At 58.6% G+C, this 55,257-nt stretch carries 58 protein-coding genes and 1 pseudogene (1 of these 59 only partly in view); 17 read left to right on the top strand and 42 right to left on the bottom strand.

Annotated elements, in window-relative coordinates; genetic code table 11:
• Nucleotides 1-144 (top strand): annotated as a pseudogene (locus ACJ5NV_RS17800) (S-(hydroxymethyl)glutathione dehydrogenase); the annotation flags it as partial.
• 84 nt (nt 145-228) lie between these two features.
• Nucleotides 229-966 (top strand): NYN domain-containing protein, encoded by a 738-nt coding sequence (locus ACJ5NV_RS17805; RefSeq protein WP_411645899.1) that lies wholly within the window; start codon nt 229-231, stop codon nt 964-966.
• A gap of 216 nt (nt 967-1,182) precedes the next feature.
• Here ACJ5NV_RS17805 and ACJ5NV_RS17810 read toward each other — a convergent pair whose 3' ends face one another.
• Both ACJ5NV_RS17810 and ACJ5NV_RS17815 read right to left on the bottom strand, forming a co-directional pair.
• Nucleotides 1,183-1,818, bottom strand: a complete 636-nt coding sequence (locus ACJ5NV_RS17810) for a TetR/AcrR family transcriptional regulator (protein WP_411645901.1) — start codon at nt 1,816-1,818, stop codon at nt 1,183-1,185.
• 102 nt (nt 1,819-1,920) lie between these two features.
• Nucleotides 1,921-2,106: a hypothetical protein gene (locus tag ACJ5NV_RS17815; RefSeq protein WP_411645902.1), complete on the bottom strand. Its 186-nt coding sequence runs from the start codon at nt 2,104-2,106 to the stop codon at nt 1,921-1,923.
• Nucleotides 2,107-2,252: 146 nt separating this feature from the next.
• Here ACJ5NV_RS17815 and mbfA point away from each other — a divergent pair, with 146 nt between their 5' ends.
• Nucleotides 2,253-3,230: an iron exporter MbfA gene (gene mbfA, locus ACJ5NV_RS17820; protein WP_411645904.1), complete on the top strand. Its 978-nt coding sequence runs from the start codon at nt 2,253-2,255 to the stop codon at nt 3,228-3,230.
• On the opposite strand, the gene ACJ5NV_RS17825 is transcribed toward mbfA, so the two are convergent.
• Genes ACJ5NV_RS17825 through ACJ5NV_RS17845 form a run of 5 tightly spaced genes read right to left on the bottom strand, consistent with a single transcriptional unit; the run spans nt 3,227 to nt 7,880 of the window.
• The gene (locus ACJ5NV_RS17825; RefSeq protein ID WP_411645906.1) at nt 3,227-3,805 is read right to left on the bottom strand and encodes a GNAT family N-acetyltransferase; all 579 of its coding nucleotides are present in this window, start codon (nt 3,803-3,805) and stop codon (nt 3,227-3,229) included. The two genes, mbfA and ACJ5NV_RS17825, sit on opposite strands and share 4 nt — an antisense overlap.
• Entirely contained in the window at nt 3,802-5,892 is a 2,091-nt protein-coding gene (locus ACJ5NV_RS17830; RefSeq protein WP_411645907.1) for a molybdenum cofactor synthesis domain-containing protein, read from the bottom strand. The genes ACJ5NV_RS17825 and ACJ5NV_RS17830 overlap by 4 nt, the downstream gene beginning before the upstream one ends.
• A complete protein-coding gene (gene mobB / locus ACJ5NV_RS17835; protein ID WP_411645908.1) occupies nt 5,889-6,380 on the bottom strand; it encodes a molybdopterin-guanine dinucleotide biosynthesis protein B in 492 nt (163 codons plus the stop codon). Before mobB ends, ACJ5NV_RS17830 begins: the two co-directional genes overlap by 4 nt.
• The gene (gene mobA, locus ACJ5NV_RS17840) at nt 6,377-6,964 is read right to left on the bottom strand and encodes a molybdenum cofactor guanylyltransferase MobA (protein WP_411645910.1); all 588 of its coding nucleotides are present in this window, start codon (nt 6,962-6,964) and stop codon (nt 6,377-6,379) included. The genes mobB and mobA overlap by 4 nt, the downstream gene beginning before the upstream one ends.
• Nucleotides 6,965-6,998: 34 nt before the next feature.
• On the bottom strand, nt 6,999-7,880 hold the full coding sequence (locus ACJ5NV_RS17845) for a formate dehydrogenase accessory sulfurtransferase FdhD (RefSeq protein ID WP_411645912.1): 882 nt from the start codon (nt 7,878-7,880) through the stop codon (nt 6,999-7,001).
• A 60-nt stretch (nt 7,881-7,940) separates the two neighbouring features.
• On the opposite strand from ACJ5NV_RS17845, the gene ACJ5NV_RS17850 reads away from it, so the two are divergent.
• Together ACJ5NV_RS17850 and ACJ5NV_RS17855 are read left to right on the top strand one after the other, a co-directional pair.
• A complete protein-coding gene (locus ACJ5NV_RS17850; protein WP_411645913.1) occupies nt 7,941-8,663 on the top strand; it encodes an AzlC family ABC transporter permease in 723 nt (240 codons plus the stop codon).
• Nucleotides 8,660-8,995, top strand: coding sequence for an AzlD domain-containing protein (locus tag ACJ5NV_RS17855; RefSeq protein ID WP_411645915.1), 336 nt, complete (start codon nt 8,660-8,662; stop codon nt 8,993-8,995). The genes ACJ5NV_RS17850 and ACJ5NV_RS17855 overlap by 4 nt, the downstream gene beginning before the upstream one ends.
• Here ACJ5NV_RS17855 and ACJ5NV_RS17860 read toward each other — a convergent pair.
• The 4 genes from ACJ5NV_RS17860 to ACJ5NV_RS17875 form a co-directional block, all read right to left on the bottom strand.
• Nucleotides 8,979-9,593, bottom strand: a complete 615-nt coding sequence (locus ACJ5NV_RS17860) for a hypothetical protein (RefSeq protein WP_411645917.1) — start codon at nt 9,591-9,593, stop codon at nt 8,979-8,981. The genes ACJ5NV_RS17855 and ACJ5NV_RS17860 overlap by 17 nt on opposite strands.
• Nucleotides 9,594-9,598: 5 nt before the next feature.
• Nucleotides 9,599-9,733 (bottom strand): aa3-type cytochrome c oxidase subunit IV, encoded by a 135-nt coding sequence (locus ACJ5NV_RS17865; protein WP_411645919.1) that lies wholly within the window; start codon nt 9,731-9,733, stop codon nt 9,599-9,601.
• 66 nt (nt 9,734-9,799) lie between these two features.
• Nucleotides 9,800-10,279: a DUF6173 family protein gene (locus ACJ5NV_RS17870; RefSeq protein ID WP_411645920.1), complete on the bottom strand. Its 480-nt coding sequence runs from the start codon at nt 10,277-10,279 to the stop codon at nt 9,800-9,802.
• Nucleotides 10,276-10,737, bottom strand: a complete 462-nt coding sequence (locus ACJ5NV_RS17875; RefSeq protein ID WP_411645922.1) for an Lrp/AsnC family transcriptional regulator — start codon at nt 10,735-10,737, stop codon at nt 10,276-10,278. Before ACJ5NV_RS17875 ends, ACJ5NV_RS17870 begins: the two co-directional genes overlap by 4 nt.
• 105 nt (nt 10,738-10,842) lie before the next feature.
• On the opposite strand from ACJ5NV_RS17875, the gene ACJ5NV_RS17880 reads away from it, so the two are divergent.
• Complete coding sequence (locus ACJ5NV_RS17880; protein WP_411645924.1) at nt 10,843-11,079, top strand: DUF6356 family protein; 237 nt, start codon at nt 10,843-10,845, stop codon at nt 11,077-11,079.
• 19 nt (nt 11,080-11,098) lie between these two features.
• Here ACJ5NV_RS17880 and ACJ5NV_RS17885 read toward each other — a convergent pair whose 3' ends face one another.
• The 3 genes from ACJ5NV_RS17885 to ACJ5NV_RS17895 are packed head-to-tail and all read right to left on the bottom strand — an operon-like array spanning nt 11,099 to nt 14,594.
• Nucleotides 11,099-12,121 (bottom strand): MBL fold metallo-hydrolase, encoded by a 1,023-nt coding sequence (locus tag ACJ5NV_RS17885; RefSeq protein WP_411645926.1) that lies wholly within the window; start codon nt 12,119-12,121, stop codon nt 11,099-11,101.
• A 9-nt stretch (nt 12,122-12,130) separates the two neighbouring features.
• Nucleotides 12,131-12,907, bottom strand: a complete 777-nt coding sequence (locus ACJ5NV_RS17890; protein ID WP_411645928.1) for a Stf0 family sulfotransferase — start codon at nt 12,905-12,907, stop codon at nt 12,131-12,133.
• A complete protein-coding gene (locus ACJ5NV_RS17895) occupies nt 12,891-14,594 on the bottom strand; it encodes an acyl-CoA dehydrogenase (protein ID WP_411645930.1) in 1,704 nt (567 codons plus the stop codon). The genes ACJ5NV_RS17890 and ACJ5NV_RS17895 overlap by 17 nt, the downstream gene beginning before the upstream one ends.
• A gap of 115 nt (nt 14,595-14,709) precedes the next feature.
• Here ACJ5NV_RS17895 and ACJ5NV_RS17900 point away from each other — a divergent pair, with 115 nt between their 5' ends.
• Nucleotides 14,710-15,657, top strand: a complete 948-nt coding sequence (locus tag ACJ5NV_RS17900; RefSeq protein WP_411645932.1) for an L-threonylcarbamoyladenylate synthase — start codon at nt 14,710-14,712, stop codon at nt 15,655-15,657.
• A 52-nt stretch (nt 15,658-15,709) separates the two neighbouring features.
• Here the strand turns inward: ACJ5NV_RS17900 and ACJ5NV_RS17905 are convergent, their stop codons facing one another.
• The 4 genes from ACJ5NV_RS17905 to ACJ5NV_RS17920 all read right to left on the bottom strand — a co-directional run bounded on the left by ACJ5NV_RS17905 (nt 15,710) and on the right by ACJ5NV_RS17920 (nt 19,980).
• Entirely contained in the window at nt 15,710-17,293 is a 1,584-nt protein-coding gene (locus tag ACJ5NV_RS17905) for an MFS transporter (RefSeq protein WP_411645934.1), read from the bottom strand.
• 129 nt (nt 17,294-17,422) lie between these two features.
• Nucleotides 17,423-18,445 carry an aspartate-semialdehyde dehydrogenase gene (locus tag ACJ5NV_RS17910; RefSeq protein ID WP_411645936.1) on the bottom strand — a complete coding sequence of 341 codons (1,023 nt, stop codon included), beginning with the start codon at nt 18,443-18,445 and terminating at the stop codon, nt 17,423-17,425.
• Between the two features lie 117 nt (nt 18,446-18,562).
• Nucleotides 18,563-19,456 carry a dihydrodipicolinate synthase family protein gene (locus ACJ5NV_RS17915; RefSeq protein ID WP_411645938.1) on the bottom strand — a complete coding sequence of 298 codons (894 nt, stop codon included), beginning with the start codon at nt 19,454-19,456 and terminating at the stop codon, nt 18,563-18,565.
• 65 nt (nt 19,457-19,521) lie between these two features.
• On the bottom strand, nt 19,522-19,980 hold the full coding sequence (locus ACJ5NV_RS17920; RefSeq protein ID WP_411645940.1) for an Lrp/AsnC family transcriptional regulator: 459 nt from the start codon (nt 19,978-19,980) through the stop codon (nt 19,522-19,524).
• 135 nt (nt 19,981-20,115) lie between these two features.
• Between ACJ5NV_RS17920 and ald the strand changes: the two genes are divergently transcribed.
• A complete protein-coding gene (gene ald, locus ACJ5NV_RS17925; protein ID WP_411645942.1) occupies nt 20,116-21,234 on the top strand; it encodes an alanine dehydrogenase in 1,119 nt (372 codons plus the stop codon).
• A 58-nt stretch (nt 21,235-21,292) separates the two neighbouring features.
• Here the strand turns inward: ald and ACJ5NV_RS17930 are convergent, their stop codons facing one another.
• Both ACJ5NV_RS17930 and mscL read right to left on the bottom strand, forming a co-directional pair.
• On the bottom strand, nt 21,293-22,123 hold the full coding sequence (locus tag ACJ5NV_RS17930) for an N-acetylmuramidase domain-containing protein (RefSeq protein WP_411645944.1): 831 nt from the start codon (nt 22,121-22,123) through the stop codon (nt 21,293-21,295).
• Between the two features lie 131 nt (nt 22,124-22,254).
• The gene (mscL, locus tag ACJ5NV_RS17935) at nt 22,255-22,680 is read right to left on the bottom strand and encodes a large conductance mechanosensitive channel protein MscL (protein WP_411645946.1); all 426 of its coding nucleotides are present in this window, start codon (nt 22,678-22,680) and stop codon (nt 22,255-22,257) included.
• 156 nt (nt 22,681-22,836) lie between these two features.
• On the opposite strand from mscL, the gene ACJ5NV_RS17940 reads away from it, so the two are divergent.
• Complete coding sequence (locus ACJ5NV_RS17940; protein WP_411645948.1) at nt 22,837-23,532, top strand: glutathione S-transferase family protein; 696 nt, start codon at nt 22,837-22,839, stop codon at nt 23,530-23,532.
• 18 nt (nt 23,533-23,550) lie between these two features.
• On the opposite strand, the gene ACJ5NV_RS17945 is transcribed toward ACJ5NV_RS17940, so the two are convergent.
• Together ACJ5NV_RS17945 and ACJ5NV_RS17950 are read right to left on the bottom strand one after the other, a co-directional pair.
• Nucleotides 23,551-23,997, bottom strand: coding sequence for a YtoQ family protein (locus tag ACJ5NV_RS17945; RefSeq protein ID WP_411645950.1), 447 nt, complete (start codon nt 23,995-23,997; stop codon nt 23,551-23,553).
• A gap of 168 nt (nt 23,998-24,165) precedes the next feature.
• Nucleotides 24,166-24,777, bottom strand: a complete 612-nt coding sequence (locus ACJ5NV_RS17950; protein WP_411645952.1) for a class I SAM-dependent DNA methyltransferase — start codon at nt 24,775-24,777, stop codon at nt 24,166-24,168.
• 84 nt (nt 24,778-24,861) lie between these two features.
• Between ACJ5NV_RS17950 and ACJ5NV_RS17955 the strand changes: the two genes are divergently transcribed.
• Nucleotides 24,862-25,773 (top strand): LysR family transcriptional regulator, encoded by a 912-nt coding sequence (locus ACJ5NV_RS17955; RefSeq protein WP_411645954.1) that lies wholly within the window; start codon nt 24,862-24,864, stop codon nt 25,771-25,773.
• Between the two features lie 164 nt (nt 25,774-25,937).
• Here the strand turns inward: ACJ5NV_RS17955 and pheT are convergent, their stop codons facing one another.
• On the bottom strand, nt 25,938-28,334 hold the full coding sequence (pheT, locus tag ACJ5NV_RS17960; RefSeq protein WP_411645955.1) for a phenylalanine--tRNA ligase subunit beta: 2,397 nt from the start codon (nt 28,332-28,334) through the stop codon (nt 25,938-25,940).
• 235 nt (nt 28,335-28,569) lie between these two features.
• Between pheT and ACJ5NV_RS17965 the strand changes: the two genes are divergently transcribed.
• On the top strand, nt 28,570-28,833 hold the full coding sequence (locus ACJ5NV_RS17965) for a hypothetical protein (RefSeq protein WP_411645957.1): 264 nt from the start codon (nt 28,570-28,572) through the stop codon (nt 28,831-28,833).
• Between the two features lie 206 nt (nt 28,834-29,039).
• On the opposite strand, the gene ACJ5NV_RS17970 is transcribed toward ACJ5NV_RS17965, so the two are convergent.
• The 7 genes from ACJ5NV_RS17970 to ACJ5NV_RS18000 are packed head-to-tail and all read right to left on the bottom strand — an operon-like array spanning nt 29,040 to nt 36,753.
• A complete protein-coding gene (locus ACJ5NV_RS17970; RefSeq protein ID WP_411645959.1) occupies nt 29,040-30,185 on the bottom strand; it encodes an iron-containing alcohol dehydrogenase in 1,146 nt (381 codons plus the stop codon).
• Nucleotides 30,182-31,564, bottom strand: coding sequence for an aldehyde dehydrogenase family protein (locus tag ACJ5NV_RS17975; RefSeq protein WP_411645961.1), 1,383 nt, complete (start codon nt 31,562-31,564; stop codon nt 30,182-30,184). Before ACJ5NV_RS17975 ends, ACJ5NV_RS17970 begins: the two co-directional genes overlap by 4 nt.
• A 13-nt stretch (nt 31,565-31,577) precedes the next feature.
• A complete protein-coding gene (locus ACJ5NV_RS17980) occupies nt 31,578-32,930 on the bottom strand; it encodes a glutamine synthetase family protein (RefSeq protein ID WP_411645963.1) in 1,353 nt (450 codons plus the stop codon).
• A gap of 60 nt (nt 32,931-32,990) precedes the next feature.
• Complete coding sequence (locus tag ACJ5NV_RS17985) at nt 32,991-34,025, bottom strand: TRAP transporter substrate-binding protein (protein ID WP_411645965.1); 1,035 nt, start codon at nt 34,023-34,025, stop codon at nt 32,991-32,993.
• Between the two features lie 55 nt (nt 34,026-34,080).
• Nucleotides 34,081-35,403, bottom strand: coding sequence for a TRAP transporter large permease (locus ACJ5NV_RS17990; protein WP_411645966.1), 1,323 nt, complete (start codon nt 35,401-35,403; stop codon nt 34,081-34,083).
• Nucleotides 35,403-35,999: a TRAP transporter small permease subunit gene (locus ACJ5NV_RS17995; RefSeq protein ID WP_411645967.1), complete on the bottom strand. Its 597-nt coding sequence runs from the start codon at nt 35,997-35,999 to the stop codon at nt 35,403-35,405. The genes ACJ5NV_RS17990 and ACJ5NV_RS17995 overlap by 1 nt, the downstream gene beginning before the upstream one ends.
• Nucleotides 35,983-36,753, bottom strand: coding sequence for an N-formylglutamate amidohydrolase (locus ACJ5NV_RS18000; protein ID WP_411645968.1), 771 nt, complete (start codon nt 36,751-36,753; stop codon nt 35,983-35,985). The genes ACJ5NV_RS17995 and ACJ5NV_RS18000 overlap by 17 nt, the downstream gene beginning before the upstream one ends.
• A gap of 148 nt (nt 36,754-36,901) precedes the next feature.
• On the opposite strand from ACJ5NV_RS18000, the gene ACJ5NV_RS18005 reads away from it, so the two are divergent.
• Complete coding sequence (locus ACJ5NV_RS18005) at nt 36,902-37,771, top strand: MurR/RpiR family transcriptional regulator (RefSeq protein ID WP_411645969.1); 870 nt, start codon at nt 36,902-36,904, stop codon at nt 37,769-37,771.
• 11 nt (nt 37,772-37,782) lie between these two features.
• Here the strand turns inward: ACJ5NV_RS18005 and ACJ5NV_RS18010 are convergent, their stop codons facing one another.
• From ACJ5NV_RS18010 to ACJ5NV_RS18050, 9 genes are all read right to left on the bottom strand, one after another.
• Entirely contained in the window at nt 37,783-38,718 is a 936-nt protein-coding gene (locus tag ACJ5NV_RS18010; protein WP_411645970.1) for a 2-hydroxyacid dehydrogenase, read from the bottom strand.
• Complete coding sequence (rodA, locus tag ACJ5NV_RS18015) at nt 38,718-39,857, bottom strand: rod shape-determining protein RodA (protein WP_411645971.1); 1,140 nt, start codon at nt 39,855-39,857, stop codon at nt 38,718-38,720. The genes ACJ5NV_RS18010 and rodA overlap by 1 nt, the downstream gene beginning before the upstream one ends.
• On the bottom strand, nt 39,854-41,794 hold the full coding sequence (gene mrdA / locus ACJ5NV_RS18020) for a penicillin-binding protein 2 (RefSeq protein ID WP_411645973.1): 1,941 nt from the start codon (nt 41,792-41,794) through the stop codon (nt 39,854-39,856). The genes rodA and mrdA overlap by 4 nt, the downstream gene beginning before the upstream one ends.
• Complete coding sequence (locus ACJ5NV_RS18025; protein WP_411645975.1) at nt 41,791-42,327, bottom strand: rod shape-determining protein MreD; 537 nt, start codon at nt 42,325-42,327, stop codon at nt 41,791-41,793. Before ACJ5NV_RS18025 ends, mrdA begins: the two co-directional genes overlap by 4 nt.
• Nucleotides 42,320-43,243 (bottom strand): rod shape-determining protein MreC, encoded by a 924-nt coding sequence (mreC, locus tag ACJ5NV_RS18030; RefSeq protein ID WP_411646004.1) that lies wholly within the window; start codon nt 43,241-43,243, stop codon nt 42,320-42,322. Before mreC ends, ACJ5NV_RS18025 begins: the two co-directional genes overlap by 8 nt.
• Nucleotides 43,244-43,261: 18 nt before the next feature.
• Nucleotides 43,262-44,299 carry a rod shape-determining protein gene (locus ACJ5NV_RS18035; protein ID WP_411645976.1) on the bottom strand — a complete coding sequence of 346 codons (1,038 nt, stop codon included), beginning with the start codon at nt 44,297-44,299 and terminating at the stop codon, nt 43,262-43,264.
• 182 nt (nt 44,300-44,481) lie between these two features.
• Entirely contained in the window at nt 44,482-45,111 is a 630-nt protein-coding gene (locus tag ACJ5NV_RS18040) for a hypothetical protein (RefSeq protein WP_411645978.1), read from the bottom strand.
• Nucleotides 45,108-46,667, bottom strand: a complete 1,560-nt coding sequence (locus ACJ5NV_RS18045) for a 2-isopropylmalate synthase (RefSeq protein WP_411645980.1) — start codon at nt 46,665-46,667, stop codon at nt 45,108-45,110. The genes ACJ5NV_RS18040 and ACJ5NV_RS18045 overlap by 4 nt, the downstream gene beginning before the upstream one ends.
• A gap of 12 nt (nt 46,668-46,679) precedes the next feature.
• A complete protein-coding gene (locus ACJ5NV_RS18050; protein WP_411645981.1) occupies nt 46,680-46,844 on the bottom strand; it encodes a cupin domain-containing protein in 165 nt (54 codons plus the stop codon).
• Nucleotides 46,845-47,127: 283 nt separating this feature from the next.
• Between ACJ5NV_RS18050 and ACJ5NV_RS18055 the strand changes: the two genes are divergently transcribed.
• Nucleotides 47,128-47,790: an SDR family NAD(P)-dependent oxidoreductase gene (locus tag ACJ5NV_RS18055; RefSeq protein ID WP_411645982.1), complete on the top strand. Its 663-nt coding sequence runs from the start codon at nt 47,128-47,130 to the stop codon at nt 47,788-47,790.
• Nucleotides 47,787-49,310 (top strand): cryptochrome/photolyase family protein, encoded by a 1,524-nt coding sequence (locus ACJ5NV_RS18060; RefSeq protein ID WP_411645984.1) that lies wholly within the window; start codon nt 47,787-47,789, stop codon nt 49,308-49,310. Before ACJ5NV_RS18055 ends, ACJ5NV_RS18060 begins: the two co-directional genes overlap by 4 nt.
• Here ACJ5NV_RS18060 and ACJ5NV_RS18065 read toward each other — a convergent pair.
• Together ACJ5NV_RS18065 and ACJ5NV_RS18070 are read right to left on the bottom strand one after the other, a co-directional pair.
• Nucleotides 49,307-50,449, bottom strand: a complete 1,143-nt coding sequence (locus ACJ5NV_RS18065) for a hypothetical protein (RefSeq protein WP_411645985.1) — start codon at nt 50,447-50,449, stop codon at nt 49,307-49,309. The genes ACJ5NV_RS18060 and ACJ5NV_RS18065 overlap by 4 nt on opposite strands.
• A 73-nt stretch (nt 50,450-50,522) precedes the next feature.
• Entirely contained in the window at nt 50,523-51,929 is a 1,407-nt protein-coding gene (locus ACJ5NV_RS18070; protein WP_459167129.1) for an MORN repeat-containing protein, read from the bottom strand.
• 160 nt (nt 51,930-52,089) lie between these two features.
• On the opposite strand from ACJ5NV_RS18070, the gene ACJ5NV_RS18075 reads away from it, so the two are divergent.
• From ACJ5NV_RS18075 to ACJ5NV_RS18085, 3 genes are all read left to right on the top strand, one after another.
• On the top strand, nt 52,090-53,751 hold the full coding sequence (locus ACJ5NV_RS18075; protein WP_411645989.1) for an NAD+ synthase: 1,662 nt from the start codon (nt 52,090-52,092) through the stop codon (nt 53,749-53,751).
• 110 nt (nt 53,752-53,861) lie between these two features.
• Nucleotides 53,862-54,311 (top strand): hypothetical protein, encoded by a 450-nt coding sequence (locus tag ACJ5NV_RS18080; protein WP_411645990.1) that lies wholly within the window; start codon nt 53,862-53,864, stop codon nt 54,309-54,311.
• 380 nt (nt 54,312-54,691) lie between these two features.
• On the top strand, nt 54,692-55,120 hold the full coding sequence (locus tag ACJ5NV_RS18085; RefSeq protein ID WP_411646006.1) for a DUF1801 domain-containing protein: 429 nt from the start codon (nt 54,692-54,694) through the stop codon (nt 55,118-55,120).
• 35 nt (nt 55,121-55,155) lie between these two features.
• On the opposite strand, the gene ACJ5NV_RS18090 is transcribed toward ACJ5NV_RS18085, so the two are convergent.
• A protein-coding gene (locus ACJ5NV_RS18090; protein WP_411645991.1) for an MBL fold metallo-hydrolase crosses the window boundary here: on the bottom strand, nt 55,156-55,257 show its final stretch. It continues 759 nt past the right edge of the window; the window shows 102 of its 861 coding nt (coding positions 760-861); the start codon falls outside the window, past its right edge; it ends in the stop codon at nt 55,156-55,158.

The raw sequence follows: 55,257 nt of genomic DNA on the forward strand, positions 1-55,257 counted from the left end.
GTGCCCAAGATCGTGGATTGGTATATGCAGGGCAAGATCGAGATCGACCCGATGATCACCCACAAGCTGAAGCTGGAAGAGATCAACGAAGGGTTCGACCTGATGCATGCGGGTAAATCTATTCGTGCTGTTGTGGAGTTTTGAGCGGAGCCGTCATTCGTGAATGATCCTGCAAGTGTGTCCTTCGTCAAGACAAAGGCCACGCGGCAGGTCTGAAAGGACAAGAAAATGCCCAGAGAACAAAAGCTGCTGGCGGTGCTGATCGACGCAGATAACATCCCGGCGAAATACGCGGCCCCGATCCTGCGTGAGATCACGACCTATGGTGAACCGGCCCTGCGCCGCGTTTATGGCGATTGGTCCAGTGCCGCTTTGGGCAACTGGAAAAAGGAAGTGGTGGAGTTGGGGCTGGTGGCCAATCAGGAGACCGCCAATACCAAGGGCAAAAATGCCAGCGATATCGGGCTGGTCATTGATGCGATGGATATTCTGCATACAGGCCGCTTTGACGGTTTTGTTTTGGTTAGTTCTGACAGTGATTTCACCGCATTGGCCAACCGTCTGCGCGAAGACGGGGTAGAGGTGATCGGGATTGGTGAAAGCAAAGCCCCGGTCAGCCTGCGCAATGTGTGCAATCGCTTTATTCTGATCGAAAATATCGTTGGTCAGGACAAGGATACCGCCCCAGAAAAGACCAGTGCCAAGACCGCGTCTGCCGGTGAAACCGTCAGCCGCCAGCCACCGTCAAAGGTGATCCCGCTGGTGATCAAGGCGATGGATAGTATTGACCGGGAAGGGGAGTGGTTCTCGCTTGGTCAGTTGGGCCAGTATATCACCCGCGCCAGCCCGGATTTTGATTCGCGCACCTATGGCAGTTCTAAACTGAGCGAATTGCTGACGAAGACGGGCCGGTTTGAGATCCGCAAGGGGAACGGAAATCACCACGAAGTACGCAGGCTGGATTAGCGCGTTTTACTTTAAAGCGTTATGCGGAAAACATGACTCAGCTATCGCTGCCTGAAATCATTGATTTGGGCGCGTTAGCAGATACGTCATGTCTCAGGTATTTCACCAAACGCTTTACAGCGTTTCGATTTATCCTTGGATCACAATTCGCTGCCTCTCCCTAACGGTCGAACGCGATTTGTGATGCTTGATGTCTCAAGTTGAAATCGAAACGCTTTAGGCGAGAGCCGCAGTCTTGACCCCGTAGCGCGCCATGAACATATCTACGGCGCCCTGCGCGATCCGCTGCCGTTCCGCATCAGTGAATTCGTCCTGCATGTTGAAGACGATACGCGTAAACAGGTCGGCCTTGCATAATTCATGAAACTGGTCAGCGGCGAGTTCCTGATCTTCGATCACAAGCTCGCCCCGTTCGATGGCCTTGGCGAAGATGACCACAAGCTGATCGCGCACCATCTTTGGCCCGCTTTCATAGAATTCGCGGGCCAGTTCGGGAAAGCGATCGCCTTCCCCGACGCAGATACGGAATATCCGCTTGCCGAAATCTGAAGTGATAAACTCGACCATCTGTATGGCAATGTCTGACAAGATGTCACGCACCGGTGCGTTGGTGGCAATATTGTCGATCACATTGTCGGCCAGCTTGCAGCATTCGTTCTTGGCCACATGCATGAACAGGAAGCGTTTGTCGGGAAAATAGCTGTAAAGCGTCGCCTTGGAGACGCAGGCCGCGCGGGCAATATCGTCTACCGATGTGCCCTCGAACCCGTCGCAGAGAAAGACCTTGCGTGCGCCTTCCAGTACCTGATTAAACTTACGGCCTTTTTTGGCCTCTACTGTTCCGTCAGGCATCTGTTCCTCCTTCAATGGTATGCAATCATAAACCGATCAGTTCACTTTTATCAAGGAGATTGCGGTGATGGGCCACGCAAACCGGCCCCCATCGCCGCGACGTTAACGGCCCGAGATAACGCAGATTTCGCCATTCAATGTGGTCATATCGGCACAGCCTTGTGTGGTCACCGGGTCGGGCTGTTCGGGGAAGCTGAGCCGTGGAAGCTCCGCCGGGATCGACAGCGCGGCGACAGGACCAGTGGCGACGAAAAGCGTGGCGAGAGTGAGGGCGAAGAGACGGGTCATAGTGATATCCTTGGTTCGTTCCTAAAGGATAAATAAACCGTTTAGTTTAGTTATCAAGGTGCAACTGAACAGATTAGTTTACTTTTTGCGGTTGCGTTTTCATCTCGATATCCCACATTAGAATCATTCTAATACTCGAGGTGATCATGATACCCGGATTTGCCAGCAGACGTCAGTTCAAGGACCTATCCGAGCAGGAGATCCTTGCGCTTGCGATTTCATCAGAGGAGGACGATGCGCATATCTATCGGTCTTACGCTGAGATTTTGCGCACCGAATTTCCCGGCTCTGCCGCCGTGTTCGACGGCATGGCAGCGGAGGAGAATGAACATCGGCGCCGCTTGATTGATCTGCACGCCCATCGTTTTGGCGCACATATACCTTTGATCCGCCGCGAACATGTTTCGGGCTTTTACGCCCGCAGGCCCGTCTGGCTGATCGAAAATCTGGGGCTGGATCGCATCCGCGATGAGGCCGCCCAGATGGAACATGATGCCCAGCGCTTTTACGAAACCGCAGCCGCACATACGACGGATGCCGATACCCGCAAGCTGTTGGGTGATCTGGCCGAAGCCGAGGCCGGGCATGGGGCAAAGGCAGATGCGCTGACCCAAGAGCATCTGGGCCCGCAGGTCCGTTCGGATGAAGCGGCCGCAGCCCATCGGCAGTTTGTGCTGACATGGGCGCAGCCGGGGCTTGCGGGATTGATGGATGGGTCGGTATCGACCCTTGCCCCGATCTTTGCCGTGGCCTTTGCAACGCAGGACACATGGACCACGTTTCTGGTTGGATTAGCCGCCTCAGTCGGGGCGGGGATTTCGATGGGGTTTACTGAGGCCGCATCGGATGATGGGCAGATTTCGGGTCGTGGCTCCCCCTATAAACGTGGGTTTGCATCCGGTATCATGACCATGGTTGGCGGGCTGGGGCATGCGATGCCCTATCTGATCCCCAATTTCTGGACCGCCACAACCATCGCCATCATGGTCGTTTTTGCAGAGCTTTGGGCGATTGCCTGGATCCAGAACAAATATATGGATACGCCGTTCTGGCGCGCGACGTTTCAGGTGGTGCTGGGTGGCGCGCTGGTCTTTGCGGCGGGCGCGTTGATCGGCTCTGGCTAGACGTCGCGCACCATTGTCGTGGCCGCGCTGAAGCCAAAGATATGCCGCATGATGCCGATGGAGTGGGTGTCCAGTTCCTGGAAGCCTTCGTGCTTATACAGCGCACGGGCGCGAGGGTTGGTGTCGATGACGTCAAGACGCACCTGATGATAGCCCCGTCGCTTCGCCTCTGCCGCGACGGCGTCCAGCAGGGCGGTGCCCACGCCTTTGCCCCGTGCTTCGGGGGCGACGAACAGCCCGTCCATCAGGAAGCGGTCATTTTCGGTGTCGTTTTCCAGCGCACTTAACAGCAGGCACCGGATGGCGGCACCGACCCACCCGTAGACCCGACGCATATCGGTGAAGGTCCCGCCCACGAGCGCGCCCTGCGATGTTTTATATCCTGCGATCCCCAAGAGTCGCCCGTTTTCGTCATGGGCGCAAATCCCGTGATCTGACCGCAGCACGGCGCTGATGTAGATCAGCGCCCGATATTTCGGCCCCAGCACGAACCCCAGTTTTTCGCCAAAGGCGTCCCAATACAAAGCCGCTGCCTCGCTTCGGTCAGCGCTTGGTATTCCGATTGTGATCTTCATAAGTCAAAGTTGCCGAATGGTATGAATTGCACCCAATCCCCCAGTTCGATCTTTTGCGCCGGATCGTCGAGTTGCACAAGACCTGTTGCCCAGCTTAGCCCGGAAACCCGACCGGAGCCTTCTGACGGGAACACATGCGCCTTGCCGTTTTCGATCCGGGCGCGCAGGTATTCGCGCCGTCCTTCTTTTTTGGATTTTTGGAAACCGGCGGGCACCATGAAACCCGTCGGCAGTTGCCACGCCCCGCCTGCCAGCAACCGCAGCGCTGGATTGGCGAAGATCAGCGCGCAGACCATTGCTGCGACCGGGTTGCCGGGTAGCCCAAAGACCGGCGTATCGTTCCAGAGCCCCAGCGCCAGCGGTCGCCCCGGCTTGACCGCGATCCGCCAGAGCGCGAGCGCGCCTGCGTTTTGCAGCAAAGCGGACATGTGATCCTCATCCCCTGCGGAGGCCCCGCCGGATGTGAGGATCACATCGCAGCGCGCGGTCGCGTCATCAAGTATCTGGCGCAGCGTATCCCGGTCGTCAGGCGCACAGCCCAGATCGACCACAGTATAGCCCCACTGCGCGGCCAAGGCGCAAAGCATGGGCCGGTTGGCGTCATAGATGTGCCCAACATCGGCCTGCGCCCCAGCCTCGCGCAGCTCATCCCCAGTTGACAGCACGCCGACGCGCAACAGCTTGCGGACGGTCACTTGTCCAACGCCGACGGCTGCCATTGTGCCCAGATCGCCGGGGGTAAGCTTGCGCCCGGACGTCAGGATCACGTTCCCGGCCTGCATGTCTTCGCCCGCTGCGCGTGCGTTGGCACCTTGCTTTAATGACCCATGAAAGGCCACGTCGGTTGTTGTTACGCTGCAATCTTCCTGTAGCACGACCGTATCGATGCCCGTTGGCAGGTTCGCCCCGGTTAGGATGCGGATCGCATGGCCGGGTGGCACGGCGTGCGGATAGGGTTGCCCTGCTGCGGCGCGCCCGGCGAGTAATGGCAGGGTCTGCGGTCCATCCGGGGCCGGTCCGGCAAAGCCGTAGCCATCGACGGCCGCATTGGGCGCGGGTGGGTGATCACGCAGAGCGCGCAGGTCTTCGGCCAGATAGCGGCCAGCGGACTGGCTGATAGGGATCGTTTCGGTCGCGGTCACCGGGCCCAGATGGTCGCGCAGATGGTCGAGCGCGTCGTCTACCGGCGTCCAATGCGCCCCCTGCGGCATGGCAAAGCAATCGTTGCGCAAGGGCGGTGGCGTGGGGCGCAGGGCGGCGCGCAATACCTCTGCCTCGCCTGCCCCAAGGACCCAGCCTTCTTGGGTCGCTGGGATGTTCAGCAGGCGTGCCATGTCATCTGGTTTCAAGGCGGAAAACGCCTTTGCATAGAGTGTGACTTGTGATGCGTCCTTTATCGGATGGGCATCATCTGCGACCAGATCAGGCAGCAGCGAAAAATAAGTTTCAGCCATGACGATTTGCGTATCTGGTGGCTGAAATGGCCAGACGCTCAGGTCTTTGCAAAAGGTCTGGCGCAATCGCGACAACACCGGCAGCCCCATGATGACCTGCCCGCCCACGGCCCCTGCCCCGGCAAGCTGCCATGGTGAAAAGCTGCCTTTGATCGCCAGATCCGCCGCGCGTTTTTCAGGCAGCCCGTGATCGGTTCGGTCGCTCCCTTTGCGGGGCAGATGCGCGATGTCGCGTTGCAGCCCGTTGAACCAGAAAGGCCCGATACCGGGAAAACGCGCGTTGATCTCTCCGGCCAGATCAAAGCGGTTATTGGCTTCGGGACTGTCGGTCACACGGGCGGCGAACCAATCCCACAGGCCCAGCGTATCCTCTTGCCCGATCAGATGGGTGGCAAAGCCTGTGGGGTAGGCAAAGCAGAGGTCAAAGGCGATCAGAACCCGCTGCCCTGTCGCCTGTAGCGTTGTCAGCGTTTCGGTAATCCACGCCTCTGCCACCTGCCGGTTGCGGTGGTAGATCGGTGCGTCCGCTTGCCCCGCCTGTGCAATGCAGGTCCAGATCGCGTCTTTCACGGGGCGCTTGCCGCGGTCATTGCCGCCGGACCAATCCACCATGATGACGCTGTCGAACCTCACAAGCCGACCTCTGCCAGAATGAAATCAGCGATCGCGGCGGTAGCGTTCAGGTCGAAAACGACGCGGTCAATGTCCAGCGCGGTATCACTGGCTACGGCGCGGATTGTGGCGTCTTCGCGGGCAATCAGCGGGTTGCCGGTTTCGGCGCGGTAAGCTTCGACCTTAGGGTGGCTGTCGCGTTTGTAGCCTTCGATCAGCACCAGATCGACAGGGGCTAGCTGTGCGAGCAGATCAGCCAAAGGCGGTTCAGGCTGATCACGCAGTTCGGTCATCAGCGCCCAGCGCGCGCCAGAGGAGAGCAGCACCTGAGACGCCCCGGCGACACGGTGTCGGTGGCTGTCTTTGCCCGGTTGATCCACGTCGAATGTATGGTGCGCGTGTTTCACGGTTGAGACGGTGAAGCCCCGCCCGGTGATCTCGGCCACCAGCCGTTCCATCAGCCCGGTTTTGCCTGCGTTTCTGTAGCCGACCACGCCATAGAGCCTCATAGCATCGCCTTTGCTTTGGCCAGATCGTCGGGCGTGTTGACGTTGAAGAATGCGGTGTCATCGGGGAAATGGGCAGTGGTGCTGCCGTGTTTGTCCGTCCAGAGAACCACCTTGCGCAGCCCGTTCTGTAGCGCTGTGCGCAGATCGTCGCGCAGGGATGTGGGCCACAGCCCAAAGGTCGGATGCCGCCCGCCGGGGGTTGCGGCGAGGGCGATATCGGTGCCTGCCACCTCTGCCGCGAGCAGCAATTGCGGCACCAGATCGCAGGGAATGAAGGGCGTGTCGGCGGCGGCAGTCACGATATGGCTGACCCCTTGATCTGCCGCCCAGTCCAGCCCGGCCAGCACGCCGGACAGTGGCCCGGCGAAGCCGTCGATACTATCGGCGATCACCGGCAGGCCCAGATCAGCAAAGCGGGTCGGGTCGCCATTGGCGTTCAGCGCCAGCCCAGCGACCTGTGGTTTCAGCCGGTCGATCACATGGCCCAAAATGCTGCGCGCCCCAAGCGGCAGCAGCCCCTTGTCGCCGCCGCCCATGCGGGTTGCCTGCCCACCGGCGAGGATGACACCGAGGGGTTGTTTCATGCGGTCTGGCCTTGGTCACAAAATTTGATGTTTTTCACGCGCTGCCCTTCCGCCCCAGTTTTCGTGGTTCATCCGCGACTGAGGCCGGATCGGCGTCGCGGATCAGCCGCCCCTCGCCCGATAGGCAAACGAACCGCTGCCCTTTCATCCGACCGATTAGCGTCAGCCCGACCTGCTGCGCGATTTCCACGCCCCAAGCGGTGAAGCCGGAGCGCGAGGCGAGAACCGGGATGCCCATGAGCGCGGTCTTGATCACCATCTCGGATGTCAGCCGCCCGGTGGTATAAAGCAGCTTATCCGCCGCGCTGACACCTTCGGACAGCATCCAGCCTGCGATTTTGTCGACCGCGTTATGCCGCCCCACGTCCTCCATATAGACCAGCGGGCGGTTGCCTTGGCACAGGATTGTACCGTGGATCGCGCCTGCGGCCAGATAGAGCGAGGGGGTCCGGTTGATCTGGCCGGCGAGCGCGTAAAGGTCAGAGGTGCGGACCTGAGTGGCGGGGAGTGTGACGCCCTCCAGCCCTTCCATCATGTCGCCAAAGACAGTGCCGACGGCGCAGCCGCTGGTGCGCGTTTTCTTTTGCAGCTTGTCTTCATAGGTGGTTTGGCTATCGGTGCGGACCACGACGACCTCTAGCTCTTCGTCGTAATCTACGCCGGTGATCGTGTCGCCGTCGCGCAGCATCCCCTGATTGCGCAGAAAGCCGAGCGCCAGATATTCCGGATAATCGCCGATGGTCATGGCGGTGACGATTTCCTGACGGTTGAGGTAGATCGTCAGGGGGCGTTCCTCGACGACGTTCAGATCGACAGGCTGCCCGTTCTGATCGGTGCCTGTGACCGCACGGGTCAGCCGCGTGGCCCCCGGATCAGGGGCGATCAGATAGTCGGAAAGATCGTCAAGCTGCGCCAATTGTCATTCCCTGCTGGCAGGGCTAAGCCTGCTGTGATCACGCAAAGCTAGGCCAAAGCCATGACGACTTCCACTCTCAAATCACAGGCGCTGTCCCCCTATCAGGCGGGCGTGCGTGACGGGGCACCCTTCATCCTTATGGCTGCCCCCTTTGCATTGGTCTTTGGTGTGGCAGCCACGGACGCCGGGCTGACATTGGCACAGGCCATGGGGTTTTCGGTGCTGGTGATCGCCGGAGCCTCGCAATTTGCGGCATTACAAATGATGTTGGATAATGCTGGGATCGCCTTTGTGCTGCTGGCCGCGCTGGCGGTGAACTTGCGTATGGCGATGTATTCAGCCGCGCTGGTCCCGCATTTGGGTGCGGCACCGCTCTGGCAGCGGGCCTGCGTTGCCTATCTGCTGTTCGATCAGACCTATATTGGCAGCGCCGCCCGGTATGAAGACCACCCGCAAATGACCGTCGGTGAACGGGTGACCTATTTTATGGGGCTGGCGACACCAATTACCCCGACCTGGATGCTGATGACCCTTGTAGGGATCGTGGCAGGCGCGGCTGTGCCCGAGGCGTGGGCGCTGGATTTCATTGTGCCGATCATCTTTCTGGCCATGGTCGCGCCGATGCTGAAATCCTGGGCGCATGTGGCGGCGGCGTTGGTATCAGTGACGGTTGCGCTGGCCCTGATCAGCCTGCCATCCGGTATGGGCCTGCTGATCGCCGCGCTGGCGGCAATGGTCACCGGGGCAGCGGTGGAAACCTTTCTGGAAAGGCGCGCGCAATGAGCTATACAGTCGCGGAAATCTGGCTGATCATCGCACTCATGGGGCTGGGCACATTCCTGATCCGATTTTCATTTCTGGGTCTGATCGGCAACCGCAAGATGCCGCCTGTGGTGCTCAAGCTGCTGCGCTTTACCCCGGTGGCCGTGCTGCCCGGGATGGTTGCCCCGCTGGTCTTATGGCCTGCCGCAACGGGAGGTGCGCCGGACCCGGTCCGCTTGCTGGCCGCTATGGCCGCCGTGGTGGTTGGACTGTGGACCCGTCATGTGATGTGGGCAATCGGCGCAGGGGTTGTCACCCTATATGCGGGATTGGGCCTTACTGCCCTTCTTTGATCGCTTCTGCGATTTGCACTGCGGCGACTGATTTGTCGTCTTGATCGCTTTCACGATATGACCATGTGTGTACGCCAGGCAGCTTGGCGAAGTCTTCCTGTAGCTTGTTAGGGAACCAGGTCTGGCGGATGCTTTCGAAGCCGGGCAATTGTCGTAGCAGGCGCGATGTCTCGCGGGTGCAGTTTGCCTGCGGCACCGGCCCTGACACCAATGCAAGGTTCAGCGCTTGTTCGGCGACCTCTGCCGGGACGGTGACTTTTTGCCCGACCACGTAAAAGGTGACGCGCGCATGGTAGCTGACAAAAAACTGTTCCAGTCGCGGGCTGACCCCGAAGAGTACATCATTCCGTTCGGGCATGATCGTCTGCTTGAAGGTGCCCGCCGGGTCCCACATGATCCGCTGGCTTGCGTCGATCAACAGCGAAGAATGCGCCCCGCTGTCTGAGCCCACGTTTTTCATCGTGTAAAGCGTCAGGGATTTGGGGCCCGTGCTGCGATAGATGGAGCGGGCCACCTCATCCTCGGGCGCCCAGACCGATGGTGCCGCGCAGCCTGACAGGGCCAGCGGCAAGCCGATCATAAACTTGCGGCGGTCCATTCAGATCAGGCGTTAACCAGTGCCATGAAGATCAGAACAAGGATGCACAGGATTGCGCCCTTGGTGACCATGCTGATGAACCCGTCAAACGTTTTTTCCTGAACGCTGATGTCCATCTCACCCGGTTTGTATTCAGCCATTCTAAGGCCCTCTCGTAAAAACTGATTGCGCACCGCATAGCCGATAAAAATCCGGCTGTCACCCGGTCAGGTGGTCACATCGTTACTGCGTTCCAAAGCCTCGGCCAGTCGAAAGCCGATTCTGTTCGGTTCCGGCTGATCGCTATGTTTCTGGCTGGCGATCAGGGTGACGTTGGTCTGGCTGACATGCTGGATCAGTTGGGTCTTGGCCCCGGATTGATTGGTGCCGTAGTAGGTGACGATATCGGGATCATAATATCCCAGCCCTTCGATCCGGACGACGCCGGTGTTTCCGCCCGCCAGACCGACCCCGACCTCGTGATCATTATCCAGCTGCTTTTCGAAATTCTGGATATACATGATGATCCGCTCATAGGCCCATTGGGCTGGGCTTTTTGCCTTGTCCGATTCGACCAGCGCCTTTGGCAGTTCTGACAGCGACGGGCAGTCCCGGTTCGGGTCCGTGTGCACTTCGCGGATTTTTGGCAGGATGTCATTTTCCAGCAGCTCTGCCGATGTGTCGATGGTCATGCGTGTTTCGGTCATAGGGGCACCGCTGTTGTTTCCTTGATTTCCTCCATAACGAAGCTGGCCGAAATATCCGAAACAGAAATGCGTGAGGTGAGCCGTTTGTAAAAGGCGTCATAGGCCGGAACATCCGCAACCCGTACCCGCAGCACGTAATCAAGATCGCCTGTCATCCGGTAGGCGCCCACCACCTCTGGCAGGGTTTTAAGGGCGGATTGAAACCGGCCCATCCAATCGCTGTCATGCGCATTTGTACGGATCAATACGATGGCGGTCAGCGGCGCACCGACACGGGCCGGGTCCACCAGCACAACGCGCCCGGTGATGATCCCCGCCTGTTCCATCATCTTGATCCGTCGCCAGCAGGCATTGCGCGACAGGTTCACCTGCGCGCTGATGTCATCGGCTGACAGGGTCGCATCCTGTTGCAGGATGCGCAGAATGGCGCGGTCTATATCATCGATTGAGTGATCCATGTTTGGGATAGTATCCCAATACTATCCCACTTCTCAAGAAATATTGGGACCGATGATGGTGTGAGGTTGGATAGTCTGCCCTTAATACAAGATCAAAGGTTTCCCATGTCCGACACACAGACCAGCACCGCCCGCAATCCAATCGCGACCCTGTTCCTTGACCACCCCGCAAGCGTTGATGAGAGTTATTTTCAGCATATGCGCTTTGCGCTTGGTTTTGCTTTCTGTTTGACGGTTGCCGCAACTGCGGCGCTGATCCACGCGGTCATTCCTGCCGCCTGCGAGACGACAGCCAGCCGCATTCTGCGCCGGTTACATGCAAAGATCGAAAGCCGCCACTGACCCTGACCGGGGCTGGCCGTCAGGTGATCGCCTGATAGATAAACGCGCCGTCTGCATTCAGCGTACGGGTGACTTGCCCCGTTTGGTGCAGGTGGTTCACGTGGGCGATTGCTTCTGCCAGGGCCAACCCGTATTCCGCCGGGCCGATCTTGCGTTTGAACAACGCCGGAAAGCATTCACCCGCAGAGCGTGGCTCTGCCAGATGCGTCATCAGCCGCGCGAGCGCGCCATGGTGGTTTTCGACCATCTGATGCAAGCGTAGCGGTAACCCGGTAAAGGGCAGTTTGTGCCCGCCCAGCACAAGCTGATCGTCGCGCGCGAAAGGTTTGAAGGCTTCGCATGAGGTCAGCCATTCAGCGACCGGGTCGGCGTCAGGCTCTGTCGGGTAGACGCCCAGATTGGCGCTGATCGAAGGCAGCAATTGGTCGCCACCGATGACCAGATTGTCGTCCCTACTCCAGAATGTGGCATGTTCGGGCGCGTGCCCGTCGCCCATGCGGATATCCCAGACCCGCCCACCCATGGTGATCGTGTCGCCATCAATTAGCCGGGTGTAACCCTGCGGTAGCGGGACAACGCAATCGGCAAAGTTAAAGGGCCGCTCTGCCTTGCGCCTTGCGCGTTCTTCGCTGTCCATCCCGGCACGCTGATAGAATGCCATGGTTTCCGAGGATGCAATGCTTTGCACATCCAAGACCAGCATCCGCGCCATCAGCCAACCGGTCCGGGGCATATGCAGTTCTGCCCCTTTGGTGATGAACCACCCGGCCAAGCCCACATGGTCGGGGTGGTGATGCGTCACGATCACACGGGTGACAGGTTTACCCGCAAGCGGGCCATTCAGCAAGGCGTTCCAGATCGCGCGCGTGTGTTTTGACGCAAAGCCGGTGTCGATAATGGTCCAGCCGTCACCATCATCCAGCGCATAGACATTCACGTGATCGAGCGCCATTGGCAGCGGCAGACGCATCCAGAGCACGCCAGGGGCGACGGTAATGGCTTCGCCTTCGGCGGGCGGGGTTTCCCAAGGGTAGGTAATCATCCCACTCGCCTATGGTGCCACGGTGGCGGGGGCAAGACCCGTTTCGGCCCGAAAGCGTTCGGCCCACGCGCGGTTACGCTCATCCGCAAGTGGGGCGGTGCCGGGGACAATCCCATCCGCCCTTGACGGATCCATGCCGATGAACTGCAAAATTTGGCGCAGATGTTGCGCCGACGCTGCGGCAAGCGCTTCGTAGCTGATGGAGAGCGGTGTGATTGCCTGATTTTCGAACCAAGCCAGCCACGCGTCGTTGCCAGCCGTTACGTCTGCATATGCTGCCTGAATGCGGGCTTTATCGTATACAGGCTCCGCCGGTGGGGCAACCCGCTCCATCTCTGTCCCATCGGCGTTGCGGTGCCAAAGCCCGGATTGTTCCGCAATATCATAGGACACCGCCTCGGCCACCTTGTCAGCGCGGAACAGGTGGATGAACTTCAATTTGCCAAAAGCGGCGTTCAGGCAGGCGCGATCACCACGCGCCGCCGGAAACAGTTGCCGTAGCCGCGAGGCGAGGCCGGGCAGATTGTCCCACATGATGCGCATCCCGAAACAGCCAGTGCCTGCGGTGCCTCGGTCACGCACCGCGCAGAGATACGCGAGAGCGAAATCGTCTATCCCGTGTGCGGGCACATTCCAGCGCGCGGCGAAATCTCCCATCGACTGGGGCCGAAAGAACGAATTGGGCCGCCCTGCCACGCCGGTCTGTTTCAGCAGGTCGCACAGCATTGTACTGCCGCTGCGCGGCATGGTGCAAAGCAGGTAAGCGTGCTCAGGCGGCGAGGTCATCTGCGCTGATCGCCAACAGGTCGTCTGCACCTTCCTGCGCGTGGGCCAGCAGGCTGGTGTGTTCCGGCAGCAGCCGCTTGATATAGAAGGTCGCAAGCTTTGTGCGGGTTGCGTCCCCGGCGAGGGCCGCGGCCAGATGCGCATGACCGCCCAGAACGCGAGCAAAGGCGCGCAAATAGGGCACTGCGCCAGCGAAACGCTGGTTCAAATCGCTCTGTTCCACCAGCCATTCGGTCGTTTCGCGCAGGGATTCTGCGGCCTGCCAGACTGCATCGGCGAGTTCGGGGTGCGTGCCCTTGGCGGCTTCGGCCCCTTGTTCAATTTCTTCCAGTAGCCGGAACGCGGCTTCGCCGCCATCCATTAGTTTGCGCGCCACAAGGTCCATCGCCTGAATGCCGTTGGTCCCTTCGTAGATCGCAGTGACGCGCACATCGCGGGAATATTGGGCCGCACCTGTTTCTTCGATAAAGCCCATGCCACCGTGAACCTGCACGCCGGTGCTGGCAACGTCGATGCCCACATCGGTGCCAAAGGCCTTGCAGATTGGCGTCAGAAAGGCCGCGCGGACTTTCCAGCCTGCGTCACCTGTCGCCGTAGTCATGTCGATCGCCACCGCATTCATCATCGCGATGGCGCGGGCAGCATAGATGTCAGCCTTCATCGTTGTCAGCATGCGGCGCACATCGGCGTGTTCGATAATCGTGCCCGAGCCCGCAGCCTTGCCCTGCTTACGGTCCTGCGCATAGGCCAGCGCATGTTGCAGCGCGCCTTCGGCGGCACCTATGCCCTGCACGCCAACGCCAAGACGCGCATTGTTCATCATCGTGAACATCGCCGCCATGCCACCATGTTCCGGCCCGATCAGCCAACCGGTCGCGCCGTCATATTCCATCACAGCGGTGGGCGAGCCATGCAGCCCCATTTTATGTTCCAGACTGACCACCCGCAGGTCATTCTGCTTGCCCGGATTACCATCGGCATCGGGGATGAATTTGGGCACCATGAACAGGCTGATCCCCTTGGTTCCCTGCACACCATCGGGCAGCCGCGCCAGCACCAAGTGGCAGACGTTTTCGCTGAAATCATTGTCAGCCCAGCTGATATAGATCTTTTGCCCGCTGACCGCATAGGTGCCGTCACCGTTGGGTTCCGCCTTGGCGCGCAGCGCGCCGACATCCGACCCGGCCTGCGGTTCGGTCAGATTCATGGTGCCGCACCAATCCCCGGAAATCAGCTTGGGCAGATACAGCGCCTTGATCTCATCACTCGCGTGATGTTCCAGCGCTTCGATCTGGCCCTGCGACATTAGCGGATTCAGTTGCAGCGCAAGGCAGGCGCTTGCCATCATTTCGTTGACGGCGGTGGTCAAGGTCATGGGCAGGCCCATTCCGCCACTTTCGGGGCTGGCCGAGATGCCGATCCAGCCGCCTTCGGCAATTGCCTTGTACCCATCCGCAAAACCGGGCGAGGTCCGCACGACCCCGTTCTCAAGATACGCCGGATGCAGATCGCCGTTGCGGTTCAGCGGCGCGAGGACTTCCTGACACATTTTCGCGGCTTCGCTCAGGATCGCATCGACGGTATCTGGGGTCGCCTCGGCGAACCTGTCGGTGGCGGCCACGTCCGAAAAACCTGCGACATGGTCCATCAGAAAACGATAATCACTCACGGGGGGGCGATAAGGCATTGGGATAGCTCCGATATACGCTGCGGCTTGGCATTTAGGCACGCCGCGGCTATGCAGCATGAACCTCGGTCAGCCTAGCCGACCGGCCCTGACCCATCTAGCAAAACGCCACGTCATGACCGATGAACCATTGCTGACTCTGCGGCCCGATCCTGATGGCATCGCCAAAGCGGCGGCCATTTTACGCGCTGGCGGGCTAGTGTCGTTTCCGACCGAAACGGTTTATGGGTTAGGTGCAGATGCGCGCAATGACAGTGCCGTGGCGGGGATATACGCGGCCAAGGGTCGCCCCAGTTTCAACCCGCTGATCGTGCATCTGCCCAGCCTGTCGGCCGCCCGCACCTTGTGCCATTTTGATGATGCCGCCGCGCGACTGGCGGGGGCCTTTTGGCCCGGTGCGCTGACGCTGGTCTTGCCATTGCGACCGGATGCGGGTGTCTCAAAGCTGGTGACCGCCGGGCTGGAGACGCTGGCGGTGCGGGTCCCTGATCATCCTGTGGCGCAGGCCCTGCTGACTGCGTTTGATGGCCCGGTTGCCGCACCTTCGGCCAATCCGTCAGGCCGGGTCAGCCCGACCAGCGCCGCCCATGTGCAGGCGGGCCTTGGCAACAAGATCAATGCTTTAGTGGATGGCGGATCGTGCGCGGTTGGTCTGGAATCAACCATCGTCAGCTGTGTCGGAAAGCCTGCCCTGCTGCGCGCAGGTGGCATCCCGGCCGAGGCGCTGGAGGCGTGTTTGGGCCAGCCGCTCGCCCTGCCGGATGATCCGGAAACGCCTGTGTCGCCCGGTCAACTTGCCTCGCATTATGCGCCGCAGGGCAGCGTGCGCCTCAATGCGCGCACGGTTGAAGATGGTGAGGTGCTGCTGGGCTTTGGCAATGTTGAAGCCACGCTGAACTTGTCCCCCTCAGGTGACCTGACAGAGGCCGCAGCCCGCCTGTTTGACTGCCTGCACCAGTTGGACGCGATGGGCGCGGCGCGGATCGCGGTGTCGCCGATCCCGGATCATGGGTTGGGCAGGGCGATCAATGACAGGTTGCACCGCGCCGCCGCACCACGCTGAGGTTTTTGCCTTCGCCACAGTCACAGGTTGCGCAGAAGAATCATACGCAGACTTACAAGGATGGTCGTTCAAGGTAGCGATGCACGGCAGGCGGTGCGGTCCCTTTGTGCAGCGCAAGGATCGCCTCATTCACGCCCTTGTCGGATTGGGTACGCCGGGCATGGTGCCGGACATATTCCGTCCATGTGGGTACATGGTAGGTTTCCAACCAAAGGTCCGGCTTTTCCAGATCACGCAACAACGCCCATCGTTGCGCCCCGTCCCGGATCCGGATGCGCCGCCGTTGCGCCATAAGCTGTTGGAACGTGGCCTCATCCGCTTCGGCGATTTCATAGGTGACGACGATCATGATCGGGCCGCTACGATGGGTCAGGTCCAGCCGCAGTGGCGGCTCTTTGAAGTGGTTGAGCGGGTCCAGATCCAGCCCTTCAAAATCCGGCAGGGGTACAAACCGGCCCAATGCCGCCCCCACAAGCAGCATGAGCGCTGCGGCGGTCAGGGCAACGGTGACGCCCTGCGCTTCGGCCAGTAGCCCCCAAACCCAGCTGCCCAGCGCCATGCCACCAAACGCACCCGTCTGATAAAGCGCCACCGTGCGCCCCACCACCCAGCGCGGGGCTGACATCTGCACAGTCGCATTGGCCAGCGACATCATTTGCAGCCAACACCCGCCACCGACAAACAGCGCAAGCGCGGTGACGGGCAGCATGGTGCTGTTACCGACCACGCATGTCGCAGCGCCCATCCCGACAAAGCAAATCCGCGCAAGAGTCTCATTGGCAAAACGGGCCCGCAGCCGCTGGCTGAACATCGCGCCGGACACAGCGCCGATACCAAAGCTGCCCAGCAGCACCCCATAGGCCACGGCACCGCCATCCAGTTCGTCGCGTACCACAACAGGCAAAAGTGCTTGGATGGCGACCGCCGCCGCGCCAAATGTCGCGCTGCGCAGGATGGCACGGATCAGGTTCGGCGACAGGGCGACATAGCGCAGACCAGCGACAAAGGCTGCGCCAAACGCCTCTCGCGGGAGGGCGCGGGGTGTACGCACTGGATGCCAAGTGAAGAGCGCGCCAAGAATGGCAAGATAGCTGAACGCGTTGACCGCAAACGCCGCCGCCGCGCCGCCGATTGCAACCGCAACACCCCCGGCGGCAGGCCCGACACTGCGCACGATGTTGAAGCCGATGGCGTTCAAAGAGATCGCTGTTGGCACCTCTTCCCGTTTGACGATGTCGCCAACCGAGGCCTGCCATGACGGATTGTGCAACGCCGCGCCGCAGCCGATCAGGAAGGTGAACCCAAGCAGCCCCCAGGGTGATAGTCCGCCCAGCGCGGCAAGCACCGTCAAAAGCACCGAAACCACCAGCATGAAGCTTTGCGCCACAATCATGACCTTGCGCCGGTCAAAGCTGTCGGCAAACACGCCCGCCGCCAAGGCAAATACCATGATCGGCAGTGTCAGCGAGGTCTGGACCAATGCGACCATCCGCTCTGAACTGGTCAGAGAGGTCATCAGCCAACCGGCCCCGACCGCCTGTATCAAACTGCCCAGATTGGAAGCCTGCGCGCTGATCCACAATCGTCTGAAATCGCGGTTCCGCAGCACGACCGCAGGCGCAATACCTGTTTTCATCTGTTGACTGCCCTTATCTTCCCCCCACGCATCGCCACTGGCAGTGGGTGTTTGAGAAGATGGTAACAGCCGCCATCGGTCGCAGAAAGGGGCGAGGGACGGTCAACCCGCCCCTGCCCCGTTGTCAGATCAGCCTTTTTTCAGGCATTCCCGGCCGAGCAATTCGGCAATCTGCACTGCGTTCAATGCGGCACCCTTGCGCAGGTTGTCCGACACGCACCACAGGTTGATCCCGTTGTCGATTGTGCTGTCCTGACGGATGCGGCTGATGAAGGTCGCGAAATCGCCGACACATTCAACGGGGGTGACATAGCCGCCATCTTCACGCTTATCGATCACCATCACGCCGGGCGCCTCGCGCAGGATATCGCGGACCTCATCCTCGTCGATGAAGTCTTCGAATTCGATATTGATCGCCTCGGAGTGGCCAACAAAGACCGGCACGCGCACGCAGGTCGCGGTGACCTTGATCGCGGTGTCGATGATCTTTTTGGTCTCGGCGACCATCTTCCACTCTTCTTTGGTGGAGCCGTCGTCCATGAATACATCAATATGCGGGATGACGTTAAACGCAATCTGCTTGGTGAACTGCTTGGCCGGCTTGTCATCGGTGGGGTTATATATTGATTTCGTTTGATCCCAGAGCTCATCAATCCCGCCTTTGCCTGCACCGGACACGGATTGGTAAGTGCTAACCACCACGCGCTTGATCTTGGCACGGTCATGCAGCGGTTTCAGCGCAACCACCATTTGCGCGGTGGAGCAATTGGGGTTCGCGATGATGTTCTTCTTGCTATACCCGTGGACCGCATCCGCGTTCACTTCGGGTACAATCAAGGGCACATCAGCATCATAGCGATAAAGCGATGAGTTATCGATCACCACACAGCCTGCCTTGGCGGCGACGGGCGCGTATTTCTTCGTCGCGTCCGAACCAACTGCGAAAAGCGCCATATCCCAACCGGAGAAATCGAACGTATCCAGATCTTTGGTCTTCAGGGTTTTGTCGCCAAAGCTGACCTCGGTCCCCAGCGATTTTCGGCTGGCGAGTACGGCGATATCATCCACCGGGAAGGCCCGTTCGTGGAGAATGTTCAGCATTTCGCGGCCCACATTGCCCGTGGCGCCGACGACGGCAATTCTGTAGCCCATTTGGCTGGCTCCTTCATTTCAACGCTGGGGTCTTAACGCGGCAGGCCTGCAAGTGAAAGGGGCAAGCCGGGCTGCACGTGTCAGACTTTCACAGAAAGTCTGAAGGCAAATCCTGTGTCAGGATTTGGCGAAGGGGGCGAGCGCATCCGCAACCCTTTTCTGGACGTCTACAGGCACGGGCAGGATCGGGCGCGGCGGCAGCGCGTCGGTCACCGCAAGCTTGTGCGCCACGGCATAGACAATACGCAAGCTGCCGAATTCTTGAAAGAGCTGCCAAAGCGGGGTCAGTTGTGTGTTCATTTGGCCTACTGCGCCGTTATCACCTGCCATCGCGGCCTGTGTCAGCCGTGCCGCAACATCGGGAAGAATGCCGCCGACCACACTGAACCATACATCGGCCCCCGCCAGCAGTGCCGCCGCGCAGCCCCAGTCACCGCTGTAGCCAATGCGGAAATCATCGGGCACCAGCGCGCGCAACTGCGATAGTTCTGCGGCCACATCACCATTGGCAGGCAACGGCATTTTGATCGCAGCAATATGCGGATGTTTGGCAAGCCGGGCAATCAGATCGGTGTTGAAACTGAAATGCGTCGTGCCCGGATTGTTGTAGATGCACAGGGGCAGCTCAGTCGCGTCGGCCACGGTGATGATATGTTGATAGACCTCTTCCTGCGTCAGCGGTGTATAGGACACTGGCGCCAGCAAAAGCGCGTTGGCCCCGGCTGCGCGCGCGTCCTGCGCCAGCGCCACGGCGTCGTCAGTTCGCAACGCACCAACGCTGGCGATCAGCGGCGTGCTGGATTTCAGATGATCGGACGAGGCGCGGATCAACTGCGCGCGCGCCGCCCTGCTGAGATACATGTAGGTGCCGGTACTGCCCAACAGGCCAATGGAATCTGCCCCTGCCTCAGTGATCCGGTCCAGCAGGTGGCGCAGGGCTGCTGTATCGACCTGCCCTTTTGCATCAGTCGGGGTGATCGGGAATGCGGACAAGCCAGTGAACAGGGACATCGGGCGAACTTTCTTTTGTGGTCCGGGCGATCGTCTCAGTAAAGCGTGCCAGTCGCAAGACGCCGCTATACGGGCAGGGCAGTCGTATGCCGCACGGTGCGCAGCGAGAAAGAGGATTGCATCTGCGCCACCCCCGGCAGCCGCGCCAGATACCGGCGGTGGATCCGCGCGAAATCATCGGTGTCTTCGGCCACGACCTTGAGCAAATAATCCGCCGTACCCGCCATCAGATGGCACTCCAACACATCGGGCACACGGGCGACGGCCTTTTCGAAAGCGTCCAGCACATCGTCTGTCTGACCGCTGAGCGTGATTTCCACAAAGACCGTCGTGCGCCGCCCAACTTTGCGCGGGTTCAGAAGGGCCACGTAGTCGCGAATGAAGCCGTCCTTTTCCAGCCGCTGCACGCGGCGGTGGCAGGCAGAGGGCGACAGATTCGCGACCTCTGACAGTTCCTGATTGGACATGCGCCCTGACTTTTGGAGAACCTCGAGGATTCGTCGGTCAATACTATCCAGCTCCATCCGCTGCACAATCCTTCGAAGAAATACGATATTTACGCCCGGTTCTACCCCCACAGTAGCGCCACGCCAAGGAAAACCGCGTATAATTGCAGACTATCAAGTTGAAGCTACATCCACACGCAGGAGGAGATCAGAATGCATATTGGATGCCCGAAAGAGATCAAACCGCAGGAATTTCGCGTCGGCCTGACCCCAAACGCCGCGCATGAAGCTATCAGCCATGGTCATCAGGTCAGCGTCGAGACAGATGCTGGTCTGGGCGCTGGCTTTCCGGATGACGATTATATTGCTGCCGGGGCGCAAATTCTTGGTAGCGCGGCAGAGGTTTTCGCCGCTGCCGACATGATTGTGAAAGTGAAAGAACCGCAGCCTGTCGAACGCAAAATGCTGCGCGAAGGGCAGATCCTGTTCACCTATCTGCACCTTGCGCCGGATCCCGATCAGACTCGTGATCTGATGGAAAGCGGCGCGACCTGTATCGCCTATGAGACCGTGACCGACAATCGCGGCGGGCTGCCCTTGCTTGCGCCTATGTCCGAGGTCGCTGGCAGGCTAGCGCCGCAGGTCGGGGCGTGGACGCTGCAAAAAGCCAATGGCGGGCGCGGTGTGTTGATGGGCGGCGTGCCGGGTGTCGGCCCCGCGCGCGTTGTAGTGATAGGTGGCGGCGTTGTGGGCACCCATGCCGCACGGATCGCGGCGGGCATGGGCGCGGACGTGACCGTGCTTGACCGGTACCTGCCCCGTCTGCGCTATCTTGATGATGTCTTCGGCGGGACCTTCAAGACCAGCTATGCGAGTGCAGGCAACACGGTTGATCTGGCGCGTGAGGCGGATTTGATCATTGGTGCAGTGCTGGTGCCGGGGGCCGCTGCACCCAAATTGATCAGCCGCGCGCAATTGGCAGAGCTGAAACCGGGCGCGGCACTGGTTGATGTGGCAATTGATCAAGGCGGCTGCTTTGAAACCTCCAAGGCGACCACTCATGAAAACCCTGTTTATGAGGTTGATGGCATCATGCATTACTGCGTCGCCAATATGCCCGGCGCTGTTGCCCGTACGTCGACCATTGCTCTTGGCAATGCGACGATGCCCTTCATGCTGGCCTTGGCCGACAAGGGCTGGCGGCAGGCCTGCACCGACGATCCGTATCTGCTGGAGGGGCTGAATGTTCATGCGGGGCGTGTGACCTATGCTGCCGTCGGTGACGCGCTGGGCATTGATGTGCTGTCGCCCGATTTAGCATTAAAGGGATAGCGCCAAACAGAAAGGCCGCCCAATGGGGGCGGCCTTCATAATCCGGTTCGCGCGCGGCCTAATTGATGCCGCGCAATGCTTCGATCCGCGCCATAGTCTGCGGACCGGCAATACCATCGGCGACCAATCCGTTTTCAGCCTGAAACTGCCGCACCATGCGTTGCGTGGCTGGTCCAAAGTCCCCATCCACATGCAGGTGAAAACCAAGGCTGCGTAGTTTGCGCTGCAAATCGGCTACGTCCGGACCGCGCGCGCCGACACGCAGTGAAACAGGGCTGATCTCTGGGGGTTGCCAGTCGCTGCCAGCATGGCGCCGGTAGGCAGTCGCCATGCGGTTTGCGTAGTAATCAACCTGACCCGGCCCGTTATAGCGCCGGGCAAAGCCGCGCCAGTCGCGCGCCTTTAACTTATCCATGATGCCCGCCTTGTTGATAAAAGCGAGCATGACGGCAAGCTGGCCGGCCACACCTTCCATAGTCTTTTCGGCCAAAGCCTTGGGCGTACCAAAACCCAGCCACACCGCATTCTCGCCCAACACCTGGCCTACGCCCCAGGAACAGGCCGCATAAGCCGCTTGTTCATTAATAGCAGCAGCACGGGTAAGCTGGTTGTATCGTGCCGCCTGACTTTTCGCATAAGGCAGATCGCCCCAGCGGGGTGAAGCCAGTTTCCGGCGCACCGCCTCACGGCGCTGCGGGTCTGTCAGGTCGGAATAACGATAGAAAACGTGATATTCATATAGGATAAGCGGCATATCCCGCCCATCAATCTTTGTGAACGCGCGCCCGGCGCTTTCAACCTCGACCACCGCTTTCAGCGCGGCAGGTTCGATTTGCTGATCCAGCGCGACCCGTTCGATTTCATCCAATACGGCTGGTGAAAATGCCATACCCACCTCCACTAATATAAAAAATAATATGGGTGAGTTTACGCAAAACGGATGCGCCCGTCGTTCCGGGTATTCCTGACTTGTGCAGGAAACGGCAGGCAGGCAAAGTAGCCCGCCTGCCAGCCTTGCAATTACTGCTTTTGCAGCGCATCGCGGATTTCGATCAGGATGTCCTTTTCGGAAGGTCCGGTTGGTACGTCTGGCGCAACGTCATCCGGCTTTTCCGCAGCAGCCTTGATCCGGTTGACCATTTTGACCAGCATGAACACCACAAAGGCGATGATCAGAAAGTTGATCACGGCCATCAGGAAGTTACCAATCGCAAAGACGGAAACTCCGGCTTCTTGTGCCGCTTCAACAGAAGGAAACTCCCCCTCGCCCAGCACATAGAACCAGCCGGAAAAATCCATGCCGCCGGTGAACAATGCAATGATCGGGTTGATCAGATCACCCACAAGTGACGTGACGATCGCCGTAAACGCTGCCCCGATGATGATGCCGACGGCCATGTCCATGACGTTGCCTTTGGCGATGAAGTCTTTGAATTCGTTAATCATGATGTCCCACTCTTTTTTTTTACTTCTGCGCATGGCTGACGCCCACTGCGCAACTACGCACAGTTTTAACCTGATTGGCTCACAGAACCATAGGTTTTCTTTCGCGTTGTTCCCCGTAATGGTGCCGCAAGCATTTATGAAAAGGAGAATGCCCCCATGACCGATCTGTCCGATTTCCCAATTACCACCCGTTGGCCAGCCAAGGACCCTTCTGTCATCCAGCTCTTCTCCTACCCGACACCTAACGGCGTGAAGATATCCATCGCACTGGAAGAGATGGGACTGGCTTATGAGCCGCATCTGGTCACGCTGAGCGACGCAGACGTCAAAAGCGATGCGTTTCTGTCGCTGAACCCCAACAACAAGATCCCCGCAATCATCGACCCGAACGGCCCAGATGGCCCCATCGGGATTTTCGAAAGCGGTGCGATCCTGTTGTATCTATCTGAAAAAACAGGGAGATTCATCGGAAACACTGCAACGCAGAAGGCCCATATCACCCAATGGCTGATGTTTCAGATGGGTGGTCTTGGACCGATGCTTGGGCAGATGGGGTTCTTTTACAAGTTCGCGGGCAAGGACATTCCCGACGACCGCCCGCGCGAACGCTACCGGGACGAAGCGATCCGCTTGCTGGCCGTGGTTGAAAAACAGCTCGATGGTCAGGACTGGATTGCGGGGGAGTATTCCATTGCCGATATGGCGATCGCACCGTGGATCAATGCACTCGAATTCTACGGCACCAAGGACGTGGTCGGCTATCACGATCTGAAAAATGTGCCCGCCTATGTAGAGCGGTTTTTTGCCCGTCCCGCCGTGGACACGGCCCGGCGCATCCCAGATCCGTCCTGAGCGGGACCGAGCAGTAGTTTAAGACAGCTGCCCCTTCAGCACGTATTTAAGGATATCAACAACCTGCTGCGGCTCTTGCACAACGGCGAGGGCCGCTGCGTCGACCTCTTTCAGCGCATGCTGATGGTCATCCCCATGCATGACGATTAATGACTTGCCCAGCGCGGCCGCATAGCCTGCATCAAAGGCGGCATTCCATTGTTTGTATTGCGCGCCGAACCGCACCACCACGATGTCAGCATTTTCGATGCCATGGCGTGTGCGGATCGCGTTCAGCTTCGCGCCTTTATGGTCATGCCAGAACTTGTCAGGCTCTGCCCCCATGATCGTGACGCCGCAATCATCCGAGGCCGCATGATCGGTAACCGGTCCGGTAAATGTCACAGCCAACCCCTGTGCGCCTGCTGTAATCTGTTCGCGCCAGTCGGTGTGGATTTCGCCGGAAAGATAGATGTTCAGCGTCATGCGCGGCTCCTTGCGTTGAATGGGTCGCACAAGTCCTAAAGCAATTCGAGTTATACTTGAATCACAATTCGCTGCCTCTCCCTAATGGTCGAACGCGATTTGTGATGCTTGATATCTCAAATCAAAATCGGAACGCTGTGGACCGTTTCAGCGCCGGGACTAACCCGGTCACGACGCGCGTTTGCGAGCCACTACATAGCGCGCGATCCCCGGATGATTGCCGCTTTCGACAATATCAAAACCGGCGGCGGTGATTGCCTGCTCCAGCGCAGTAGCGGTGAAGCGCCGCACGTAGGGGGCTTTGCCCATGGCCCGCAGCATCGGCAGAAGAATGGCAAAACCGATCCCCTTGAGCCCGCCGCGCAGGCAGGCGGATTTGGAAATGAAATACCCGCCCTCAGGCAGTGCCGCATGGATTTGGCGAAAGCGGTTCTCCATTTCAGGCACCAGATGAAACAGGTTGAACGCAAGTACCGCATCATATTTGCGACCCTCCGGCACGGCGTCTTGCACAGCAAAGGTGATATTTGTTTGGGGGGTCGGCTTGCCCTTCGCGATGGCAATCATGGCAGGCGAAATATCGGTCGCGGTCAGATGGTCGACGCTGCTGGCCAGCAGTAAAGCGGTTGATCCTGTGCCGCAGCCCATTTCCAGCACCTGATCGGTGTTCTTGAGATAGCTGCGTGTCCGGTCCAGTGTATATTCATACGCCTGCGGATTGCCGATCGGTGATAGCGCATATTTCGGCGCGACTTTGTCCCAGAATGAAGCGTCAGTCATGGCGGTCCTCCTTTCGGAACAGGTTAACCCATGCACGTAATCCCGTGAATTGACGAAATGCGCAGCTTATTTATACATATATGCATGAATAGCCCTTTCGACTGGAGCCGCATGCGCGCCTTTCTGGCGACGGCAGAGACGGGTTCGCTCTCTGCTGCGGCGCGTGCAATCGGGTTGACCCAGCCAACGCTGGGGCGCCAGATCGCAGCGCTAGAGGATGAACTGGGGCTGATGCTGTTCGAACGGGTCGGGCGGGGGCTGCATCTGACTGCGGCAGGGCAGGAATTGCTGGTGCATGCACGCGATATGGGGGCCGCGGCAGATCGGCTGGCGCTGGCCGCAATGGGGCAAAGCCAATCGGTCGAGGGCACGGTGCGGATCACCGCAAGTGACATGTTTTCCGCGCTCTGGCTGCCAGCCGTTGTCAGCCGCTGCCGGGTGCTGGCGCCGCGTCTGCATATCGACGTGATAGCGGTAAACGATATCCGCGATCTGATGCGCCGCGAGGCGGATATCGCGGTGCGACACGTGCGACCGGATCAGCCGGATCTTGTGGCGCGATTGATCCGCGAAGCGCAGGCGATGCTTTATGCTGCCAAATCCTATCTGGATGCCCGGGTCAGACCGCAGTCTCTGGCCGATCTGGCGCAGCACGACTTTATATCTTTCGGCAATGTGGACCGGATGGTCAGCTATCTGAATACGATAGACATCCCTGTCACGGCGCAGAATTTCCGGGTCAACTCCGAAAACGGGCTGGTGGCCTGGGCCATGGCGCGGGCCGGGTTGGGTCTGTGTCCGATGGATGATGCCGTGGCTGCCATGGCCCCCGAAATGGAATGCGTCCTGCCGCAGATGAAGCCGATTACCTTTCCGGTCTGGCTGACGACACATCGCGAAATCCATACCAGCCCGCGTATCAGGCTGGTCTTTGATGTGCTGGACGAAATATTGAGCAAGGACTTACCACCGAACGCAACGCCGTCCCGGACCTGATCCGGGACCTCTGCGTTAAATCAGGTGGAGATCCCGGATCAGGTCCGGGATCAGATGTCGCCTATAGCGTTTGACGAAATACCTGAGACATGACGTATCTGCTAACGCGTTGAAATTTATGATTTCAGGCAGCGTTAGCAGATTCAGGTTTTTCGCATAGCGCTTTAGCCGCGCAGCGTACCGCCCGTTGCCTTGGTCACCTTTTCGACAATCTTGGCACTGACGTCGGTAATATCAGCCTCTTTGAGCGTTTTATCCGTCGGTTGCAGGCGCGCTGTGACTGCAAGGGATTTTTTGCCCTCGCCCAGATTGCCGCCGATGAATTCGTCGAAGACCCGCACATCAGTGATCAGCGCCTTGTCTGCCCCGGCAGCGGCGTTGACCAGCGTCAGCGCCTCAACCTCGGCATCGACCACAAAGGCAAAATCGCGTTCGACTGCTTGCAGGTCCGTCGCCACGAAAGGCGCGCGTGCGGTGGATTTCTTGCGCGGTGCGGGGATTTCATCGGGCCAGATGGTAAAGCCGACAGCCGCGCCTTTGATATCCATTTCGCGTAGGACCTTGGGATGCAATTCACCGAAGACACCGAGCACCTTTTTCGGGCCAAGGCAGATCTTGCCGTGTCGCCCAGGGTGCCACCAGGCTGACGCCCCGCGCAGAATTTGCACCTTTGCGGGCGCGCCAATGGCGGCGAGCACAGCCTCTGCATCCGCCTTTGCATCATAGACATCAACAGCCCGCGATGTGCCATGCACGTCCTTTGGGCCGGTCTTGCCGATCAGCACGCCAGAGACCAGCATGTGTTGTTCGCCCGGCTCCCCCCCGTGAAAACCCGCGCCAACCTCAAACAGGGCCATATCCATGAAGCCCCGCGCCTGATTACGTGCGACCGCCCGCAGCAGGCCAGGCAGCAGGTTGGGCCGCATATGGGACATTTCGCTGGAAATCGGGTTTTCCAGCATCGTCGCGTCATCGCCGCCGCCGAACAGTTCTGCCGCTTGCCGGTCAACAAAGCTGTAGGTCACGCATTCATTATAGCCCAGCGCCGCCGCCGTCCGCCGTGCGGCCTGTTGGCGCGACTGGCTAACCGTCAGGATCGGCTTGGGCACGCCCGCCTGCGCGCGCGGCATTGGCACGCCTTTCAACTTGGTCAGGGACGCAACGCGCGCGACCTCTTCCACCAGATCGGCCTCTCCCTGCACATCGGGACGCCAGGATGGCACATGGGCCATGTCACCTTCCATCCGGAAGCCAAGCGCGGTCAATGTGGCGTGCTGCGTGTCGGCAGGGATATCCATGCCAACAAGCGAAGAACAGCGATCTGTGTCAAGCTTATAGGCGCGCGCCGTATCCGGCACCTGCCCCGCCTGGATCAGTTCAGAGGCTTCGCCGCCCGCATGATCCACGATCATCCGCACAGCGTGTTCGACACCTGCGGGGGTGAATTCCGGATCCACACCCCGTTCAAATCGATAGCGCGCGTCGGAATTGATTTTGAGCGCGCGGCCTGTGTAGGCGATCTGGATCGGGTCCCAATAGGCGCTTTCCACGAAGACATTGACCGTATCCATGGTGCAGCCGGTTTCGGCGCCCCCCATGACACCGGCGATGCTTTCCGGCCCGTTATCATCGGAAATGACCATCTGCCCCGGTTGTAACGCATATTCCTTGTCATCCAGCGCCATGATGGTTTCGCCGCCCTGCGCGCGGTGGACGCGCAAAGCGCCCTGCACCTTATCGGCATCAAACACATGCAGCGGGCGGTTCAAGTCATAGGTAAACCAGTTGGTCACATCGACAAGAAAGCTGATGGGCCGCAAGCCGATGGCGCGCAATTGCTGCTGCAGCCAAGCCGGGCTGGGGCCATTTTTGACGCCTTTGATCAAACGGCCATAGAAAACTGGGCATCCGTCCAGCGTATCATCATCAATGGATACTTTCAGATCAGACGTAAAGCTGGCTGGTACCGGGGTAACCTCGACCGCTTTCAGCGCGCCAAGGCCACGGGCGGCAAGGTCACGCGCAATGCCATGCACGCCGAGCGCGTCGGGACGGTTCGGTGTGATCGCGATTTCAATCACAGGATCGACTTTTTCGGGCTGGTTGGTCGCCAGCCAGTCGGTGAACCGTTCGCCGACTTCGCCAGATGCCAGTTCGATGATCCCGTCATGTTCGTCGGACAGTTCCATCTCGCGTTCTGAGCACATCATCCCGTAGCTTTCGATACCACGGATCTTGCCCACGCCGATGGTCGTATCGATGCCGGGAACATAGGTGCCGGGGCTGGCGATGACCACGGTGATCCCTTCGCGCGCATTGGGCGCGCCGCAGATAATCTGGATCTGACCATCCTTGGTTGCGACCTGACAGACTTTCAGCTTGTCCGCATCGGGGTGCTTTTCCGCGCTGAGCACCTTGCCGATGGTGAAATCTGCCAGCCGCTCGGCGGGATTTTCGATGCCTTCAACCTCTAGCCCGAGATCAGTCAGCGCATAGGCGATATCATCAACGGAAGCGTCAGTGTCGAGATGGCGTTTCAGCCAGGAAAGGGTGAATTTCATCGGTCCGGTCCTGCGGTTCAGAATTGTTCCACAGCGCTTATCTCATATGCGCCGCCCCGAAAAGCGATCAGCGCAGTTTTCTACTGTGAAAGAGCGCGCCACACGACACAACTTAGCGTGCCAGAACAACATTCGCGTGATTCAACAAAATTTTGCTAGATTTGCATCAAGCGTGGCTCTAATGCGGATCAGTTTTCAGATGAGAGCGACTCATCTGTTTCAGGGTTTTACGATTATGACAGGTATCAAGTATCTTCTGCTAAGCGCGGTGCTGGCAGCGTTGGGCTTTGCGCTGAAACCCAGTGGCGACCGGTTGGCATCGGACAGCGTTATTCGCGTGCTGTCGGCAATGCAGCAGGAATGTAACCGGCACAGCCGTGTCGTCGGCGGGATCGAGGTCGGTTGCCGCAGCTTTGCCGATGTGCGCAAGATTGACATGCGCTCTGACAACCGCCGCAATGCCCATGAAGGCGACCACATCGTTCAGATCAGGCGCTAAAGTTGTCGCCACAGTCCACCTTCGACCAATTTTAAATGCCAAAAGACAAGCATGGTTCTTGAGTCGTCAAGACCATTGTCTTTGTGCAATCCTTTGTGATCCCTGCGTCACTAGAAAAATTTTGCATGATTGCGCGCGGTGACATGCGGATATCGTGTGGCAGGCGGTTGGTGATCTCGAAGCCGGATCGGCTTCGAGATGTAAGTTCAGATCACAGCTTCGAACAATGCTTTCACATTTGTTTCGGTCAGGGCGACCGGGTTGCCCCCGCAGGACGGGTCAGCCAGTGCCGCGGACACAAGCTCATCGAGGTTATTATGGTTGGCGCCCATGTCGCGCAGCCGGTGTGGGATTTCAAAGCTGTCGTTGAAGTCTTGCACAAATTTACGGAACCCGTCGAAGCCGCCCTCTATCCCGATATAGGATGCTGCCCGGTCGAACCTGTCGGAGATCAGCGGCGCGTTGAGTTCCAGCACTGCAGGCATGCAGACGGCGTTTGTGGTCCCGTGATGGGTGTTGAAGAAGGCACCAATCGGGTGTGACAGCGCATGGATCGCGCCCAGCCCTTTCTGGAATGCGACAGCCCCCATAGCCGCAGCGGACATCATGTTCGCACGGGCCTCGATGTCGGTCCCATCGGCATAGGCGCGCGGCAGGTTTTCAATTACCAGCCGCATGCCTTCCAGCGCGATCCCGTGGCTCATCGGGTGGTAATGTGGGCTGGAAAACGCTTCGACACAGTGGGCAAAGGCATCAAGGCCCGTGCCTGCCGTAATGAATTTCGGCATCCCAACGGTTAGTTCCGGGTCTGCGATGACGACACCCGGCAGGACCTTAGGGTGAAAGATGATCTTTTTCGCATGGGTTTCGGAATTGGTGATGACAGAGGCGCGCCCCACTTCTGACCCGGTGCCTGCGGTTGTCGGCACCGCAACGATTGGTGCGATCACATCTGCATTGGCGCGGGTCCACCAGTCGCCGATATCCTCAAAATCCCACAAAGGGCGGGTCTGTCCGGCCATGAAGGCCACCATTTTTCCCAGATCCAGACCAGAGCCACCGCCGAATGCGATGACCCCATCATGGCCACCGTCATTATAGGCGGCAACGCCTGCAGCGAGGTTCTTTTCGGTCGGGTTTGGGTCGACCTCGGCAAACATGGCGCGCCCGAAGCCTGCTTCTTCCATGATTGTCAGCGTCTTTTGCGTGATCTCCATCCCTGCCAGACCTCGGTCAGTCACCAGCAATGGTTTGGTGATGCCGACCTGTGCCAATGCGCCGGGCAGTTCGCTGATCCGGCCTGCGCCGAATTTGATTGCGGTGGGGTAGGACCAGTTGCCGGTCGGGCTCATGTTGTCACCTTTTTCAGATGGTAGGATTTGGGGCGCGTCAGGTTGTGGTAGCCGATCACGGACAACCCGCCGCCGCGCCCGGTGTTTTTGCAACCGGTCCAGCACAGGCCGGGGTCAAGATAATCGGCCCGGTTCATGAAGACGGTGCCGGTTTCGATCTGATCACCGACAGCCATGGCCCTGTCCACATCCTGCGTCCAGAGCGAGGCGGTCAGCCCGTATTCGCTGTCATTCATCAAGGCGATCGCTTCGGCATCGGATGACACTTTCATGATGCCGACCACGGGGCCAAAGCTTTCGTCCCGCATCACCCGCATATCATGGGTGACATTGGTCAGGATTTGGGGCGTCAGATAGGCCGCGCCGTCATCCTCGGCGAATGTGTCGATATGGGCTGTTGCTCCAGCGGCGACCGCTTGGGCAATCTGGTTGCGGACCTCTTGCGCGAAACGCACATGGGCCATCGGTCCGATGCTGGTTTCGGGGTCCAGCGGATTGCCGAGTTTATAGCCCTGCACAATCGCAACTGCCTTGGCGACGAAATCATCGTACAGGCTTTCATGCACGTAAATCCGTTCGATTCCGCAGCAGCATTGCCCGGAATTGAACATCGCCCCGTCGATCAACGTATCAACTGCAGCATCTAAATCGGCATCTTCCATGACATAGCCGGGGTCTTTGCCGCCGAGTTCCAGCCCCAGCCCGGTGAAGGTTCCCGCTGCGGCCTGCTCCATCGCACGCCCACCACCGACAGAACCGGTGAAGTTTATGAAGTCAAAGGCATTGCCCGCAATCAGGTCGCTTGTTGTTGCATGGTCGAGAAAGACGTTGATGAACACATCCTCGGGCACGCCGACGCTGTGAAACGCCTGCGCCATCCGTTCGCCCACCAGCAAGGTTTGCGTTGCATGTTTCAAAAGCACCGCATTGCCAGCAATCAGGGCAGGGGCAACCGTGTTGATCGCGGTCATGTAAGGATAGTTCCAGGGAGCGACCACAAAGACGACACCATGCGGCACCCGTTTAATGTAGCGCTTGAAACTGGCATCTTCACCGACTTCTATATCGGCAAGGCTGTCTGCCGCGATGTCAGCCATATGGCTGGCGCGTTCATTGAAACCGCCGAACTCGCCGCCAAAGCGGACGGGTCGCCCCATCATATGCGCCAGTTCCGGCACGATATCGTCGTTCATCGCCCCCACAGCGGCGACACCCGCCATGACCAGATCAATCCGCTCTTGCAGCGGGCGGGCGGCCCAGGCGGCCTGCGCATCACGGGCACGTTTGGCCACAGCGAAACCGGCATCGCGCGAGAGCGTTTCGCGGGTCGCATAGGTTGATCCATCAATGGGCGAAATACATGTGAGCTGCCCTGTCATCTTGTCCTCTTTGTCATGAACGTTCAAAACCGCGCGCGACCTCATAATCGGTCACAACGCGTTCGAAATCTTCGATTTCCACTTCAGCGGCGCGTACATAATGGTCAACCGTCCAATCGCCAAATGCCTCGCGCAGCATGTCGGATTGATCCAGCGCTGCGTGTGCGTCTTTCAGTGTGGATGGGATATGTGCAACCTGTGCATCATAGGCATCGCCTGCGAAGGGTGCTTCCAATGTCAGCCCTTCTTCGATTCCCGCAATCCCGGCGGCCAGTTGTGCCGCAGTGGCAAGGTAGGGGTTCATATCCGATCCACCGATCCGGCATTCCACCCGCACCCCTTTGGTGTTTTCGCCACAGAGCCGGAAACCCGCGGTACGGTTATCCACGGACCAGATCACACGGGTCGGGGCAAAGCTGCCTTTTTGGAACCGTTTATAGCTGTTGATATAGGGGGCCAAAAAATAAGTGCAGTCAGGTGCGTATTTCAGCAATCCCGCCAGATAGGATTTCATGATTGCGGACATGCCACGCTTGTCTGCTGGATCATGGAATGCGTTCTTGCCATCCTGCCAGAGCGATTGGTGAATATGGCTGGAAGAGCCCACCTTGTCGTGGTGGTATTTGGCCATGAAGCTGGCGGCGTGCCCTTGTTGCCAGGCGATTTCCTTGACCGCGTTCTTGGCAATCGTGTGGTAGTCGGCGGTCAGCAACGCGTCGGCATAGCGTATGTTCAGCTCTTCCTGACCTGCCTCGGCCTCTCCCTTTGTGCCTTCGACGGGGATACCTGCGGCGTAAAGATGATTGCGAACCGGGCGCATCACGCCCTCTTCTTTGGTGGTCTGGAAGATGTGGTAGTCTTCGTTATAGCCTGAAATCGGTTCCAGATCGGCAAAGCCGCTGCGGCGAATGTCGTCGAGACCTTTTTGAAACAGGAAAAACTCTAGCTCGGTCGCGGTTTGTGCGGTGTAACCCATCGCGTCTAATCGCTTGACCTGCGCTTTCAGAAGGGCGCGGGGCGAATGGGGCACGTCTGCGTGGCTGTGGTGGTCGATCACGTCGCAAAGAACCATCGCAGTCCCGTCGAGCCATGGGACCGGGCGCAGGGTGCTGAGGTCTGGTTTCATGATGTAATCACCATATCCTGCCTTCCACGAAGTCGCGGCGAAACCATCCGGCGTTGCCATTTCCAGATCAGTGGCCAGCAGGTAGTTGCAGCAATGGGTTTCTTCCCAGGCGCTGTCAATAAAGTGCTGCGCGAGGAACCGTTTGCCCATCAGGCGGCCCTGCATGTCGACGATGCAGACCAGCACAGTGTCAATCCCGCCCGCAGCGACCTGCGCTTTGAGATCATCGAAAGATAACATTGCGGCACACTCCCTTTCAGAATGGTCCCCGCCGATGACAACACCGGCAGGGATTTTGATTTAGCTGTAGCGGTACGGGCGGCCCGCCTTGAGCATGTCGGCGTTGTATTTCTTGATGATCTCGACCACCCGCGCCTTCACCTCGGACTCGGTTGCGATTTCGTCCCAGAATTCCATCGCTTTCGCTTCGACCTGTGCCCATTCTTCGTCAGGGATGGTAGTGAGTTCGAGTTTGCTGCCGTCCACGCGCAATGATGCTTCGCCGCCCCAGTACCACCACTGGCGATAGTAATGTGACTGGTCACAGCACACGCGGAACAGGGTTTGCAGATCTTCGGGCAGTTCGTTCCAGCGATCCATATTGGCAAAGAACGATCCGGCCCATGCGCCTGAAATGTTGTTGGTCAGGAAGTAGTTGGTCACATCCGCCCAGCCGACAGTGTAGTCTTCGGTGATGCCGGACCATGCGATGCCATCCAGCTCACCCGTTTGCATCGCGACTTCGACGTCTTCCCATGGGATAGTGACCGGCACGACCCCGAATTGCGACATAAAGCGGCCAGCGGTGGGGAAGGTAAAGACCCGTTTACCCTGCAGATCGGCAAGGCTGTTGATCGGTTCTTTGGTGGCGAAATGGCAGGGGTCCCATGCGCCCGCGCTGATGTGCTTGACGCCGACCTTGGAATATTCTTCGTCCCAGATTTCGTTCAGGCCGTATTGGTTGAACAGCACCGGCACATCGAGCGAATAGCGCGAGGCGAAGGGGAAATAGCCGCCGAACACGGTCACATCGGTGGGCGAGGCCATCGAATCGTCATCCGACTGTACCGCATCAATCGTCCCGCGCTGCATTGCGCGAAACAACTCACCCGTCGGGACCAGCTGGTCCGCGAAATAAAGCTCGATCTGCATGCGGTCGCCTGCGATCTTGTTGAACATGTCGATGGCCGGTTTGATCACATGTTCGGCCAGTGCGGGACCGGCATAGGTCTGCATTCGCCATGTGATTGTGGATTGGGCAACCGCCGGGGTGGCCAGCGGTGCGGCAATTGCCCCGGCACCGGCCGCTTGCAGGAACTTACGTCTTGTCTTCATTTTACCTTCTCCTTGTTGATGATAGGCGGCCTGCTTTTCAGGCTCTGTTATTGATTCAGTTTCCATAGACGATGCCTGGCAGCCACATGGCGATCTGCGGGAAGATCATGACAAGGCTGAGCGCGAGCACCATCAGCAGCACAAAGGGCACGATAGAGCGGTAGATGTCTCGCAATCCGATTTCCGGCGGTGCCATCGCCCGCATCAGGAACAGGTTATAACCAAAGGGCGGGGTCATATACGCGATCTGCGTCGTGATCGTGTAAAGCACACCGTACCAGATCAGGTCGAATCCCAGTTCGCCCACCAGCGGCACATAAAGTGGCGCGACGATCACCAGCATCGCGGTGTCATCAAGAAACGTGCCCATTAGAATAAAGCTGAGCTGCATCAGGATCAGAATCGCCCAAGGGCTGAGATGCATCTGCTCTGTGAACAGGTTTTCAATCGCCTGCACTGCGCCCAGACCATCAAAGATCGCCCCAAAACCAAGGGCGGCAAGGATGATGAACATGAACATGCAGGAAATACCCAGCGTCTTGCGAACGGAGTTTTCGAACACCTCTTTCGTCATGCGCCCTTTGAGTATGGCTGCGACGAAAGCCGCCATCGCCCCGATGGCAGAGCTTTCGACAAGCGAGGTCCAGCCTTTCACGAAGGGCACCATCATCGTGGCAAAGATGATCAGGGGCAGCAGCCCGGCCCGCAGCAGCCGCAGCTTTTCTGCCAGAGGCACATTGCGTTCTGCCTTTGGCAAGGCGGGGCCGAGTGCGGGGTTCAGCCGACATCGGATGTAGATGTAGATGATGAACAGCGTCGCCATCAGCAGCCCCGGCACCACGCCCGCCAGCCAAAGCTGCCCCACCGGTTGTCGCGCGATCATCGCATAAAGCACCAGCACGACCGATGGCGGCACAAGGATGCCCAGCGATGACCCCGCCTGAATGACGCCCGTCACCATGATCTTGTCATAGTTCCGCTTGAGCAGTTCGGGCAGCGCAATCGTCGCCCCGATGGCCATACCTGCCACCGACAGCCCGTTCATCGCCGAGATCAGGACCATCAGGCCAATCGTTCCAATAGCCAGACCGCCGCGCACCGGCCCCATCCAGACATGGAACATCTTGTAAAGATCGTCAGCGATCCGGCTTTCTGACAGCACGTAGCCCATGAAAATGAACATGGGCAGCGTCAGCATCGGATACCATTTCATCAGCTTCATCGCCGCTGAAAACGGGACATCGACGCCCCCCGTCCCCCAGAGCATCAGCCCGGCCAGCGCGCCGACAAAGCCAATCGCGCCAAAGACACGCTGCCCGGTAAAGAGCATCAACATCATGCCGCTAAACATGGTGAGGGCGATTAATTCATGGGACACTACAGCTCTACTCCACGGATGCGACCGATGTCGCGAAAGAACTCGGCCACGATTTGCAGCATCATCAGGAACACCCCGAAGGTGAGCATTAGTTTGATTGGCCAAAGGAAGGGACGCCACGCGGTTGAGCTACGCTCAAGATAACCTAACTGCTCGCCCGCCCCGGCCGGTCCGCCCGTCACAAAGGCAAGGATCAGATCCTTGAAGAAGGTCACAGGTTCCGATCCGAAATACCCCAGCGAATAGGCGAACGACCCCAGCCCGCCATAAAGCAGGACGCCAAGGTAAAAGAGCAGGAAGAAGGCAGTGAACCCATCCACCCAAGCCTTTTGCACCGGTGTCCAGCCGCCATAAAACAGATCCATCCGGACGTTTGATCCCATCTGGATCGAATACGGGCCGCCAAGGATATAATAGGCGACCATCACGAATTGCGCGGTTTCGAGCGTCCACATGGATGGCGTGAAAAACGTCTTGGAAACCGATGACCATAGCAACACCCCAACAAGGACGAATATCCCATACATCGCGCAACGCCCGATCAGACGGTTCATGCCGTCCACAAAGCGCACATAGGCCCTAATCAGACGCGGCATCTGTCGCCTCCAATTCGTTCAACGCAGGGTGCAGTAAGTTGAGCAGTGCTTCGGCCATGTCCCGCTGCTGCACCGGAGTTGCTATCAGGTCTGAGCGTAGTTCGAGCATCACGTTCGGAATGCCATTCTGCACCCCGTGCAGCCGCAGGGAATGGGTCACGCCATCTTCGGGCCCATAGGGTTGGTTACGCTCTACAGTGAATTTTGATGCGGTTGCGGCAGTCAGCATTGTGTCGGCCATGCGTCGGTCACGGTCATGCAGAATGCCGATTTCGGTGAGCCGTGCGTTGCCAAAATAAACCGGTGTGAAACTGTGCACCGTCACCAACGCACGGGGCTTTCGGGTCGCGATGATATCCTGCACTGCGATGCAGAACGGTGCGTAATAGGCATCGACACGCGCCCGCCGCTGCGCTTGGCTCAACCCTTTGTTGCCGGGAATCGTCACCAATTCGCTTTGCTCCGGCATGGCGCTTGCTGCCTCTGGCGGGCGATTGCAGTCATAGACCAATCGGGACACTTGGCTGGACACAAGTGGCGCATCCAGCGCGTCGCTGATCAGCTGCGCCATAGCGAATGCACCGGGGTCCCAAGCGGCATGGCTGATCTTATCCGCATCACTAAGCCCCAGATCCCCAAACATCGCCGGAATGTGGTGCGAGGCATGTTCACAAAGAATCAATACGCGGCCCGCGCCATCTGCATTATCAACCTGCACAGCATTGTTTTGCGATGTCTCCTGCAGGTCTTGCATCAAATATTCCCCGTTTCTGTAAAAATGTTTCCACAAGGCAAATTTTATGTCAAATATTTTCCGGAAATATGTCCAGAGAGATCGCAGGCCGCGTTCCCGAAAGTGGGAACTTGCTCAAATTGGATGCAAAACGCGAAAGAGGGATAAAGTGAGCGACACCAATATCACCGTGCGAGAGCTGATCCGCGAACATCATTCCGACCTGACCGTGGCTGAAAAGAAGCTCGCGGCGATGTTGCTGAATGACTATCCGGGGGCGGGGATTGCGTCGATCACTGTCGTCGCGAAGAATGCCGAGGTGTCGACCCCAACTGTGGCGCGCATGGTGAACAAGCTGGGATTCAAGGGATTTCCGCAATTCCATCAGGCGCTGCTGTCCGAGCTACAGGCCAAGGTGCAGGGCCCCAGTCAGCGCCGCGCGAACTGGGCAACGGAAGCGCCGGAAAGCCATCTACTCAATCGCTTTTCGCAGGCCGTGACCCGAAATCTGAGCCAGACCCTGTCAAATATTGACCACGACAAGTTCGACAAGGCCGCAGTCAAACTGGCCGACACATCGGGCCGTCTTTATATCGCGGGCGGGCGTATCACACGGGCGATGGCGGAATATGCCTTTACCCATTTTCAGGCGATCCGCGAGCGGGTGACGCATATGACCAGCTCATCCGCCACGTGGCCGCACTATGTTCTGGACATGAAGGAAGGCGACACCCTTCTTTTATTTGACATCCGCCGCTACGAAGCGAACCTGCTGCGCGTTGCTGAACTGGCGAAAGAGCGCAAGGTGACGGTGATAGTGATCACTGATCAATGGGCCAGCCCGATTGCCGATATCGCTGATTTTGTGCTGCTGTGCTGGGTGGAAATCCCCTCTGCCTGGGATTCGAATGTGTCCACGATCATGCTGTTGGAAACGCTTTTTGCTGCGGTGCAAGAACAGAATTGGCCACGCACCAAGGGCCGCTTTGACAGGCTGGACGAGGTGTTTGAAGCGGCGCGGCTATTCAGTAAACCCTGAACGCGACGCCGTCAGTACCCCGCCGCGCGATCGACAAGATGCAAAAACGGTTTTCCGTCCTCACCGCGCGCTATATTCTCCGCGACGACTTCAGCGGCAAGGTCGGGTCGGGTGGCCGAGGCGATATGCGGTGTCACGGTGACCTGCGGATGTGGCCAAAACGGATCATTGGCAGGCAGAGGTTCAATGCGGAACGTATCCAGCGTGGCATGCGCAATATGCCCGTTGTCGAGCGCCTGCAGCAGGGCCTGATCGTCGATCAGCCCGCCGCGTCCGGGATTCAAAACAACCGCACCTTTCGGCAGTTTTTCCAGCGCTGCGGCATCAAGGATACTTTCGGTCGCGGGCGTCTTGGGCAGAAGCAGCACAAGGATTTCCGCTGTGGACAGCGCCGCAGCAAACCCGTCCGCGCCACACAGACAGCGCAGGCCGGGCACGTTTTTTTGGCTGCGGCTCCACCCCGTGACAGGAAAACCAAGCGCAGCGAGCGCTGTGCCACAGGCTTGCCCCAGCGCGCCAAGACCAAGGATCGTGATCGGACGGTTTCGCGACAGGGGCGGGGTGACATCATTGCGCCAGACACCGTCCTGCCCGTTCAAATGCGCATCCATGCCCAGATGGTGACGCAACACATGGCCTGTCACCCATTCGACCATACCCTGATCCAACCCGCCGCCCACCATCCGCGCGAGCGGCATGTTAAGCGTGTCGTTTCCAACGATATCCTCCACCCCCGCCCACAGCCGCTGCACCAGCTTGGCGCGGGTGAAAGGGGTGAAATCTTTTAGCGGGGTCTCTCCACCGCCAAAGATGATATAATCCACCTGATCTGCCGCGTGATCCCGGCTGAGGTCGGCGTTAAAAGGCAAAGCATCAAAGGCGCTACGCAGATGCGGGGCGTATTCGTCCCAGACGGCAGTGTCGCCGGCGAAAAGGATATTGATCATTAGCGGGGCCTATGTACGTGGGCGCTTTGCACCAATCCGAAACCTGCAAGCAGAACCATCATGGCCGAGCCGCCATAGCTGACAAGCGGCAGCGGGACGCCGACGACAGGAGCAAGCCCGGTCACCATCGCCATGTTGACAGCAAAGAACAAAAAGAACGTCATCGCGATGCCGAGCGTCAGAAGTGACGCGAACCTATCCCGGTTATTCAGCGCTGAAATAATGCAAAAGGCGACAATCAGCAGATAGAGCATCAGCAAGGTCGTCGCACCAACAAAGCCGAATTCCTCGGCCAGGGTGGTAAAGATAAAGTCGGTGTGTTTTTCGGGCAGGAAGTTCAGCCGGGACTGCGTGCCTTGCATAAAACCACGCCCGGTCCAGCCGCCAGACCCTAGCGCGATCTTGGCTTGTGTGATGTGATAGCCTGCTCCCAGCGGATCATTTGATGGGTCCAGAAACGTATCAATCCGCCGGTATTGATAGTCCTTGAGCAACTGCCAAGGCGTTCCACGGCTTTCGAACACAGCGAATATGGTCCCCACACCCGCCCCAATCACCGTCGCGAAATAGCCCCAGTGCACGCCGGCCAGAAACATGACAGTCGCCCCGCCCATCAATAGCAGAAGCGAGGTTCCTAGATCGGGCTGACTGATCACCAATGCAACAGGGATTAGGATGAACAGAACCGGCATTGCAACCCAGAACGGGTGCGATGTCTTGTTGTTCGGCAACCAATCATAATATGCGGCCAGAAACATGACCACCGTGATCTTAGTTAGCTCTGATGGTTGCAGCCGCATGAAGCCAAGGTTGATCCAACGCTGCGCCCCCATATTCACCTCGCCGAATAATTCGACGGCAAGCAACAACAGAAGGGAACCGCCATAGGCCAGAAAGGCCATATTGCGCCAGAACCAGATCGGCACCATCGCGACAATGACCATGATGACCATGCCGACAATAAACCGCTTTAACTGCGGTTCCATCCATGGGGTGACCCGTCCGCCCGCAACCGAATAAAGCATCAGAAACCCGAAAGAGGCGACAGCCGTCAAAAGCACAATCACCGGCCAGTTCAGATAGAGTAGTTTGCGAAACCCCGCCGGGACGGATTTGGTGTTATACTCAAGATAGCTCATGCACGAACAAGACCTGACGATCCCGGCGGTATCCGCTCTTCGATACGGCGTTGCTGTGCTGCGATCCTGTCACGCACGTCGCTGGGATAAGCCTCTAGCGGGGGTGGCCCGCCGAATTGTGCCTGAAGGATGATGTCGCGCGCGATGGGTGCGGCCGCAGCAGAGCCACCGCCGCCATGTTCGACAATCACCGAAACCGCATAGCGGGGATTATCGAACGGTGCGAAAGCGGTAAACAGTGCATGGTCCCGCCGTTCCCATGGCAGATCCTCGTTGCGGATGACACCCGCCGCGCGTTCTTCTGCTGTGATCCGGCGCACCTGACTAGTGCCCGATTTGCCCGCCATTTTGTGCCCCTCGGCAATAATCCGAGAGCGATAGCCTGTGCCGCGATGATGATTGCAGACATCATACATAGAGGACCGAATGCGACGCAGGGTGTTTTCATTCACCCCAAGGCTTTCACCCAACCCGCTGGGTTGCGCCACACCGTCGATCAGCCGGATCAGACGCGGGGTGACTTCGCGCCCTGTTGCCAGCCGCGCGGTCATTACAGCGATTTGCAATGGCGAGGCAAGCACATCACCCTGCCCGATGGAAGCATTGACCGTATCGCCAATCCGCCAGCTTTCACCCCGGACAGATGATTTCCATTCCTTGTCAGGCGCAAGCCCGGTTGCCACGGCGGACAGTGGCAGATCGTGCCGGACGCCCAGCCCCAGCTTGCGCGCCATTTCGGCGATCTTGTCGATGCCGACCCGCTGGGCGATCTCGTAGTAATAGCAGTCGCAGCTTTGCTTCAGGCTTTCGTGCAGGTTGATATTGCCATGCCCGCCGCGTTTCCAGCAGTGGAACCTGATGTTGAAGACATCTGTATAGCCACCGCAATAGACGGTTTCTTCGGCGGTTGTAACGCCAGCCTCCATCGCGGCCAGCGCCACGACCATTTTGAAGGTCGAACCGGGAGGATATGTACCCTGCACAGCCTTGGCAGCAAGCGGCCGATACTTGTCTTCGTTCAGCGCGGTCCAGTCGCGGCTGGAGATTCCGCGCACGAATAGGTTCGGATCAAAAGCCGGGGCCGAAGCGACCGCACGCAGATCGCCGTTTTCAAGATCAATCACCACCGCGCCCGCACTTTGGCCGTCCAGCCGTGCCTGCACATAGGATTGCAGACGGCTGTCGATGGTCAGCTGCACATCCTTGCCCGGTTCGCCTTCGCGCCGGTCAAGTTCGCGCATGATCCGCCCGGCGGCGTTCACCTCGATCCGTTTATCGCCAGCGCTGCCGCGCAGCGTATGTTCCATCTTGTTTTCCGCCCCGGACTTGCCGATTTGGAATTTCGGGATTTGCAACAGCGGGTCATTATCATCAATCCGCTGAAGATCGTAATCGCTGACAGGGCCGACATAGCCCACCACATGGGCCAGATCAGCGCCCCAGGGGTACACACGGCTGAGCCCCACCTCGGCGGTGATGCCGGGCAGTGCGGGCGTGTTCAGGTTGATCTGCGCCACGTCTTCCCAGCTAAGCCGGTCCGCGATTGTCACTGGCACAAAGGGCGAGCGGCGCTGCATTTCGTCCATCGCGCGGGCCAGAACCTCTGGGTTGATATCGACAAGCTCGGTCAGCTTGGCCAGCACTTCCCCGATATCGCCCGCATCCTCGCGCACCATGACGACACGGTAATTTTGCTCGTTATCGGCGATTGCAATCCCGTTCCGGTCGAAGATCATACCACGGGCCGGGGGCAGAAGGCGGATGTTGATCCGGTTTTCTTCGGCCAGCAGCCGGTATTCATCGGCCTGATCGACCTGCATGGATTGCAGCCGCATCCCAAGCACACCAATCACCCCGACTTGCACGGTCCCCATCACAAGCGCGCGTCGGCTGATCATGCGGGCGCTGTCGATCACATCCTTGGGACTGCGTTTCATAGCCGTGCTCTCTTGCCATTGTCGATCAGGTTCGGACGGCCCACCCCGAACAAGGTATAGGCCACAAAAACCGCAAGCGGATAAACCAGAATAGTAAGCGTCATTTCAACCAAAGTCAGGCCCAACGGGGCCTGTGGGGTCATCACAATTGCAAGAACCATCCGATTCGCCAGCGTGATCGCGGCGATGCCAAAGGCGATACTGCTCCATTCCAACACCAGCGGCATGTTACGGAATTCATGCGCGCGCCTGCGCACCGCCTCGGTCAACAGAACGACGAGGGCCGCCCAAAGACCGGGCGGACGCTGAAACAACATATCCGCCATCAGAAATATTACGGCGATGACATAAACTGGCAGATAGTCCGGGCGGCGCGCCACCCAGACCAGCGTCATTGCCAGCAGGATATCGGGCGGCGCCCATGTGTCCGGGCGGGCATCCAACGGCACAAGCCGAGTGACGATCAGTACAAAGGCAAGCAGGACAAATGCGCTGCGGTTCATCCAAAGCCGGGCGACATGCGTCTCAGCCATCACCGATATCCGCCGTGTTCAGCGAAACCGGATTGGGCGCTGCCGGGCCAAAGAATTCGGCCTCGGGCGCCAGAAGCCCGCCGGGATCGGTGATGTCTTCATGCGGTTGTGAGCGCAGCACCCGCAGAAATTCCAGCCGCTGATAATCTGCCGACAAGCGCACGCGCAGCCTGTCGTCGGTGCCCAGCGCCACTTGACCAACCAGCAAATCAGCAGGGAAAATCCCGCCATCGCCGGATGACACAACCCGGTCACCGGGGCGCACCAGCGCGGTATCTTCCAGAAACTCCAGCGGCGGGTTCAGCGTGTTGTCACCTGCCAGAATGGCCTTTTGCCCGGACGGCTGGATCGTCACCGGAATCCGGCTTGATGTGTCGGTCAGCAGCAGCACCCTGCTCGTTTCGCGGCCCACACCCGCCACGCGCCCGACCAGACCGATCCCGTCCATCGTGGGCCAGCCATCGACGATCCCATCACGCGCGCCCACATTGATCAGCACCGACTGCCGAAAGGGGGAACCGCTATCGGTGATCACGACACCGGTGACATAGGTCAGTTGCGGATCAAGGCTGACATTGTTCAGGTCGAGCAGCTTTGCGTTTTCCTGTTCCAATTGCAGCGCCGCCTCTTTCCAGGCTTTCATCTGCTGCAGCTCGCGCCGCAAATCCTGATTTTGCGCCCGCAGCTGCTGATAGCTTTGGAAATCGCCAATCAGGTTGGCGATGCCGGTGATCGGGGCCATCGCCCATTCGAACGATGGCACAACCGCATCAATCGCCATGGCGCGGAACCGTTCCACACGCGGGCTGTCAATGCGCCAGAACAGGAACAACACCATAAGCGCAAGCACAAGCACCCCGACCAGCAATCTGCGGATCGGGCCAACATAATCTTCACTGTTCCGGTCGCGTGCCAGTGCTACCTCGCCTTAAACTTAGCTGTCGTAGTCTATCACATGCCGCAGCTGTTTTTCATATTCCAGCGCACGGCCGGTGCCGAGCGCCACACAATTGAGCGACTCGTCAGCAACCGAAATCGCCAAGCCTGTCTGCTCACGCAGGGCAAGGTCCAACTGACCCAGCAGCGCACCGCCCCCGGTCAACATCACGCCGCGATCAACGATATCAGCGGCAAGATCCGGCGGGGTGGCTTCCAGCGCCGTCATCACCGCCTCGCAAATCGACTGCACGGGTTCCGCCAGCGCCTCGGCCACTTGGGCCTGGCTGATCTCGGTTTCTTTGGGAACACCATTCAGCAAGTCGCGGCCGCGAATATGCATGGACTGGCCCCGCCCATCATCAGGCATGCGGGCCGTCCCGATAGAGGTCTTGATGCGTTCAGCGGTGGATTCACCGATCAACAGGTTATGCTGACGGCGCAGATAGTTGATGATCGCCTCATCCATGCGGTCGCCACCGACCCGGACAGAGCGGGCATAGACGATATCCCCAAGGGACAGCACGGCGACCTCGGTCGTACCGCCACCGATATCGACAACCATGTTGCCGGTCGGATCAGTGATGGGCATGCCGGCCCCGATGGCCGCCGCAATCGGTTCCGCGATCAACCCGGCGCGGCGGGCACCCGCAGACAGAACTGACTGACGGATCGCGCGCTTTTCGACCGGGGTCGCGCCATGCGGGACGCAGACGATGATCTTGGGTTTAGAGAAAGTTGACCGCCGGTGCACCTTGCGAATAAAATGCTTGATCATTTCTTCGGCGGTGTCGAAGTCCGCAATCACACCGTCACGCATCGGGCGGATCGCCTCGATACTGCCGGGGGTCCGCCCTAGCATCAGCTTGGCGTCTTCGCCGACCGCCAGCACCTTTTTGACACCGTCCTTGATATGATAAGCGACCACTGAAGGCTCTGAAAGGACAATACCGCGCCCTTTGACGTAGACCAGCGTATTCGCTGTCCCAAGGTCAATCGCCATGTCCGATGAAAACAACCCGCCGAAGCCTGCCATATTGTTGGTCTTCCTCAATATATTCAAAATCCGCGACTGTTCCGATGTCGCCGTTTCAAATGGTTATAAAGCGGGTGCGAGACAGTGAGAACCCCTTGATTTATGCAAGGTAGCGGCAAATTGCTTATTTCACTTTTTCAATTTTTACTCCCGGAACGGTCGTGATCCACGCCTGGAAATTATTATTTTTCAATATCGCCACGCGGAAAGCCGAAAGCGACTGCATCATAGGCGATGCCACCATGCGGTGTACCCATGCTATCGAGCGGCGTTTCGGTCAGAACCAAACCTAGATCTGGCGCATAATCCAGCATGTCGAACAGCGGCGTCGCGCCATCAATATGGACGGCAACACGGTAGGTCAGAACTTTGTAGGTGCAATGCCCCAGCCGGTGCGGCGACAAGGGTGATTGGCCTTCGGCAACGACCTCCACCCGCCCGATACCAGCCACCCTGCCGTCTTGCAGATATGTAACGTCGGATATCCAGTTTTGCCCTTTTGAAAGAGTATCCAGGCCGTCAATGTCGGCCGCGTAAGCTATCGTCAAAGGACCGGTCGCACTTGCACGCGTGCCCGGCAGCAGGGCATGCGGCTGCTGCCATCCCGGCCCTGTAGCAGGGCCATCTGGCGTATCAAGATGCCAGACGGTCAACCCATGATCCCGCGCCACGAACAGGCGGCTCACGCTTTGTCGGGTCGCAATAAGACGCAACCCTTCGTTCAGGTCGGCGCGGGTTGGGCAGCGGTCCTGCGCGGCAAGTGGTGTCGTCATCATCGCCACCCCCAACGCCGCGCAGAAGCCACGTATCATGCCGTGTCCTTATAACTAACGCCCTTCACATCATGGCCCGGGGCGGACTTCTCGCGCCGGACCAACAGCCGGTTCAACGCGTTGATATAAGCCTTGGCGCTGGCGACAACCGTATCGGTATCGGCAGACTGGCCCGTTGCAATGCGGCCTTCTTCTTCCATCCGGACAGACACCGTGGCTTGGGCATCGGTGCCTTCGGTGACAGCGCTCACCTGATAAAGCTGCAACCGCGCCTTGTGAGAGAACAGCGATTTCACCGCATTGAAGGTCGCATCAACCGGACCGTCACCCGTGGCCGATGTCTTGACATCGGTGCCGTCGATTTCCATCACCATATCCGCTGTTTGTGGCCCATCAGTGCCGCAAACCACGCGCAGGGATTTCAGCTTCAGGCGGTCATCACCGCTTTCATTCTGGTAGACCAGCGCCATCAGGTCATCATCAAAGACTTCCTTCTTGCGGTCGGCCAGATCCTTGAAGCGCACGAAAACGTCGTTCAACTGGTTGTCGGCCAGATCAAACCCCAGCTCGGCCAGCTTTGCCCGCAGCGCCGCCCGGCCAGAGTGTTTGCCCAAAGGCAAGGATGTCCCTGCCAGACCCACATCAGCAGGGCGCATGATCTCGAAGGTTTCGCTGTTCTTCAGCATCCCATCCTGATGGATCCCGCTTTCATGGGCAAAGGCGTTCTTGCCGACGATCGCCTTGTTGAACTGCACGGCAAAGCCCGAAACTGTGGCGACACGGCGCGAGATGTTGATAATCTTCGTCGTGTCGATCCCGGTCTGATAGGGCATGATGTCACCACGCACTTTCAGCGCCATCACCACCTCTTCCAGCGCGGTGTTCCCGGCCCGTTCGCCCAGCCCATTGATCGTGCATTCGATCTGCCGTGCGCCGCCATCAACAGCCGCCAAAGAGTTCGCCGTCGCCATGCCCAGATCATTGTGACAGTGCGTCGCAAAGATCACCTCATCCGCGCCGGGAACCTTGTCGATCAGCATCCGGATCAGATCAGCGCTTTCCACGGGTGCGGTGTAGCCGACCGTGTCAGGGATATTGATCGTCGTGGCCCCTGCCTTGATCGCGATTTCCACAACGCGGCGCAGGTAATCCTCTTCCGTGCGGGTCGCATCCATCGGCGACCATTGCACGTTGTCGCAAAGATTGCGCGCATGGGTGACGGTATCATGGATCCGCTCGGCCATTTCATCTTGATTCAGGTTGGGGATCGCCCGGTGCAGGGGCGATGTGCCGATAAAGGTGTGAATGCGTGGTTGGCGCGCGTGTTTCACGGCCTCCCAGCAGCGGTCGATATCTTTGAAATTGGCACGGGCAAGGCCGCAAATAACCGAATTCTTGGCGCGCTCTGCAATTTCGCTGACAGCGCGGAAATCCCCTTCCGAGGCGATGGGAAACCCGGCCTCGATGATATCGACGCCCATTTCGTCCAGCAGTTCCGCGATCTCCAGCTTTTCGGCATGGGTCATGGTCGCGCCGGGGCTCTGCTCGCCGTCGCGCAATGTAGTATCGAAGATCAGGACTTTATCCTTGGTCATGACGCTTCCTCCTTAAATCATGTTGTGGGCGGCGGCCGTGTGGTCCGCGTCGCCGGAATTGGGTGCGCCATGAAACGTCACGACCATGACATCAATGTCATTTCTGGTCGCGGCTGCTTTGGGGTCCCAATGGGTGTCGAGCAGGCTGAGTTTTTCAGCAAGATTGATGGCTTTCATGATGTGTTCCTTAGCGTGAAAATGTCGGCGCTGATCCCTTCCGAGCGGTCGCGCCGAAAGGCACGCTCAGAAGCGGCTAAGGAGTAGGAGGTCGCGCGCAATCAGCCCGGTGGGGGCATTGCTGGGGATATGGGCGCGATACATCATGATGCGAACTATACAAAACTTTGAAAGGTTGAAAAGTCATGAATTGCAGGATGTGCAAAATTCCTGAACGCTGCTGTTCCTTTTCTTGCCCGTTGTCGCGTCGGCGCTAGGTCTCGTCGCAAATACGGAGGTTGAGATGCGGGCGTTGATCTTGGGGGCAAGCGGGGGGATTGGCGCGGCTGTGGCGGCCCGGCTGCGTGACGATGGGGCCGAAGTTATCACCCTGTCGCGTCGCGCCGATGGTTTTGATGTGGCCCGTCCGGAGCAAGTAGATAAATGTTTGGGCGCGGTTGATGGCCCCTTTGACATGGTCTTTGTCGCGCTCGGCATCCTCGCCCCTGCGGGCCACGCGCCGGAAAAATCGCTCTCTGCCATTAATGCGGATACGATGGCACAGGTCATTGCGGTCAATACCATCGGCCCCGCGCTGATCCTGCGCCATGCCGCGCGTCTACTGCCCAAGGACCGGCGGGCTGTTGTTGCGGTTCTTTCGGCCCGGGTCGGGTCAATCGGCGACAATCAGATTGGCGGCTGGTACAGCTATCGCGCCTCTAAGGCGGCGCTGAACCAAGTCGTGCATGGCGCAGCGATTGAACTGGGCCGGTCGCATAAGAACTCTATCTGTGTTGCCTTGCATCCCGGCACGGTCGCAACGCCCTTTACCGCCAATTATGCGGATCGCCACAAGACAGTGACTGCCGACAGTGCAGCGACAAATCTGCTCGCCGTCATCGCCGGGCTGCGCCGGGACCAGACCGGCGGGTTTTATGATTATGCAGGGCAAGAGGTTATCTGGTGAGATTGGTCCTGATCCTAGGCGATCAATTGTCGCCGCACCTTAGTGCTTTGCGCAAATGCGACAAAGACACTGATATCGTGGTGATGGCAGAAGTGATGGATGAGGCATCTTATGTCGCCCACCACCCCAAGAAAATTGCGTTCATTTTTGCGGCCATGCGCAAATTTGCCACCAAACTACGCGATGACGGCTGGACGGTCACCTATACGCGTTTGGATGATCCGGACAACTGCGGCTCAATCACTGGCGAGCTGATCCGACGCGCCGCTGAATATGATGCGGCCGGTGTCGTCTACACCGAACCGGGCGAATGGCGGCTGATCGCGGCACTCGGTAATATGCCGTTGAAGACACACAGCCTGCCCGATGATCGTTTTATCGCGACACATCAGGAATTCGACGATTGGGCCGCAGGGCGCAAGGCGCTGCGCATGGAGTATTTCTATCGCGATATGCGGCGCAAGACTGGCCTGTTGATGGATGGCGACAAACCAGAGGGCGGCAAGTGGAATTATGACCACGAGAACCGCAAGCCCGCCCCGAACGACATCGATTACAGCGGTCCGATGCAATTTACGCCGGATGATGTGGTTGAAGATGTGCTCGACCTGGTGGCCGCCCGGTTTGGCGACAATTTCGGCACATTGCGCCCGTTTTGGTTTGCCACCGATACTGGGCAGGCGCGGCGGCACTTGACCTATTGGATCAAGGGCGGGTTGCCGCAGTTTGGCGATTATCAGGATGCGATGCTGGATGATCACCGCTTTCTTTATCACGCGATTATCGGGCTTTACGTGAACGCCGGGCTTTTGAACCCGCTAGAGGTTTGCCGCGCTGCCGAACAGGCCTATCGCGATGGTGATGCCCCGCTGAACGCGGTAGAGGGATTTATCCGCCAAATCATTGGCTGGCGCGAATATGTGCGCGGCATCTATTTCCGCGAAGGGCCGGATTATGTGACCCGCAATGCTCTGGGCCATGATCGCGAACTGCCTGCGATGTTCTGGGGGGCTGACACAGCGATGAACTGCGTTGCCAAGACTGTGGCGCAAACGCAGGCAGAGGCTTACGCCCATCATATCCAACGCCTGATGGTGACGGGCAATTTTGCCCTGCTCGCGGGGATCGACCCCATGCAGGTGCATGAATGGTATCTGGCTGTCTATGCTGATGCCTATGAGTGGGTCGAAGCCCCCAATGTCATCGGGATGAGCCAATTCGCAGATGGCGGTATCATCGCATCAAAACCCTATATTTCATCCGGAAATTACATTCACAAAATGTCAGATTACTGCGGCAACTGCGCCTATCGGGTGCAGGATAAAACCGGGCCGGACGCTTGCCCGTTCAACCTGCTGTATTGGCATTTTCTGGACCGGCACCGCGACCGCTTTGCAGGTATCCCGCGCATGGGTAATATGTATCGGGTCTGGGACCGGATGGATGACACAAAGCGCGAGACGGTTCTGGAAGAGGCGACAAATTGGTTAGCGCGGCTGGATGGTGGAGAGGCGGTCTAATTCGCATCCAGCGTCGCGATGGCATCGTATGCGCGTTCTGCCAAACAGGTTTTGTCGAAAACCGGCCCGCTTGCGCTGTCGTCTTTCATAACGGTCAAACCACGTGCCACGTTATTCCGCGCGTACGCTGACTGATCGTCGCTGCGGTCCACCGCATCGTAGGTGGTATGCAGCTGATATGTATAACCCCGATTCTGAAAACTGATCTGGCCGAAATACGCTATCTCTGTGCCGCCATAGGCTCGCACGCCCACCTCTGCGGCCCGTCTGTGCAGCGTCAGCTCTGCCCTGCCGCCAATTGGACCATAGCGATACGTAAAGTGATCGCCGTCATGGGTCACCGTCACCATATGGGTGCCACCAATCAGCGCACAGTGAAAAACGGTGCCGTCCGGCACAACGTATTTTTCCCCATCCGCCGGTCGTAAGTCGGCCTGCCTTTCATACAGTGCCGCGTCGTCATCATAGTAGTTGCAATAGGCCTCAATCAGGTCAGGCGCATGGGGGAGCAGGTCGGGGCCGTCAGCCGCGTCATAGCTTTGCGCGCCAATGGTCACTTTGCAGCCTGATATTTCGCCCCCACGGACAGATATTTCCATCAGCTTTTCCAAGCTGTCCTGCCGGATATCATGGAATGAGATCACCCGCGCGCAGCAGCTGGAGCGCGCGTCGCTAACCAGATATCCGGCGCGGTCACGGGCGAATTGGGCGCCATTCATAGCACCAAGGGCGCGGAAGTCTTGGGCGAATGGATCATAGCGAAAGAATTCATAATCACTGTTGACCATGCCGACCAAGGTGAGGACGCCCAGATCAAGCCAGCCATCCTTGTCAATATCAATCAGATGGGGTGGACGGGCAGACGACAGCGCGAAACCGGCAACGGCATCACCGCTGAGGTTGACAGCGAAATCTTCATCAGCGTGCGACCAGACGACCCGCATCTTGCGGCCGCCCTCTACCCAATTCAATGCGCAGGGGGCCGGGGTGGCGTCATGGTCAACGGGACCGAATTGCGCGCCAAAATTAGCTGCATTCACGACGGTACAATCGGGTAGCACTGTCTGCGACAGCGCAGGGGTTGTCCACCACGGCAGGATACTCAGCAAAAGCGCAGCGGCGGAACGACAAAAACGCATTTACAGACAGCCTTTGTAAAAACGAAAAACGGCTGCGGTGATCAGACCGCAGCCGTTTCAATTGTTTGACCGATCAGTTACCTTCGGTCGTTTCGGATACCAGCGCGCCGTCCGACCAAATTCCGATGCTTTCCTGACCGGTGGCGTAGGTCATCTTACCCTCGCCCTCGCGGCGGCCCCGGACAAAGCTGCCCTCGTACACATCGCCATTGGCATAGGTCGCGACACCTTCGCCGTTGATTTCACCATTGCTCCACTCACCGGTATAGCTGAACCCGTCAGGCAGGGTGATTTCACCTTCGCCGTCACGTTGGCCTTCGCTGAAGGCACCCACGTAGACTGTGCCGTCCGCATAGGTGGCGCGACCTTGACCGTTGCGCTGGCCATTGGCCCATTCACCGTCATAAACATAGCCATCGGCGTAGGTCATTTTGCCTTCACCGTGGTTCTTGGCATTCTGGAATTCGCCTTCATAAACAAGGCCGTTCACATAGGTGGCAACGCCTGTCCCGTTGATCACACCCATATCCCAGTCACCTTCGTAGGTCGATCCGTCAGGATAGGTGATCTTGCCTGTCCCATCGGCCAGATCATCGGCAAAGCTGCCCGCATAGACAGAGCCGTCAGGATAGGTCACTTCACCCGTTCCGGCGATTTTGCCCTCGTCCCAGTCACCAACATAGGTATAACCATCGGTCCCCCGGAAGGTGCCGGTGCCGTGACGGCGGTCATTCACAAAGCCACCTTCATAGACATCGCCATTGCCATAGGTCACGGTGCCCTGACCTTCGCGGCGACCTGCGACCAGATCGCCATCATAGATGTCACCATTGGGTTGGGTCAGGCGCCCCTTGCCCTGAATTTGTCCATCGACCCATGCTCCGGCATAAACCATGCCATCAGCCATGGTCAGCGTGCCGGTGCCATCCCGTTCACCCGCGCGCAGCTGGCCTTCGTAGACGGAACTGTCGGGATAGGTGATCTTGCCCTGGCCTTCTTTGATCCCGTTGACCCACTCGCCCTCGTAGACGTAACCGTCGGGGCTGGTCATGACGCCGATGCCGTGATGCATCGCGTTGCGGAATTCACCTTCGTAGACGACGCCATTGGCATATTCAGCCACGCCCTGACCCGTAATGTTGCCGTCGACCCAGTCACCTTCAAATGTGCCGCCATCGGCAAAGGTAATCCGGCCCTGACCTTCGGGCTTGCCTGCAATAAACGCGCCCTCGTAGACAGAGCCGTTGGGGAAGCGGGCAACGCCTTCGCCGCGGATCTCACCTTCGACCCATGCGCCGGTATATTCGTACCCGTTGGGAAGACGGTAGGTGCCGGTGCCGTGCTGCTTGCCGTTCTGAAAAGCGCCCTCGTAAATGCCGCCATCGTCGTATTGCTTGGTCTGGACCGTCTGCGCCTGTGCAGTCACCGCAAGCCCTGCCGTCAAAATGACTACGGCGATCGCTTGTGGCAGTTCAAACATCTTCATCAAAAATCTCCGATCCACATTTCACGGCGCAGGATAGATGACGGCCTGCATCCTTACAACGGCTTTGGAAGTATATATGGCCAATTTCTGACGCACATGCCTTTCAACCGCTTTTCTTTCTGCTACATCCTTCGCAGTGCTTTGGGACGAAACTATGACAAAATTATATCGATTAACGCTGGCGCAGTTGAATCCGACGGTCGGCGATATCGCCGGAAACGCAGCGCAGGCACGTGATGTATGGGAGGCCGGCAAGGACGCGAAATCTGATTTCGTTGCTCTGCCGGAAATGTTTCTGACCGGCTACCAAACACAGGATTTGGTCACAAAACCTGCGTTTATTGCCGATGCGATGCTGCATCTTCGCACGCTCGCGCTTGATTGCGCCGATGGTCCCGCGCTCGCCATTGGCGGCCCGATGATGGAAGATGGCAAGCTTTATAACTGCTATTTCGTGCTGAAGGATGGCGGGATCATTGCCACAATGCGCAAGCATTTTTTGCCCAATTTCAATATCTTCGACGAAGTGCGCCTGTTCAAGAGCGACGGAATCTCGGGCCCCTACACCACCGGGAGCGGCCCGCGAATCGGCAGCCCGATTTGCGAAGATGCGTGGTATCCCGACGTCTGCGAGGCGATGGCCGAAAGCGGGGCCGAGATTTTCGTTGTGCCCAACGGGTCACCTTATTTCCGCGACAAATTTTCCATCCGTATGAACAAAATGGTCGCCCGCGTCATCGAAACCAGCGTACCGCTCGTCTATCTGAACATGGTCGGCGGTCAGGATGATCAGGTGTTCGATGGCGGATCATTCGTGCTGAACCGTGGCGGTCAGCTGGCCATGCAAATGCCGGTTTTTGACAGCGCGATTGCCCATGTGGATTTTCGTCAGACAGATGACGGATGGGAAGCCCTGCATGGCGAAAAAGCCGCACTGCCCGGCAGTATCGAACAGGATTACCACGTAATGGTGCTGGCGCTGCGCGATTACATGCGCAAAACCGGGTTCAAGAAAGTGCTGCTGGGCCTGTCCGGCGGGATCGACAGCGCGATTGTGGCGGCCATCGCCACCGATGCGCTTGGCCCAGAAAACGTGCGCTGTGTTATGCTGCCGTCAGAATACACAAGCCAAGGCTCGCTGGATGACGCCGCTGCGGCCGCAAATGCGTTGGGCGTGACCTACGATACCGTCAATATCGCTGGCCCCCGCGCCGCTGTGACCGAGGCGCTTGCGCCGCTATTCGGCGATCTGCCCGCCGATCTGACAGAGGAAAACATTCAATCCCGTCTGCGCGGCCTGCTACTGATGGCGCAATCGAATAAATTCGGGGAAATGCTGCTGACCACCGGCAATAAATCCGAGGTCGCGGTGGGCTACGCCACGATTTACGGCGACATGGCGGGCGGCTACAACCCGATCAAGGATATGTACAAGACCCGCGTGTTTGAAACCGCCCGCTGGCGCAACGCCCACCACCGTGACTGGATGCAAGGCCCGGCAGGCGAAGTGATCCCCGTGGCGATCATCGACAAGCCGCCCTCGGCAGAGCTGCGGCCGGATCAAAAGGACGAAGACAGCCTGCCGCCCTACGACATCCTTGACGGTATCCTGAAGATGCTGGTCGACGACGAGGCCTCGGTCGCTGACTGCGTGGCCGCAGGCTATGACCGGGAAACCGTAAAAAAGATCGAGCATCTGATTTATATCAGTGAATACAAGCGGTTCCAGTCGGCCCCCGGCCCACGCCTGTCCAGCAGAGCGTTCTGGCTTGACCGGCGCTATCCAATCGTAAATCGCTGGCGCGATAGCAGCTGATTTCACCCGCACGTCGGGTGATCCGATCATCTTCCTGAAAGGGCCATATTTCGGTCGGGTTCGCACATATTCTGTGTAACGCATTGTTCGTATTCACACAGGAGTAATCAGTGAAACTTTACACGTCCCAAGGATCAATGATCCGCGGCTCTCTCTTCTGCCTTTTCCAGATCACGGTCGGCCGTATCATAATGCGGATTGCTGACGCAGATATCGCGTTGATGTATTGGATTGGCCTTGCTTGGTGTCTCGGCTTTACCTTTGTGATGCTGCGCATCATCCACGCCTATTTCACCCAAAAACCGTCGTTTGAGGCGGATAATGATGGGTTTTCCGTCATGGGCAAGCCAAAGCGTCCGTGGAGCGATTATCATGGTGCGCGGACCAAGGGTGTGCATGTCTACTTCATCCCGATCCTGCGCTGGGTGATCGTAAAAACGGGGCCTGGTCTTTTGGGGTCGCAACAGCAGATCCATTTTGGCCATCTGTCAGAAAAGCCCAAGAAAATGGTCGGGCGTATGAACAGCTTTGCCCAAAAACAGATCGCACATCGGCGGTAAGCGCTTGCGCGTCACATGTCGCCAAACCTCGCGTGTCCGGTCGCATAGTCGGCGCGCCAATGGGGTGTCAGTGATACAGGGTGAGGCCCAGCGTCGCGCAGGCACGTGTTGCATTACAACCAGCGCCTGCGCTTCGCGGCCACCACGGATGACGATGTCTTGACACAAACGCAGCCTACACCCCCCAGCGAAGGTATTGCGCGTCAATACGTGACAACTCGAAAAAACGATAAGTCGGTCTCTACCGACGCATCCTTCTGGATGGCAACGGCGCTGCATGACGTTGTTCAGGCAGGCCCTTTAATATCTATATAAACCTGTCTCGCCTAAGTTTGCGTTAACTGCGCCACGTAATCTGTTAGTCTTTTCCCAAGGGGGCCATCATCGTGAACAAAACCCAACCAACCGCACAGCCTGTTGCAGACTTTATCGCGACAGTCAGCCACCCGACCCGGCGGGCCGATGCGCAGGTTCTCGACGCGATGTTCCAGCGCGTGACGGGCTGGCACCCGCAGATGTGGGGGCCGTCGATCATCGGCTACGGGCAATATCACTATGTCTACGACAGCGGGCACACGGGCGATTCTATTGCCACCGGGTTCAGCCCGCGCAAGGCCAATATGGTGCTCTACATCATGCCCGGCTATGCGGATTTCGGCGATCTGTTGTCCCGGCTGGGCAAGCACAAGCGCGGCAAGTCCTGCCTTTATATCAACAAGCTCGCTGATGTAGATCTGCGCGTGGTGGAAGAACTGGTGCGGGCCGGTCTGGATGACTTGGGCCGCCGGTGGACGGTTAGCCCGACATAAGGCGCCGCCCGGTCACCCCGGACGGCGCATGTGGATCAGATCAACTGATAGCTATGCGGCACATAGTGGAACCCATCGCCGCGGGTCTCGATAAAGCCCATGCCGGGGAATGGCATATGATAGCCGATCAATGGCAC

It is taken from the genome of Loktanella agnita (genome assembly GCF_046640325.1).
Lineage (GTDB): Bacteria > Pseudomonadota > Alphaproteobacteria > Rhodobacterales > Rhodobacteraceae > Yoonia > Yoonia agnita.

Coding starts and splice junctions, on each gene's coding strand:
- ACJ5NV_RS17910 (WP_411645936.1), bottom strand. CDS start 18,445: ATGGGCTACAGAATTGCCGTCGTCGGCGCCACGGGCAATGTGGGCCGC.
- ACJ5NV_RS17825 (WP_411645906.1), bottom strand. CDS start 3,805: ATGAAGATCACAATCGGAATACCAAGCGCTGACCGAAGCGAGGCAGCG.
- ACJ5NV_RS17965 (WP_411645957.1), top strand. CDS start 28,570: ATGACAGGTATCAAGTATCTTCTGCTAAGCGCGGTGCTGGCAGCGTTG.
- ACJ5NV_RS17805 (WP_411645899.1), top strand. CDS start 229: ATGCCCAGAGAACAAAAGCTGCTGGCGGTGCTGATCGACGCAGATAAC.
- ACJ5NV_RS17915 (WP_411645938.1), bottom strand. CDS start 19,456: ATGTCCCTGTTCACTGGCTTGTCCGCATTCCCGATCACCCCGACTGAT.
- ACJ5NV_RS17905 (WP_411645934.1), bottom strand. CDS start 17,293: ATGAAAACAGGTATTGCGCCTGCGGTCGTGCTGCGGAACCGCGATTTC.
- ACJ5NV_RS17930 (WP_411645944.1), bottom strand. CDS start 22,123: ATGGCATTTTCACCAGCCGTATTGGATGAAATCGAACGGGTCGCGCTG.
- ACJ5NV_RS18055 (WP_411645982.1), top strand. CDS start 47,128: ATGCGGGCGTTGATCTTGGGGGCAAGCGGGGGGATTGGCGCGGCTGTG.
- ACJ5NV_RS17880 (WP_411645924.1), top strand. CDS start 10,843: ATGTCCGACACACAGACCAGCACCGCCCGCAATCCAATCGCGACCCTG.
- ACJ5NV_RS17860 (WP_411645917.1), bottom strand. CDS start 9,593: ATGGACCGCCGCAAGTTTATGATCGGCTTGCCGCTGGCCCTGTCAGGC.
- ACJ5NV_RS18040 (WP_411645978.1), bottom strand. CDS start 45,111: ATGATACGTGGCTTCTGCGCGGCGTTGGGGGTGGCGATGATGACGACA.
- ACJ5NV_RS17895 (WP_411645930.1), bottom strand. CDS start 14,594: ATGCCTTATCGCCCCCCCGTGAGTGATTATCGTTTTCTGATGGACCAT.
- ACJ5NV_RS17890 (WP_411645928.1), bottom strand. CDS start 12,907: ATGACCTCGCCGCCTGAGCACGCTTACCTGCTTTGCACCATGCCGCGC.
- mscL (WP_411645946.1), bottom strand. CDS start 22,680: ATGATTAACGAATTCAAAGACTTCATCGCCAAAGGCAACGTCATGGAC.
- rodA (WP_411645971.1), bottom strand. CDS start 39,857: ATGAGCTATCTTGAGTATAACACCAAATCCGTCCCGGCGGGGTTTCGC.
- ACJ5NV_RS17945 (WP_411645950.1), bottom strand. CDS start 23,997: ATGACGCTGAACATCTATCTTTCCGGCGAAATCCACACCGACTGGCGC.
- ACJ5NV_RS17855 (WP_411645915.1), top strand. CDS start 8,660: ATGAGCTATACAGTCGCGGAAATCTGGCTGATCATCGCACTCATGGGG.
- mbfA (WP_411645904.1), top strand. CDS start 2,253: ATGATACCCGGATTTGCCAGCAGACGTCAGTTCAAGGACCTATCCGAG.
- ACJ5NV_RS17985 (WP_411645965.1), bottom strand. CDS start 34,025: ATGAAGACAAGACGTAAGTTCCTGCAAGCGGCCGGTGCCGGGGCAATT.
- ACJ5NV_RS17885 (WP_411645926.1), bottom strand. CDS start 12,121: ATGATTACCTACCCTTGGGAAACCCCGCCCGCCGAAGGCGAAGCCATT.
- ACJ5NV_RS17940 (WP_411645948.1), top strand. CDS start 22,837: ATGACCGATCTGTCCGATTTCCCAATTACCACCCGTTGGCCAGCCAAG.
- ACJ5NV_RS17815 (WP_411645902.1), bottom strand. CDS start 2,106: ATGACCCGTCTCTTCGCCCTCACTCTCGCCACGCTTTTCGTCGCCACT.
- ACJ5NV_RS17865 (WP_411645919.1), bottom strand. CDS start 9,733: ATGGCTGAATACAAACCGGGTGAGATGGACATCAGCGTTCAGGAAAAA.
- ald (WP_411645942.1), top strand. CDS start 20,116: ATGCATATTGGATGCCCGAAAGAGATCAAACCGCAGGAATTTCGCGTC.
- ACJ5NV_RS17870 (WP_411645920.1), bottom strand. CDS start 10,279: ATGACCGAAACACGCATGACCATCGACACATCGGCAGAGCTGCTGGAA.
- mobB (WP_411645908.1), bottom strand. CDS start 6,380: ATGAGGCTCTATGGCGTGGTCGGCTACAGAAACGCAGGCAAAACCGGG.
- ACJ5NV_RS17980 (WP_411645963.1), bottom strand. CDS start 32,930: ATGTTATCTTTCGATGATCTCAAAGCGCAGGTCGCTGCGGGCGGGATT.
- mobA (WP_411645910.1), bottom strand. CDS start 6,964: ATGAAACAACCCCTCGGTGTCATCCTCGCCGGTGGGCAGGCAACCCGC.
- ACJ5NV_RS17850 (WP_411645913.1), top strand. CDS start 7,941: ATGACGACTTCCACTCTCAAATCACAGGCGCTGTCCCCCTATCAGGCG.
- ACJ5NV_RS18035 (WP_411645976.1), bottom strand. CDS start 44,299: ATGGCAGGCTTCGGCGGGTTGTTTTCATCGGACATGGCGATTGACCTT.
- ACJ5NV_RS17995 (WP_411645967.1), bottom strand. CDS start 35,999: ATGCCGCGTCTGATTAGGGCCTATGTGCGCTTTGTGGACGGCATGAAC.
- ACJ5NV_RS18000 (WP_411645968.1), bottom strand. CDS start 36,753: ATGCAAGACCTGCAGGAGACATCGCAAAACAATGCTGTGCAGGTTGAT.
- ACJ5NV_RS17970 (WP_411645959.1), bottom strand. CDS start 30,185: ATGAGCCCGACCGGCAACTGGTCCTACCCCACCGCAATCAAATTCGGC.
- ACJ5NV_RS17810 (WP_411645901.1), bottom strand. CDS start 1,818: ATGCCTGACGGAACAGTAGAGGCCAAAAAAGGCCGTAAGTTTAATCAG.
- ACJ5NV_RS17975 (WP_411645961.1), bottom strand. CDS start 31,564: ATGACAGGGCAGCTCACATGTATTTCGCCCATTGATGGATCAACCTAT.
- ACJ5NV_RS18025 (WP_411645975.1), bottom strand. CDS start 42,327: ATGGCTGAGACGCATGTCGCCCGGCTTTGGATGAACCGCAGCGCATTT.
- ACJ5NV_RS18010 (WP_411645970.1), bottom strand. CDS start 38,718: ATGATCAATATCCTTTTCGCCGGCGACACTGCCGTCTGGGACGAATAC.
- ACJ5NV_RS17900 (WP_411645932.1), top strand. CDS start 14,710: ATGACCGATGAACCATTGCTGACTCTGCGGCCCGATCCTGATGGCATC.
- ACJ5NV_RS17920 (WP_411645940.1), bottom strand. CDS start 19,980: ATGGAGCTGGATAGTATTGACCGACGAATCCTCGAGGTTCTCCAAAAG.
- ACJ5NV_RS18065 (WP_411645985.1), bottom strand. CDS start 50,449: ATGCGTTTTTGTCGTTCCGCCGCTGCGCTTTTGCTGAGTATCCTGCCG.
- pheT (WP_411645955.1), bottom strand. CDS start 28,334: ATGAAATTCACCCTTTCCTGGCTGAAACGCCATCTCGACACTGACGCT.
- ACJ5NV_RS18075 (WP_411645989.1), top strand. CDS start 52,090: ATGACAAAATTATATCGATTAACGCTGGCGCAGTTGAATCCGACGGTC.
- ACJ5NV_RS17875 (WP_411645922.1), bottom strand. CDS start 10,737: ATGGATCACTCAATCGATGATATAGACCGCGCCATTCTGCGCATCCTG.
- ACJ5NV_RS18050 (WP_411645981.1), bottom strand. CDS start 46,844: ATGAAAGCCATCAATCTTGCTGAAAAACTCAGCCTGCTCGACACCCAT.
- ACJ5NV_RS18070 (WP_459167129.1), bottom strand. CDS start 51,929: ATGTTTGAACTGCCACAAGCGATCGCCGTAGTCATTTTGACGGCAGGG.
- mrdA (WP_411645973.1), bottom strand. CDS start 41,794: ATGAAACGCAGTCCCAAGGATGTGATCGACAGCGCCCGCATGATCAGC.
- ACJ5NV_RS18045 (WP_411645980.1), bottom strand. CDS start 46,667: ATGACCAAGGATAAAGTCCTGATCTTCGATACTACATTGCGCGACGGC.
- ACJ5NV_RS17950 (WP_411645952.1), bottom strand. CDS start 24,777: ATGACTGACGCTTCATTCTGGGACAAAGTCGCGCCGAAATATGCGCTA.
- ACJ5NV_RS17955 (WP_411645954.1), top strand. CDS start 24,862: ATGAATAGCCCTTTCGACTGGAGCCGCATGCGCGCCTTTCTGGCGACG.